A 57,671-nucleotide genomic window follows, 5' to 3' on the forward strand; every position below is an offset into this window, starting at 1 on the left:
CCGTGGGGAGTCGAGCAGGAGGTCTACGGCCTCCTGCTCGTCCACTACGCGATCCGACAGCTGATGCACCAGGCCGCCCTGCACGAGGGCGTCGATCCCGACCGGCTGTCCTTCACCCGCAGCCTGCGTGTCGTGCGCCGCCAAGTACCCGCCCAGGCGGGACTTTCCCCCCGGCAGGCTCGCCAGGGCACTCACCCGCACCCTGGCTGAGATCGCCGAACGCCTCCTGCCCGAACGCCGACAGCGGACCTGCCCCCGCGTCATCAAACGCAAGATGTCCAACTGGCCCCTCAAACGCGCCCAACACCGCAACTGGCCACCACTACAACCCGCAACAGTCGCGATCACCCAACCAGCGGCAACCTAAAGTCACCGGCATTGAGCTTAGGGGAGATGATCTGCCGACCCGTCAACTATGCGAATCTGGCTGTTAGTTCAGGTCGAAATTGAACTCGGCGGTGACGGGTGCGTGGTCGCTCCAGCGTTCCGCGTGGGAGTCTGCGCGCTCGACGTAGGCCTGGATGGCCTTGGCGGCGAGGCCCGGGGTGGCGACCTGGAGGTCGATCCTCCAGCGGATGGACGCCTTTTCTAAGAGGGCGTTTGATGTGGGCGGATTGCCCTTTATGCCCTGGTAGGTTCCTCGCCATGTTGGTGTGGTTTCGTCCGTTATGCGCTTGGTGAGGTTGTCGATCGAGGCGATGTGGATCATGGCTTCGGAGCTGGCGGGTAGGGTCTCGTAGTCGCGGGTGAGCCGGCGGCGCAACATGATCCACCCGAGACTTCGTTCGACCACCCATCGCCTTTTCGCGACATGGAAGCCGCGGACTTCGGGGTTTCTGTTGACGACTTCGACGTCGATTCCGAGGTTGGCTCCGTGCTCGATCATGGCGTTCTTGAAGCCAGTGTCGACCCAGCTCTTGGTGATGCTTGGGTAGGTCTTCTTGGCCCGGTTGAGGAGGTGTATTCCCACCGCGTTCTCGGACAGGCTTGCGGCGGTGACGGCCACGGCGAGGATCAGCCCGATCGTGTCGGTGAGGATGCCGCGTTTGCGGCCGACGATTTTCTTCGCGGCGTCCGTTCCCTGGCTGGTCAGTGGCACGTTGGTAGAGGTCTTCACGCTCTGGGTGTCGATGACGGACGCGGTTGGTTCAGGTTTGCGTCCTTCTTTCACACGGGCCAGGCCAGTCAAGTCGTAGTTGAGTTCCGCAAAGATTCCCTCGTCACGCCAGGCCGCGTAGTAGGCATAGACGGTGCCATGGTTCGGAAAGTCGTGCGGCAGGTACTTCCAGGGGATTCCCGTGCGGTTGACGTAGAGAATCGCGTTGAACACGTCGCGCAGTTCGACCTGGGCTGGCTTGCCGGTGGGCCTGCGGTCGAGCCGGGCTTTCCTCCAGGCCGTCAGTTTCGGCTCGATCAAGGCCCATCGGGCATCGGAAAGGTCGCTGGGGTACGGCTTCCGCTGGCTCATGGCACAGCGTCAGCACGGATAGGTCGGAGGATCGCGTTCCGGTGCCCGTTGGGCGTTTCTGTGACTTCTTCAAACCAGACGGATTTCAGGGAACAGAATGGGATGAGTCGGACAGTCCAGCTGGCAATCGAGGACAGAGCAATCTGCTCCTATCAACCATAGAGTTCCCAAAGCGGACAGGGATGAAAGCGGCATATAGGAAGATGGCTGCCAAAACGCCCACTCAGGTCATGTCCGGCAACCTTCCGCACCTCGGGGGAACCTCAGCTGGACGGGGCGCGGCGCAAGGCGTGGGCCGAGAGCGGCTTCGCCCTCGCCGTCCGCACGGCGACCCCGCAGGCGTGGGCGGAGCTGGTGGCGAGCGGACTGCCCCTGGTCCAGGACGCGGGCTTCACGGAGATCGCCCCGGGCAGTTCCACGGTGGTGGCGGACCACCCGGCGCTGCGGCGCCCGTGAGCGCACCGCCCTGACGCCGGCACGGCAACGTAGCGGGTCAGGTGCGCGCATCCCGACCCATCCCCGCCGCGTGACCCGGCAACCCGGCGAACGTGTGCGGTCACCGCGGTACGTGGCGGAGGCGAGTGATGCACGCCGCCCCTCACAGGAGGCGCCGCACGGCCTCCATGATCGCGTTCCGGCAGTCCTCCGGGTCCGACGTCAGGACAGTCGTCGCCGGCATGCTCGCGGCATTCGTCGGGCTCCAGGCCGAGGCGATGGCCAGGACGAGGGTGAGAAGTGTGGCCGGGGTGAAGCCCGGTGTGCCCACTCCGCCCTTCCGAACCGCTTCCAAGGAGGCGAGCTTGTCGTCGTGGGTCTGCTTGGCGACGGAAGGGTCCCGTTCCACGGCAGTGCCGCGTTCCAGCCGGTGCCAGGTCGCCAGGCGGAGCACCTCGGGGTGCTTCTGGTAGAAGTCGAACAGCCGCCCGGCGTAGCCCGGAAGGTCGTCAGGTGTGAAGGGCACCATGTCGAGGCCGCGCCCGAGGTGTGCGTCGAAGACGGCGTCGAAGAGCCCGTCCTTGTTGCAGAAGTAGACGTAGATGAGGTTCTTGTTCGCCGAGGCGACCTTGGCGATCCGGTCGACGCGGGCTCCCGCGATCCCGTACGCCGCGAACTCCTGGGTCGCTGCGTGGAGGATGCGCGCCTTCGTGGCCTCGGCTCGGGACATGGGAGTCATGCTAACAGCGCCTACTGGATCTTGCCGGGGCGTAGGACCCGGTGCCCTCGCCAGGTGAGCGCGTTCGCCGCTGGAACCACGGTGGATTCGTTTGAGACATGAGGCGATTCGTTCGGGAGTCCCGTCGGTGGTCTTGCTCCGGGTGAACCGGTGAAGGGGAGAAGTGCCTCGCCGGAACGGTGAGTTGCCACCGCCCGGCGATGACCGGGCCGACGGTCGGCGCGATGCGCAGACCCACGACGAGGCAGGCCGGGGGCCGCGGCGACGTGCCCCTCGCGATCAGGGGCCGGTGCGCAGCGTGTGTCGTCACCGCAGTCCGAAGGCGTCGATCACTGCCTCGGAGGCGAGCAGCATGACGGTGCACCACAGGGTGACACCGGCCATCAGCCAGCCGATCAGCCGCCACCGGGGCAGGCCCAGCGCCGTGCCAAGCATGGCCGATCCCCAGGTGCCGAAGAGCGCAGGCCCGATGATGCCGAAGCCGATCACGCCGTACCGGTTCACCAGGCGCCGGGCCCGTCGGCCGGTGGGGCCGTCAAGGCGGTTGCGGCGGTTGCGGCGGTTCTCGGGCGGCGGCCCGGCGGTGACGGGCCGCCGCTTCGAGCGCCAGAGCAGCCAGCGGGTACGCAGCCACCCGGCCGCGAAGACGGCGGACAGCAGGCATCCGGCCGCGCCGAGGAGTACGGCGACGAGCGCGACGGGCGGGGGGAGGGAGGAGAGGCCGAAGGGTACGGCCGGGGTGCCCAGGGCGAATCCGGCGAGCACGGCCAAGGCGAAGTTCAGCACGCAGCACTCCTCATCTCGGGGACGGGCGCCACGTCGGTTCGCGGCGACAGTGAGTTAACTAACCAGTTACGCTATCGCGGTGACCACCTCACCATCCGCCTCAGCATCCTTGCCGGGCAGTTCGGTTGAACGACTGGCGGCATCCAGGTACGTACTTCTCACGACGTTCCGCCGGGATGGGCGGGCCGTGCCCACTCCGGTGTGGGTGATGGGGGACGGGGACTGCCTGGCCGTGTGGAGCGCGGCCGACGCCGGCAAGGTCAAACGGATCCGCAACAGCGGCCGGGTGACCGTCGCTCCCTGCAACTGGCGGGGAGTCCCGAAGGGGGAATCCGTGCCCGGTGTCGCCGAGTTGCCCGCCGACCGGGACACCGTCCACTACCTCGACCTGATGAAGCGCAAGTACGGCCTCGTCGCGCGGGTCGGCTTGCTGGGCAGCCGACTGAAGGGGTCCCGGTACCGCGCGGTGGGCATCCGGATCCGACTCGCGGAGTGACCCTCGCGGACCTCCGTCGCATCCGGCCATCGCTCTTTGCCCGAAGTCGTGTTGACGGGCCGTCGGATCTCGGGCAGCCTTGCCTCGGAATATTAACCATCCAGTTAGTCAATCTGTTTCGAACGGAGTGGCACCGCCATGTCGGCATCCACCACTGAGCTCACCAGCATCCCGCCCGAATCAGGACCCCCGTCCCCGCGGTCCTCGCTGCGGTGGTGGGCGCTGGCCGTGATCGGCCTGGCCCAGTTGATGATCATGCTGGACGCCACCATCGTGAACATCGCGCTGCCGTCCGCCCAGGCCGACCTGGGCTTCTCCGACAACGACAGGCAGTGGGTCGTCACCGCCTACGCACTCACCTTCGGCAGCTTGCTGCTGATCGGCGGGCGTGTCGCCGATCTCTTCGGCCGCAAGCAGGCCTTTCTCGCGGGTGTCATCGGATTCGCCGCCGCCTCGGCGCTCGGCGGAGCCGCCGGCAGCTTCGAACTCCTGGTGCTGGCCAGGGCGATCCAGGGCATCTCGGGTGCCCTGCTGGCCCCGGCGGCCCTCTCCCTGCTGACGACCATCTTCACCGACGCCAAGGAGCGGGGCCGGGCCTTCGCGATCTTCGGTGCCATCGCGGGCGCCGGCGGCGCGCTCGGCAACCTGCTCGGCGGCCTGCTGACCGAGTACCTCAACTGGCGTTGGACCCTCTACATCAACCTGGCGTTCGCGGCGGTGGCGCTCCTGGGCGGTCTGCTGCTGATCGAGCGTCAGTCGCGGGCGGAGCAGCGCCCCAAGCTCGACGTCCCCGGTGCGGTACTCGTCACCCTGGGGCTCTTCGGCCTGGTCTACGGGTTCTCCAACGCCGAGTCGCGCGGGTGGAGTTCTCCCGCCAGCTGGGGTCTGCTGGTCGGAGGCCTCGCCCTGATCGCCCTCTTCGCGTACTGGCAGTCGACGACGGCCGGGCCGCTGCTGCCCCTGCGCATCCTCCTCGACAGGGATCGAGGCGCCTCCCAGATCGCCATTCTGGTCGCCACCGGAGGCATGTACGCGGTCGCGTTGTTCCTCGCCTACTACATGCAGCAGACGCTCAAGTACACCCCGGTCGAGGCGGGGCTCGCCTTCCTGCCCATCCCCGCCGCACTGGTCGTTGCCTCCGCCCTGGCCGTGGGGGTCCTGATGCCCCGGGTGGGGCCGAAGATCGTGATTCCCCTCGGGATGGCGCTGCTGGGCGTGGGCATGGTCTGGTTCACCCGCCTGGATCTGGACAGCACCTACACGGGAGGCATTCTGCCGCCGCTGCTCGTCCTGGGCCTCGGTCTCGGCCTGGTCTACGCGCCGGCGATCGACCTGGCCACCTACCGGGTTCACGAGGATGACGCCGGGGTGGCCTCCGCGGCGGTCAACACCTCGCAGCAGATCGGTGGTTCGTTGGGGATCGCCGTTCTCAACACGCTCGCGGCGACCGCCGCGGGCAGCTATCTCAGCAGTCGGCAGGCCACGCCCGAGGTGATCGCCGGGGCGGCGTTGCACGGCTACTCCACCGCGTACTGGTGGGCGGCCGGCCTCGCAGCCGTCGGGCTCGTCGTGACCTTCGCGCTGTACCGTCCCGGTGTTCGGGAGAAGTCCCCCGACGCGGTGAAGGCCGTCGCCATGTGACACCTGCTCCACGAAGTCCCTCCATCCTTGAATCGCAAGCAGCCCCCGGGGCCGTGCCGCGCCCCTCGGGGGCCGGTCGCCGCCCCGGGGGCTGCTTGGTCGGGCCGCCCTTGAGCGACTGATGGCGGAAGCCGAGTACGGCACCCGCAGTCCTCCCCGGGCTCCGGGGCGGCACGGCACGAAGCCGCCTCGGCCCGACGCCCGGTAGGACGGTGCGTAGGGCCTGTTCGGCGGCCTGCGGGTCGTAGTCCCCGAAGTGCTGGAGGACGGCGGACCAGGGTTCGCGGTAGGTGGCCCAGTCGTCGGCGGGCTCGCCGGCGTTGTAGGCGTCCTTGACCTCTTCCGCGTTGAAGTACGCGGTCAGGGAGGGGTGGGCGCCGCGGTCCACGGACGTCAGCTGCCCGTTCTGGCGCAGGCTGACCCGGCCCCAGACGCCGATCTCGGGGTGTGTGCCGAGTTCGGCGTTCGGCACTTCCAGGACGATGGCGAAGACGTTCTTGTCGGCACCCCAGTCCACGCCGGTCCACTGGAACTTGGCGACGATGCCGTCGAGGTCGGCGAAGAACGGGTCGCTGCGGAACCCGGCGTAGAACGTGTACGGCCCGGAGTGCGCCGCGGTGGTCTCGGCGCCGAGGTTCACCGGCACGTCGATGAAGAGCTCCTGGCCGAGGGCCTCGTGGGAGCGGGCCTGCTCGCCCGTGGCCCGCAGGACGGTGACGCTCTGGCGGCCGTCCTCAGGCGGGGAGAAGACGAAGCTGTACGCCACGTCGGAGCGGTGGTCGCCGTCGGTGTCGACGTTGACGCGGTAGACGGCGTCCGGGTGGAACGCCTGGCCGCCGGTGGGGGCGACCGGGTTGACGTTCAGGATCAGCACGGTCCGGTCGCCAGGCACGGTGAAGGCGAACAGGTCCGTCATGTCGAGGCGGGCGTCGTCCAGGGGGAGCGGAGGTTTGGGCCGCTGAGGTGATGAGACATGCCCACCAGCATGAGCAGCCCTGCCCCTTCGTGCCCGGCTGGCGGGCTCTTCGTGCCGCGGATTCACACCGATGCCGCCCCGCCGCGTCCGTCGGGCCGTGCCGGTGGAGCGGGTCACCGAGCGGGCTCCCCGCCGCCGACGCTGACGGCCGCGCCTTGTTGCCGGCCCGTTGTCCATCGATTGTCTGCCGGGACGCTGGGCTCAGGTGCTGCCCGGGGTGCCGCGGCCGTGTTGACCAGGGCGTTGACTGCATGCCGACGAGGTCGTTGATCGTTTGTCTACCAGTACCCCTGACCGTATATCAGGTCCGGTCGCGGACTCGGCGGCTTCCGGACGGGGCCGCCGGCGGACGACTCAGGAGGACTCGCATGTCCCGTATTCCCCTTCGCGTCCGCGCCGCGGCCGTCGCGGCGGCCGCTTCCCTCGTACCACTCCAGCATGACTGTGACATTCCTGCCGCCCAGTCCTGCCCGAAGGGATTTTTGGCATGACAACCGTGCGCCGCACACTTGGCGTTCCGCCATTTTTCTGCCCTTTGCCCGACGCCGTGTACGACAAGCCGGAGGAAATAGATGCCGGCGCCGTCGCCTGGATGTTCCGGCAAGGGTTCCGCAAGGAGGGTGACTGGCTGCCGCGCATGAATGCGGGTTCGTACACCGCACACTGCATGCCGTACGTCCTCGACCGGTGCGCCGAGATCATCACCCATGTCATGTACTGGGGCGGTGCCTGGGACGACGACCTCGACGTGATCCCGGGGCTGGACCAGCCCGCACCGCTGACGGTCCACGTCAGCCGTCTCAAGCACATCCTCGCCTCGCCCAAGTCCGTCGTGCCGCCCGGAGACGCGTACCTCTCCTCCTTCCAGGACTTCTGGAACCACATCTCCACCGTGTCGACCCCGGGCCAGCTCGAGCACCTGCGCCAGGGTTTCTGCAGCTACTTCGACGGCGTGCTGTGGAAATGTGCGAACCAGAGCCTCGGTGAACTCCCCGAACTGGGCGACTACCTGATCATGCGTGGCAACGATGTGGCCGGCCCCTGGCTGACCGCACTCACTCCGATCGGCGGCGGCTACGAACTGACCGCAGCCGAACGCCTCGATCCCCGGGTGCGCGCCGCCTCCGAAGCCGTATCCGTCATCGTCGGTCTCGACAACGACCTGATCTCCATTCACCGGGAGAATCTCCAGGGCTTGTTCGACCAGAACGCCATCAGCATCATGGTGCGCGACCGGCAATGCACGCCCGAGGAAGCGGTCGCCGAGGTCCGCGCGCTGCGCGACCGAATCATGTCCCTTTATCTGAATCTGCGTGACCAGGTCTCCGCGACCGCCCGCCCGGAACTGCGGCGATACGTCCACGAGATCGGCTACTGGATTCGCGGGCACATCATCTGGGCGGACTTCACCACCCGTTACTGCGCGCCTGTCGACCCGGAGACCGGCGAAGAACAGGACTTCGGTGGCTACGGCCTGGTCTGGGCCGACGAGCCGGCTGACGCCAACCCTGCGCCCCTGCCGATTCCACAGATCGCCTGGTGGTGGGACCAGTTGGAGAAGTGACAGCGGCGACGCAAAGTCCGACAGGTCCACAAGTTCGCCACCAACCGCATGGAGGTTTGTTCCGTGACAGGCCAGGAAACCCGCAGCTACACGAAGGGCAGCGCACCGAATGCCCTGCCCGTGCTCGGGCACGCGAATCAGCTGCGCAGCGACCCGCTCACCTTCCTCCGATCACTGCCCGAGCAGGGCGATCTCGTGAAGATCATGGTGGGGCCGACCCCCATGTACATCGCGTGCCACCCTGATCTGGTCCACGAGATGCTGACCGACAAGGTCAAGGACTTCGTCAAGGGCGGTCCCGTGATGGACCGCGTGCGCACGGTCCTCGGAGACGGGCTGGTCACGGTCGACGGCCTCGTCCATCGCAAGCAGCGACGCCTGATCCAGCCGTCCTTCCACCCTGCGCGCATCGCCGAGTACGTCGGCATCATGCAGAAGCAGGCAGCCGCGTCGGCTCATGAATGGCCGGAAGGCAAGAACGTCGACCTCCTGATGCAGATGGGCAACCTCAGCGCCGACGTGGCGCTGAGCTGCCTCTTCTCCGAGCCCGGTGAGGGCGAGGTGCGCCGGGGCGGTCACCACGGTCTCCCGACGGCCCTGAACACCGTGATCGACGGCATGTTCTTCCGCATGCTCAACCCGCTGCCGGCGCTGTCCTTCCTGCCCACTCCCGGCAACCAGCGCTACAAGCGGGCGGAGGTGCAGCTGCACCAGGTGGTGAACGAGACCATCGACCGCTACCGCCGCTCGGGCGACGGCGGCGGTCTGTTGCGCACGATGATGACGGAGGTCGACGAGGAGGGGCACCGCTTCACCGACCAGGAGCTGCACGACCAGTCCATCACCCTGCTCCTCGGAGGCGCGGAGACCACCGCCGTCCTGATGTCGTGGATCTTCCACCTGCTGCACGAGAACCCGCAGGTCGCCGCCAAGTTGCACGCGGAGCTCGACGAGGTGCTGGCCGGCCGCCCGGTGACGGCCGAGGACCTGAAGAAGCTGCCGTACACCCGCAACGTCGTCGCCGAGGGTCTGCGCCTCTACCCGCCGGCCTGGCTGCTCAGCCGTCGTGCCGCTGTCGACACCACGCTCGGCGGGCTGCCCGTGCCGGTCGGCACCGAGCTGTCGTACAGCCCCTTCCTGCTGAACCGGGACGCCCGCTACTTCGACGCCCCCGACAGCTTCGAGCCGGACCGGTGGCTCACCATGTCGACCACTCCGCGCAAGGGCGCCTACCTGCCCTTCGGCGCCGGGAACCGCAAGTGCATCGGTGACGCGTTCGCCCTCACCGAGGCCCAGGTCATCGTGGCCACCGTGGCCCAGTACTGGAAGCTGGACCGCGCCCCGGGCACCCGCCCCACGCGCGCCCTCGTGCGGATGAGCCTGCGTCCCGACCAGCTCACGGTGGTGCCGACCCGTCGGCAGCCGGCACGCGAGCCGCAGTCCGCCGCGAGCTGAACCCGTTCCGTTCGACCGACAGGGGCCCGGCGGGTGCCGCACCGGGCCCACCCCTGCCCGGCATGCCCTCCACCATGTGAACCCGCATGTACGGAGGGCATGCCATCCGGCGCGGCCCGAACACCCACCGCTCGCCCCTCCCTCGGCGACCCGCACCTGCGGTGCGGCCCGGCGACTGCCGGGACCCTCCTTCGCCCGGCCGGAAAGTGATGCCTCTCGGCGCTTTCCCTCCCATGCCACGTCCTCGCGGACGCGGCCACATGGTCTTGACGAACAGGAGTAACGACATGAACTCGACCACCAGCCTTCGCGAGCCGGGAGCCGACGCCCTGGACTCGGTTCATCTGCGCGGCCTGATCGACGAGCGATTGAACGCCTTCCTCGACGCCAACTGCGACAGGCAACCCCACCTGGTCTCGCTCATCGAGCACCTGCGTGGCTTCCTGACCGCCGGCGGCAAGCGCATCCGGCCGCTCTTGTGCATGGTGGGCTGGCACGCGGCGGGCGGATACGGCGACACGGGGCCCGTCATCGGCGCGGCGGCCTCGCTCGAACTCTTCCACGCCTTCACCCTCATCCACGACGACGTGATGGACGCCTCCGACACCCGGCGTGGCCGTCCGACCCTCCACCGGACGCTGGAGACGGGTGCGGACGCCACGACCGCCGAGCGGTTCGGCACCAATAGCGCGATCCTGCTCGGCGACCTGGTCATGGTGTGGTCGGACGAGCTGCTGTACTCCAGCGGCATCGACCACGAGCGACTGGTCGCCGTCCGACCGCTGCTGGACGCCATGCGCACCGAGGTGATGATCGGTCAGTACCTGGACCTGCTGGCCACCGGGAAGCCCAACGAGGACGTCGAACGGTCGCTGGCCGTGATCCGCTACAAGACGGCGAAGTACACCGTGGAGCGGCCGCTGCACATCGGCGCGGTCCTTGCCGGAGCGGACCAGGCCCTGCTGGACGTCTTCACCGCCTACGCCCTTCCGATCGGCGAGGCCTTCCAATTGCGCGACGACCTCCTCGGCGTCTTCGGCGACCCGTCCGAGACCGGCAAGTCGGTCCTGGACGACCTGCGGGAGGGCAAGGCGACCGCTCTGATGGCACACGCCCTCCACGCCGCCGGCGCCGAGCAGGCGCGGATGCTGAGGTCCCTGGTCGGCGACCCGGACCTGGACGAGGCAGGTGCCGAGACGGTTCGCGGGATCCTGCGGGCCACGGGCGCCGCCGACAAGGTAGAGCAGATGATCACCGATCGTGTGCAGCGTGCCCGGCGGGTCCTGGACGAGACCCCGTTCCCGGACGAGGTCAGGAAGACCCTCGAAACCTTCGTCACCACCACGACACTCCGGACCACCTGAGCACCACGTCGGCGCGGGTCGCCACCGTCCCGGCGCCGCCACACGCGTCGCTCGCCTCGCGAGCCCACCCCGTCCGGAACCCGCTGCCGGGGGCGACCGGGGGAGAACCGGCCCGGCACCCGCCGGGGACGCGGTTCCGCGAGCACGCACCGTCGGGTGCGGCTCGACGCCCTGGCCCGCCCTGCGCGATGACATCGCTCGCGCCGGCGGCCGCGACCGCCGGCCACGGTGGTCCGGGGGTGGCCCGGGCATGACGCGGCGCGCGGTCGAACGGGCTTACTTCATTCCTTCCTAGAAATCTGGATGACGCGATCTCAATGGAATTTCGACAAGGGGAGCTGAGCACGTCGACTCCACCGGCCTCGGCGGCAGGGACAGCGGACAGCCGCCGTGCTCGCTCGGTCGGCACCGGCCACGCCCATGCCAAGGCCATTTTGCTGGGGGAGCACGCGGTCGTCTACGGAGCCCCGGCGCTCGCCCTGCCCGTTCCGCAGCTGTCGATCACCGCCAGCGCCGGGTTCTCCACCCGCGGTGAAGAACCGGCAGGTGTGTCCTTCACGATGACCGGATCCGCCTGGAAGGAGGTCGGAACGCAGGCATCCGAGGGGCTGCGTCGGCTGACCACCGACTTCAGGGCATCCACGGGCATCGACGACGGCCGGCATCTCGATGTGATCATCGACGGTTCGATCCCGCTCGGCAGGGGGCTCGGCTCCAGCGCGGCCTGCGCCCGTGCCGTCGTCCTCGCCCTGGCCGACCTCTGCGGCCGCGGGGTCTCGCAGCGGACGGTGTTCGACCTGGTGCAGACCGCCGAGAACGTGGTGCACGGCAAGGCCAGCGGCGTCGACGCCATCACCGTCGGCGCGAGCGCGCCGTTGCTGTTCCACGCGGGCGAGGCCCGCACGCTGCTGGTGGGCTGCGACGCGCTGTTTGTCATCGCGGACAGCGGCACCGTCGGCAGCACCAAGGAAGCGGTCGACAAGCTGCGGGAGAGGTTCCGACTCCACGCCGGAGCACAGGAGCGGTTCGTCCGCCGGGCGTCGGAACTGACCAGCGAAGCCGTGACCACCCTCGCCGCCGGCCGGCCGGAGGAACTCGGCTTCCTGCTGACGGAGTACCACGGAATGCTCCGCGAGGCCGGGCTGAGCACTGACCGGATCGAGGGGATGGTGAGTGCCGCGCTCGCCGCAGGAAGCCTCGGCGCCAAGATCACCGGGGGTGGACTGGGCGGCTGCGTCCTCGCTCTGACCCAGCCCGAGCAGGCGCGAGAGGTCACCCGGCGGCTGCACGAAGCGGGGGCCGTGCAGACGTGGATCGTCCCACTGAGGAGGCTCGTCACGCATGTCTGAGCAACAGATCACCGTGCGCCGCCCGCAGGACCGGCAGGGCGCGAACGGGGCCACCGCCGTCGCGCACCCGAACATCGCGCTGATCAAGTACTGGGGGAAGCGCGACGAGCGCCTCTTCCTGCCGTGGACCAGCAGTCTGTCGATGACTCTTGACATCTTCCCCACGACCACCCGGGTCCACCTCGACGCCGAGGCTCCGGACGACGAAGTGACCTTCAACGGCGCACCCGCGGCGGGCGAGGAGCGGCGGCGCATCGCCGGGTTCCTCGACCTGGTGCGCCGGCGGGCCGGGCTCACGCACCGGGCCGTCGTCGACACCCGCAACACCGTACCCACCGGGGCGGGCCTGGCATCCTCCGCCAGCGGCTTCGCCGCGCTCGCCGTCGCCGCCGCCGCCGCGTACGGACTGGACCTCGACGGCACCGGTCTCTCCCGCCTGGCCCGCCGCGGTTCCGGCTCGGCCTCGCGGTCGATCTTCGGCGGCTTCGCCGTCTGGAACGCCGGCAACCCCACGGCGCCGCCCGAGGAGGCCGACCTCAGCTCCTACGCCGAGCCGGTACGGACGGGCGACCTCGACCCCGCACTGGTCATCGCGGTGGTCAACGCTGGCCCCAAGGAGGTGTCCAGCCGCGCGGCGATGCGCCGCACCGTCGAGACCTCGCCCCTGTTCGAGCCTTGGGCCGCGTCGAGCCGGGACGACTTGACCGAGATGAGGGCGGCGCTCCTGCGCGGCGACCTCGACGCGGTGGGTGAGATCGCTGAGCGCAACTCTCTCGGCATGCACGCGACCATGCTGGGCGCGCGCCCAGCGGTGCGCTACCTCGCGCCCGCCTCGCTCACCGTCCTCGACAGCGTGCTGGGGCTGCGGCGCGACGGCATACCGGCCTACGCGACCATGGACGCCGGACCGAACGTCAAGGTGCTCTGCCGTCGTACGGACGCCGACCGGGTCGCCGAGGCCGTGCGCGACGCTGCCGCGGGCGGCACCGTGCACATCGCCGGGCCCGGACAGGGCGCCCGCCTGGTGGACGCGGGCGGACGATGACCTCCGGGCGAACGGTCGTCCGCAGTGCGCCCGGCAAGCTGTTCGTCACGGGCGAGTACGCGGTGGTGGAGCCCGGTACCCCGGCCATCGTGGTGGCCGTGGACCGGGAGATCACCGCCACGGTGACCCTCTCCGAAACGGCCGACGTCGTGATCTCCTCCGATCTCGTCCCCCGGGCGGTGAACTGGCGATGGCTCGACGGCCGGCTCCACGCTCCCGGCACGGAGAACGGGGAAGCCGACGGACACGGCGCGCGGGGCGCACTGACGCACGTGGTGGCAGCGGTCGAGACCGTGGGACGACTGCTGGCCGAACGCGGCCTGCCCATGCCCGGGCTGGACCTCTCGATCGGCAGCCGGCTGCATGACAACGGCCGCAAGTACGGCCTGGGGTCGAGCGGCGCGGTGACCGTGGCCACGATCGACGCCATCACGTCCCTGTGCGGACTGGACCTCTCACCCGACGCCCGGTACCGCCTGGCCGTGATCTCCTCGGTCGGGATCGACCCCGTGGGCTCCGGCGGTGACCTCGCCGCCAGTACCTGGGGCGGCTGGATCGCGTACCAGGCACCCGACCGGGCCTTCGTGCTCGACCTCACCCGCCGGCACGGCGTCGAGGAGGCGTTGCGCACGCCCTGGCCGGGCCACTCGGTCCGGAGGCTTCCGGCCCCGCGCGGCCTCGCCCTCGAAGTCGGCTGGACCGGCAACCCGGCCTCCACCGCCTCGCTCGTGTCCGGTCTGCACCGCCGGATCTGGCGCGGCACCGCGTCGCACCGCGCGTTCGCGGAGACCTCCACCGACTTCGTACGCGCCTCGATCACCGCTCTCGAGGCCGGCGACGACCAAAGCCTGCTGTACCAGATCCGCCGTGCCCGGCGGGAGTTGGCCCGCCTCGACGACGAAGTCGGGCTCGGCATCTTCACACCCGAGCTGACGGCCCTGTGCACGGTCGCCGAAACCGTCGGCGGTGCCGCCAAGCCGTCGGGCGCGGGCGGCGGCGACTGCGGCATCGCGCTGCTCGATGCCGAGGCCATGCACGACATCTCACATGTACGGCAGCGGTGGGCCGCGGCCGGGGTGCTGCCCCTGCCCGTCCGGCCCGCCCCGGAAGGGACCGAGAAATGAGCGCTCAGCGCAAGGACGACCACGTCCGGCTCGCCATCGAGCAGCAGGACACCCGCAGCGGGATCAACCAGTTCGACGAGGTGTCCTTCGTCCACCACGCCCTGGCCGGCATCGACCGGCCGCAGGTGTCCCTGGACACGACCTTCGCCGGGATCTCCTGGCAGGTGCCGCTCTACATCAACGCGATGACCGGCGGGACCGCCAAGACCGGCGTCATCAACCGGGGTCTGGCGATAGCGGCCCGCGAGACCGGGGTACCCATCGCGTCGGGCTCGGTGCACGCCTACCTGAAGGACCCGACGTGCGCCGACACCTTCCGCGTCCTGCGCCAGGAGAACCCCCACGGTTTTGTCATAGCAAACGTCAACGCGACGGCATCGGTCGACGACACCCGGCGTGCCCTCGATCTGCTGGAGGCCGACGCCCTGCAGATCCACGTCAACACGGCGCAGGAAACGGCCATGCCGGAAGGCGACCGGTCCTTCGGGTCCTGGGTCCCGCAGATCGAGAAGATCGCGGCGGCCGTTGACGTACCCGTGATCGTCAAGGAGGTCGGCAACGGCCTGAGCCGGGAAACCGTCCTGCTGCTGCGACAACTGGGGGTCCGCGCGGCGGACGTCGGCGGCCGGGGCGGCACCGACTTCGCCCGGATCGAGAACGGCCGGCGACCGCTCGGCGACTACGCGTTCCTCCACGACTGGGGCCAGTCCACCGCCGCCTGTCTCCTGGACGCTCAGAGCGCCGGTCTTCCCGTGCTCGCCTCCGGCGGCGTCCGCCATCCCCTCGACGTCGCCCGCGCCCTGGCCCTGGGCGCCTCCGGCGTCGGGGCCTCCGGAGTGTTCCTGCGCACCCTGCTCGACGGCGGTCCCGAGGCGCTGATCGAGCAGCTCACGAACTGGCTGGACCAGCTCGCGGCCCTCCAGACCATGCTCGGCGCGCGCACTCCCGCCGACCTCGCGAGCAACGACCTGATCATCCACGGCACCCTCCGTTCCTTCTGCGCCGACCGGGGCATCGACACGGGGCGACTCGCCCGGCGTTCCCGATCGGCCGACACCCTTCACAACGCGACAGGAAAAGCACAGTGACCGACACACACGCCATTGCCAGGGTCCCCATGAAGTGGGTCGGACCCCTTCGAGTCTCCGGGAACGTCGCCAACACCGAGACCCACGTTCCCCTCGCCACCTACGAGACACCGCTGTGGCCCTCCGTGGGCCGCGGCGCGAAGGTGTCCATGCTCACCGAGCAGGGCATCGTCGCCACCCTCGTTGACGAGCGCATGACCCGCTCGGTGCTCGTCGAGGCGACCGACGCCCAGACCGCGTACACGGCCGCCCGCGCCATCGAGGCGCAGATCGAGGAACTGCGCGCCGTGGTCCGCAGCTGTAGCCGGTTCGCCGAGCTGCTCACCGTCCGGCACGAGATCGCGGGCAACCTGCTGTTCATCCGGTTCGAGTTCAGCACCGGCGACGCCTCCGGACACAACATGGCCACGCTCGCCTCCGACAATCTGCTGACGCACCTGCTGCGGACCATTCCGGGAATCTCCTACGGATCGATCTCCGGGAACTACTGCACGGACAAGAAGGCGACCGCGATCAACGGCATCCTCGGCCGCGGGAAGAACGTGGTCACGGAACTGCTCGTCCCGCGCGACGTGGTGGAAGGCGTCCTGCACACCACTGCCGCCAGGATCGTCCAGCTGAACATCCGCAAGAACCTGCTCGGGACCCTGCTGGCCGGCGGCATCCGCTCGGCCAACGCCCACTACGCCAACATGCTGCTCGGCTTCTACCTGGCCACCGGCCAGGACGCGGCCAACATCGTCGAGGGCTCCCAGGGCGTCACCCTGGCCGAGGACCGCGACGGCGACCTCTACTTCTCCTGCAATCTGCCCAACCTGATCGTCGGCACCGTGGGCAACGGCAAGGGCCTGGAGTTCGTGGAGACGAACCTGACCCGCCTCGGCTGCCGCGTGGACCGCGCCCCCGGCGAGAACGCGCGCCGGCTCGCCGTCATCGCGGCGGCGACGGTCCTCTGCGGCGAGCTCTCGCTGCTCGCGGCGCAGACCAACCCGGGTGAACTCATGCGTGCACACGTCGAACTGGAGCGCGGCAACAAGACAGCAAAGGTCGGTGCCTGAACATGTCCAACGCCGCTTCCTTCGGAATCCACGATCTGTCCTTCGCGACGACCGAGTACGTCCTGTCGCACGCGGCACTCGCCGAGTACAACGGCACGGAGATCGGCAAGTACCACATAGGCATCGGCCAGCGGTCGATGAGCGTGTGCGCCGCGGACGAGGACATCGTGACCCTGGGGGCCGCCGCCGCGGCCCCGATCATCGCCCGGCACGGTTCCGAACGGATCCGGACGGTGGTCTTCGCGACGGAATCCTCGATCGACCAGGCGAAGTCCGCCGGCATCTACGTGCATTCACTGCTCGGCCTGCAATCGGCCTGCCGCGTCGTCGAACTGAAGCAGGCCTGCTACGGAGCCACGGCCGCCCTGCAATTCGCCATCGGACTCGTACGACGCGACCCCGACCAGCAGGTCCTGGTGATCGCGAGCGACGTCTCCAAGTACGAACTGGACAGCCCCGGCGAGGCGACCCAGGGTGCCGCCGCGGTGGCGATGCTGGTCAGCGCCGACCCCGCCCTGGTCTGCATCGAGAACGCCTCGGGCCTGTTCACCGCCGACGTGATGGACTTCTGGCGGCCGAACTACCGCACCACCGCCCTCGTCGACGGGCAGGAATCCGTCGAAGCGTACCTGCAGGCGGTCGCAGGCAGCTGGAAGGACTACGGCGAGCAGGGCGGGCGCACACTCGACGAGTTCGCCGCGTTCTGCTACCACCAGCCGTTCACGAAGATGGCCTACAAGGCACACCGCCACCTGCTCAACCACGCGGGCCACAGCGCCGACCAGGCCGACATCGAGCACGCCATCGGGCAGACCGTGGCCTACAACACCTCCATCGGCAACAGCTACACCGCCTCGGTGTACCTCGCTCTCGCCGCGCTGCTCGACCAGGCGGACGACCTGACCGACCGGCCCATCGGCTTCCTCAGCTACGGTTCCGGCAGCGTCGCCGAGTTCTTCGCGGGCACGGCCGTCCCCGGCTACCGCGAACACCTGCGGACCGCAGCGAACCTGGCGGCGATAGCCAGGCGCAAGCCGGTCGACCACGCCCGCTACCGCGAGCTGCACGAGTGGTCCTTCCCGGCCGACGGAGGAGACCACCCCACCCCGCAGCAGACCACCGGGCCCTTCCGGCTGGCCGGCGTCAGCGGTCACAAGCGCATCTACCAGGCGCGCTAGAACACCTGCGATCCCGAACACCTGTGGTCCCATGCGTGCGGGGGCAGCCTCCGCGGCTGCTCCCGCACGCGCCCGCCACGGCCGCAGGCCAGTTCTACACACACCGTTCTCCATCCATTTGAGGGGAGGGCAGCCGTATGACCGACGTCAGGATTCTCGGTACGGGTGCCTATGTGCCGGAGCGAATCGTGTCCAATGACGAGGCCGCGGCGGCGGCGGGGGTCGACGACGCGTGGATCACCGACAGGACCGGCATCCGGGAACGGCGATGGGCTGCCGACGGCCAGGCCACCTCGGACCTGGCCACCGCCGCGGGGCGTGCCGCGCTGCGGTCGGCCGGCATCTCCGCCGAGGAGCTGTCCGTGATCGTGGTCGCCACGTCCACACCCGACCGGCCGCAACCGCCCACCGCCGCCTACGTCCAGCAGCGGCTCGGCGCGAGCGGCGCGGCCGCGTTCGACGTCAACGCGGTCTGCTCCGGCACGGTGTTCGCGCTCTCCGCGGCCGAGGGCGTACTCGCCCGCACCGGCGGCCATGCGCTGGTCATCGGTGCGGACCTGTACTCCCGCATCCTGAACCGGGCCGACCGCAGGACCGTGATCCTGTTCGGGGACGGCGCCGGAGCCGTGGTCCTGGGGGCGCCGGTCGACCACGGACCACGTGTCCGGCACCTCTCACTGCACTCGTTCGGCGAACTGTCGGGGCTCATCGAGGTGCCCGCCGGCGGCAGCCGCATGCCGGTGGACCAGACGGTCCTCGACGCAGGGCTCCAGTACTTCGCGATGGACGGGCGAGGCGTGCGGAACTTCGTCGGTGACCACCTGCCGCAGCTGGTCAAGGGATTCCTGCACGAATGCGGTGTCGCGCCCGACGACATCGACCACTTCGTACCGCACCAGGCCAACGGCACCATGCTGGACAGCGTCTTCGCCGACCTGGCACTGCCTCGCGCGACCATGCACCGCACCCTGACGCGCTACGCCAACACGGGAGCCGCCTCCATCCCGATCACCCTGGACGCGGCCGCCCGCGCCGGAGCCTTCACCCCCGGCGACCTGATCCTCCTGGCCGGCTTCGGCGGCGGCATGTCGGCGGGATTCGCGCTGGTCGAGTGGTGAGAAGGTCCGGGCCGGTGGGGAAAGCGCCGTAGCCGAGGAACGGGCCGGCGGCCCCCACCGGCTCGGCGCGGAACGCCGAGCCGGCCCGTGCCGCGGGCCTCAGCTTGATCTTTAACCTCGCGCGGCGAGGTGGGCCTGGAGCGTGGATTCGCGTTAACGGTCTTGCCGACGTCGTGGCGGGGTTGCCCTTGCCGAAAACGTCATCCGCTCTGATCAGGCAGCATGTTGGTACTCATGGAGGAGGCCGCCGAGTCGGTCGCGTCGTCGTATGTCGAGGCGGGCGATTCGCCCTGGATCGGTGATCGGTTGGGGGAGTGGGTGGAGTGGGTGGAGTGGGCGGGCGTTGGCGATGCCCTGGTGTGGCCGGTGCCCGTTGTAGAACGTCTCGAACTCGCGTAGGGAGTGCAGGAGATGGCGCTGGTCCCAGATCAATGTCCGGTCCAGTAGTTCTCGCCTGCAGGTTTGTACCCAGCGCTCCATGATGGAGTTCATTCTCGGCATCCGGACGCCGCTGAGTACCACCTCGATGCCCGCGTCCTTGAGTACCTCGTCGAACAGTTGCGGGAACTTCCCGTCCCGGTCCCGGATCAGAAAGCGGGCCCGACAGCCGGCGTCCTCAAGATCCATGACGAGATTCCTCGCCGTCTGGGCCACCCAGGCTGCGGTCGGATGCGCGGTCACGCCCAGGACCCGGATGCGGCGGCTGGCGTGTTCGATCACCGCGAACACGTACAACCGGGCCCCGGACAGGGTGACTGTCTCGAAGAAGTCGCACGCGAGGAGCGCGTCGGCCTGGGAGCGCAGAAAGTCCGCCCACGTGGTGGAGGTCCGCTCGGGTGACGGCGGGATCCCGGCCTTCTGGAGCATCTCCTACACCGTGGACGCGGCCACCTTCACGCCGAGGACGAGAAGCTCGCCGTGAAGGCGGCGGTACCCCCACCCCGGATTCTCTGCGGCCAGGCGCAGGACCAGGGCGTGGATGGAGCGTACGGTACGCGGCCGCCCTCCGCGCTTGGGACGGGATCGGGCAGCGTGACGGCGGGCGACCAGGTCGCGGTGCCAGCGAAGAACGGTGTCCGGCCGTACCAGTCGCCGCATCCGGCGGAGCACCTGCGTCGGCAGGTGGTGGAACAGTGCCGCAAGGAATGCCCGGTCGCTCGCTTCGAACCGGACCCGCTGCCCGCCCAGCTGCCGTTCCAGCACCGCGATCTGATGGCGCAGGGCCAGGATCTCCACGTCCTTGTCGCGGTCGCTCATCGGCAGCAGACGCAGCATCGCGAACGCGTTGGTCACGCCCAGGTACGCCAGTCTCAGCAGCACGATCCATCAGCCTGGCACGCTCATGCGGGCACCCGTGGCCGTTCGCGAGAATGCGCAGGTCACAGGCCCCGGATGAGGTTTTCGGCAGGAGCAAGGCCGAGGATATGCTGCGACCCCACGTGTTCGGTGAGCCCTCCACTGAGCACGTCTATGGTGCCGAGCCCTGAGCGGCGCTCAAGCATGTGCTCCGGGTCGGTCTTCGCCTACACGCCCTCCTGCGCGGTGAGGGCGGTGGACCGAGGCGGGCCCATCCGAGTTTTACAGGTCGAGTCGTTTCCCTTGCGGGTGTTCGGCCTGTCGGGTGTGACTGTGCGATCTCCGCGGTGTGGTCTGTGGTGGGGTGATGGGCAGGCGAGCGCCCTGGTTCTGCCCCCGGTCGGATGTAGCTGTGACCGAGCGGCCTCACCAGGGCGCGTCATCTTCCGTTAGCGTTAATGGAGTTGGTTGAAGTCGAAGACTGCGGTCACTGGTGCGTGGTCGCTCCAGCGCTCCGCGTGGGAGTCTGCGCGCTCGACGTAGGCCTGGATGGCCTTGGCGGCGAGGCCCGGGGTGGCGACCTGGAGGTCGATCCTCCAGCGGAACGACGCCTTTTGTAAAAGGTCCACCCGTTCGAGCGCAGCCTGTTCGAGGGTGTCTGCTGGCCTTGGCGGTAGGGGAGGCCCATGGGCAGCATGACAGCTTTGGCGCCGGTCCGGGCGGTGGTTGGTTCGCGTGTCTCGGACACGCATGGTGACGAGGGCAAGGTCTCGCACCTGGTGCAGGCGGAGTCGGCAACGCGGCACGCGCTGGCGAAGGAGTGGGAGATCGTCGGGTCCTTCGAGGACCTGGATGTCTCGGCGGAGGTCACGCCGTGGAAGCGCCCGGACCTTGGGCCGTGGCTCACCGAGCGCCAGGGTGAGTGAGACGCGTTGGTGTGGGCGAAGGTCGATCGGGCGTTCCGGTCGGCGAAGGACTGTGCGGACGTGGCGCACTGGGCGGAGGAGAACCACAAGGTCCTGGTGTTCACCGACGACGGGATCACTCTGGACTACCGGGAGGGGAGGGAGTCGTCGTTCGGGAATGAGCTGGCGAAGGTGTTCCTGATGCTGGCGTCGATCTTCGCGGAGATGGAGCTCAAGCGGATCAAGGCTCGCGTCTCGGCCGCGCACAAGCACCTGCGCAAGACCGACCGGTGGGCGGGCGGGCAGCCGCCGTACGGGTACCGGATTGTCGACCGCCCCGGTGGCGGCCGGACGCTGGAGCCGGACCCGGTCACCTCCGAGGCCGTCCGCTACATGGGCAGGCTGCTCCTGGAGGGGCAGAGCCAGTGGATGATCGCCACGGCGCTGGAAGCGGCTGGGTTCGACACGCCGTCGATGCACGCGTTCAAGAACCAGGGCGAGTCGTACTCGAGCAAGCGGAAGACTGCTCCGTCGAACCACTGGAACCCGACCAGTGTGGGGAAGATCCTGCGTTCGCCGGCGACGATGGGCCTGAAGCTGACCGGCCGCTCCGTGAAGGCGCGTAAGATCGCCCGCGACGCCAAGGGCCTGCCGATCCGCATGGCCAAGCCCCTGTTCACGGAGGAGGAGTGGGCAGCGATCCAGGCCGCGATGAACGAGCGGTCCATCACGAAGGAACGCTCGAACGGCGCCTCGCCCTGGCTCGGCGTGCCGCACTGCGACCGCTGCGGCGACCGGTTCTACCGGCAGGTGAACCTCGCCAAGAACGGAAAGATCTACGAGTACTACCGCTGCGCGAAGACGGCCGGCAAACCCGCCTGCAAGGGCCAGTCGATCAAGGGCGAGCGCGTCACCACCGCGATCACCGCCCTGGTGGAGCGCTTGGCCGGGCTGGCGATGACGGTGCGCAGGTTCATCCCCGGCGAGGACCACACCGAACAGCTCAACCACGTCACCGTGGCGATGAAGGATCTCCGGGAGGAGAAGCGCCGCAACCTTTTCGACTACCCGGGCGGCGACGACGAGTACGCCGAAGCCCTCGAGGCTCTGGTTGACGAACGCCGTCGCCTCGCCGCCCTCCCACAACGCCCCTCCGCCTGGGTGGAAGTCGAGACCGGCCAGACCTTCGCCGACGCCTGGACCCAGGCTGACCAGGAGCACCGCCGGCAGCTCCTTCTCGGGCTCAAGGTCCGCCTTTACATGACACCGGCCATCGAAGGGTGGTACCTGCCCGCCGAACTCGAAGCACGAGTACCGAACCTGGAACGCGCTGGAAGCTCGGCGTAGGTCGGGTGATCCGGGATCGTTGTGGGCCCGAGACGTGCGCGGGTGCGGGGCTGCGCGTGTGCTGGAGTTGAACCGTGCTGCCACCGCTCGCGTCAGGGCCCCGATAGTGCGAGGGCTCGGCGGCGGATCTCCGCAGCCTTGGCGTCGTCGGTGCCCGAGACCGTGTCGATTCCGGCGTGTGCCGATTCGCCGTCGGCGGTCACCGCGATGAATGCTGTGCGCGGGTTGGCCCGGGCGGCGGCTTCCAGAGCCTGCCCGAAGGCGGGGCCGACGGCGACGACCAGGTCGCAGTGCTGGGCGGAGAGCCCGGCGAGGTAGGGGAGCGCTTGGTCACTGGTGGGGGCGGGGACGAGGAGCTGCTGGGCGTTCAACTGCCTTTGCCTGGAGGCATCCTGGAGGGCGTTCCAAATCGCGCCAGTGTCGCTGCGGGCGCCGGCTTCGGAGACGTCGCCAGTGAGGCAGGCGGTGCGGCGTCCGGCGATGTTGGAGGGGGTGATCGGGGCTGGGTGACCGTCGCTGTCGTCGTCCGTTCCGAGGGCGAAGAGTGCGGCGACGCAGACCATGGCCAGGGCTGACGCGAGTCCGAGCACCCAGCGCAGGCGCGGGCTGGTGGGGAACGTCATGACGGAGTGCTCCTGGTGTCCAGCCGTGTGCGGCGGCGCGTGATGGCGACGGTCAAGTCTTGCCCAGCGGTTTCTTTCCCAAGGTAAAGAAAATGAAAAAATTCTTAAGATCATGTCTAGAAATTATGAGACAGTGCGGCACATATCGGCCACGGTTCCGTCAATTGTGCTCTGTACCAAGAGCGCTGAGGCTGGATAGGAAGGACACGGACCGGCGCCCGGGGAGGGGTCGGCCGACCTGACTGCGTCCGTGGGGGACTGGCCGTGCGCCGCACGCTTTCGTTGATCACTTCTCTGGTCGTTCTGCTGACCGTCGGAACGCAGGAGGCGAGCGCGTTCACCGCCGCCAACGCTCCGACCCCGACGGTCAAACCGAGCACGCCGCAGCAGGGCAGCGGTGACCCCAGCCGTGGCAGCCACACGGTGCCGTCCTCACAGACCAGGAAGGACGGCGGCGCGCCCGGGGAGTCCGTGCACCAGCCGGGCCAGGGCGAGCTGCCCGAGGCCAAGGCCGTGCCGGCCGACAGCACCGAACACCCTTCGGGCGACGGGAAACGTCGGTCCCTGGTCAAGGGCGAGGCTGTCACCCCGCCACCGTTCGAACGCCACCCCGGCGCTGCGACACCCGGCAGCCCGCAGAGCGGCACTGCTGCCCAGCCGCCCGCCGCACCGCAGAACACGGGCAAGGACGGAAAGGCCGCGAAGCAGGGCGCCGCAGACTCGGTACCGCCCGCAGGCGAGGACCTCCAGGCACGCAACGACGCCACCCCTGGCACTGGCGTGCCCGGCCTGGCGGCTGAGGGCGTCGAGGTTGCGGGTGCCCGTACCGACACGACCTCGCTCTACCAGAACCCGGACGGCACCAAGACCCTTCGCGTCTATCCGCGGCCCGTGCATTACCGCAAGGCCGACGGCATCTGGGACGACATCAACACGAACTTCGCCCTCGACCGCGCGGGCCGCTGGACCGAACAAGCCAACACCCAGCAGGCCACTTTCGCCGCCAAGTCCGACGACCGCACGCTGGTGAGTTGGGCGCCGGCCGACGGCTTGCTGGTCTCCTACGGCCTGCAGGACGCTGCTCAGGTGCGCGGTGTGGTCGACGGCGACACTCTCACGTACCCCTTGGCGCGCCCCGCGAGCGACGTGGTCTACAACGGCCTCGCGCAGGGCGTGAAGGAGTCCCTGGTCCTGCACGACACGACCGCCCCGACCAGCTGGGTCTTTCCGCTTCACCTCACCGGACTGGTCCCGGCGATCGGCCCCGACGGCGAGGTCCAGTTCAAGGATGCTTCCGGAGTGGTGAAGGCGACCATCCCGCACGGCTTCATGACCGACTCAAAGATCGATTCCGCCTCCGGGGACGGTGTGGTCAGCGACCGGGTGAGCTACAGCCTGGTCGACGTCAACGGTGCCCCCGCCCTGCGAATGGACTTGGACGAGGCCTGGCTGCACGACCCCAAGCGCGTCTTCCCGGTCACCGTGGACCCGTCGACCACCAGCATCGGGGTCGGCAAGTCGACGTTCGTGCGGTCGGACCAGACGGCGAATTTCTCCACCGACCCGCTCCTGCGCGTCGGCACGTCCGACTGGGGTGCCTCGAAGGTCAACAGCTACCTCTACTTCCCGGACGTGGCCGGGGCTCTGAAGAACAACTATCTGCACGCCGTCACCCTCAACCTGAACAACACTCACTCCTACGAGTGCTCGTCGCACCCGGTCTACGTCAACCAGATCACCAGCTCATGGGACCCGGCGACGATCAACCGCTACCCCGGTGTGTCGATCGGCCAGCAGCTGGGTACTGCCAGTTTCTCTGCGGGTGACACCTGTGGCGGCGCAATGTGGAAGGAGCTCGATCTGGGCCGAAACCACAACGACCCCGGCGTCCAGCTGGTCGAGAGCTGGGCCCGTGGCGGTGACAACTACGGCCTCGCGCTGACGGCCAGCACCACCGACTCCAACCACTGGAAGAAGTTCTCCAGCGCTAACAGCGCCTACCCGCCCTACCTGTCGATCGTCTACAGCGACTGGGCCGCCACCTACGCGCCCGCCGACAGTTACATGCCGCCGACCTACAACACGCCCGGCTACCAGCAGGTCACCCTGACGAACACCGGGGCCAACTACTGGAACTGGCAGAGCATGCAGGTCAAGGCCCGTCTGTTCGACACCAACTGGAACGAGCAGTGGTTCGATGCGCCCCTCACCGGGGTGTCCGGGCTGGTCAGGACCTACGAATCGGTCACCGTCAACGGGGTCATTCCGCCGCTGCCGCTGGGGCGGGAGTACTACCTGTGCTGGGACGGGTACGTCGGGGGGACGGGCTCCCTGCACGACAACTACTGGATTCCCTTCGGAAATTGCACCACCGTCCACGACGCCAATACCGCACCCCAGCTGGACGTCCTGGCTCCGCCACACAACACCGTGATCGGCAGCCTCACCCCGCAGCTCTACGCCACCGGACACGACCCAGACAACTTCCCCGGCAACGGCCTGGAATACGACTTCCGGGTCTACACCAACCCGTCCTCGGGGGACCCTCAGCTGATCGTGGAGTCGGGTTGGCAGCCCAGCACCTCGTGGGCCGTGCCACCGGGCAAGCTCGCCTGGAACACCAGCTACCTGTGGAACGCCAAGGTCAGCGACCATACCGGGGAGAGCCCCCTGTCCAGCACGGTGTCCTTCTCCACCCAGGTCCAGCAACCGGTGATCACCTCCCACATGGGTGGCGCGGTCGGTGACGGGGCCGGGCGCCCATTCGATGCCAAGGTGGGTAACTACACCACGGCGGCGACCGACGCGGACGTCAAGAGCATCGGCCCGGCCCTGGTGGTCAACCGCTCGTACAACTCGCTCGACCCGCGTACTTCGACGCTGTTCGGCAACGGCTGGACCTCCAACTTCGACATGCGGGTCCAGCCCGACGACGACGGTACCGGCTCCGTGGTCCTGACCACCGCCAGCGGTCGCGCCGCCCGCTTCGGGGCCGACCCGAGCAGCGGGGCCGTGTACACGCCGCCGCCGGGCGAGTTCCAGTCCCTCAGTAAGGTCCAGGCCGGCTTCGACCTGATGGCCAAGGACGGCACCCGCTATGAGTTCCACACCCAGTCCGGCAGCGGCTACGTCCTGTCCACGGTGCGCGACGTGGCCGGGCGCATCCAGCAGCTGAGCTACATCAACGGCGCCCTGGCCACGGTGACGGACACCTCCTCGGGCCGCGCCCTGCACTTTGAATGGTCCGCCGGGAACCGGCACGTGGCCAAGGTCTACACCGACCCGGCCACCGGGACGGACTGGAACACCGCGCAGACCTGGACGTACACCTACAACACGAACAACGCCGACGAGCTGGACCAGGTCTGCGCACCGGCGACCGGCGGAAACACCGCCCGGTCCTGTACCACCTACTCGTACACCACCGGCTCGCACCTGCGCTCGGCCGTCCTGGACTCCGCTCCGGCGTCGTACTGGCGGCTCGGGGAGAAGACGGGAGACACCGCCGCCAGCGAGATGGCCGAGAATCAGGGCAACGACAACGCCCGCTACTCCGGTACCGGAGTCACCCTCGGCACGCCTGGCCCGACCGTGTCGGGCGCCACCGCCGCCACCTTCGACGGTTCCTCCGGGTTCGCCGGACTCCCGCAGAGCGTCCTGGACACTTCCTCGTACACCTCGGTCGGCCTCTGGTTCAAGACCTCCAGCTGGGGCGTGCTGTTCAGCTACCAGGCGGACCCCTTCCCGGGCAACGGAAGCACGCCCGCGAACTACACCCCCGCGCTGTACGTCGGCCAGTCCGGTTACCTGCACGGCAAGTTCTGGAACGGACCGTCCCGCACCCTCGACTCCAGCAGGACGGTCAACGACGGCAAGTGGCACTTCGCCCTGCTCTCCGCCGAGGGCTCCACCCAGACCCTCTACCTGGACGGTGAGGCCCAGGGCACCCTTCCGGGAGCGATCATCGCGCCTGGCCAGCGCTCCGAGGCCGTCGGTGGCGGCTTCCTCAGCGGGACCTGGCCCGACAACCCGTACGACAACACCGGACACGCCAACTACTTCAACGGCAGCATCAGCGACGTCGCCTTCTACAACCGCGCCCTGGGCGACCCGGCCGTCAAGTCCCTGTGGCAGGCGGGAAGCCAGCCGTCCGCCGCGCTCACCGGCATAAAGCTCTCCTCGGGCAAGACCCGGCTGGCCGTCAGCTACGACGCTGTCAACGACCGGGCAGCCAAGGTGACCGATGAGAACGGCGGCACCTGGTCGCTCAACCAGCCCACGGTGACAGGGTCCTCCCAGGCGTACCGGGGCACTGTCATGGGCTCCCGGCCCAACGGATACTGGCGGCTGTCCGACGGAGCCGGCGTGCAGGCCGCGAACCAGGTATACACCCCGAGGCCGACACCCAACAACGGCAACTACGCCAATGTCGAACTCGGTTCGCCCGGCCCGATGCCCGGTTCGTCCGGCTCGGCGACCTTCGACGGAAGTACGTCCTGGGCGGAACTTCCCGCTGCCTACGCCCCGCAGAACGGCCCCGGTGCGCTCGCCCTGTGGTTTCGCACGGACCGCGCCGGCGTGCTGCTCTCGTACCAGTCGTTCCCGGTCAACGGCACCCCCAACGGCACCACCGACCGCTGGAACCCGGCCCTGTACGTCGACAGCAACGGCAGGCTGCGCGCCCAGCTGTGGATGGGCGATGTCGGGCAGACCCTGGCCAGCGGAGTCCCCGTCAACGACAACAAGTGGCACTTCGCGGTGATCTCCGCCGACAGCCAGACCAGTCAGACCCTCTACCTCGACGGATCACCCGTCGCCGGGCCATTGAACGGCACGATCGCCCCCAACGGCACCGACCACGTGTTCCTCGGCGCAGGCAACGTCACCGGCGGCTGGCCACAGGCGCCGGCCGACCGGGCGGGCCACTTCAAGGGCCAGCTCGCCGACGTGGCCGCCTATCCGCACGGCCTGAGCGCCGCCACGATCTCCTCGCTCTACCAGCTCGCCACCGCCTCCAGTGCCACCCAGTACGACGACGCCGTGGTGGACAGCAAGCCCACCGGCTACTGGCGCCTCGGCGATACCGCCGGTAACCAGGCCACCGAGCTGATCTCCTCGGCCGCGCTCGCCCAGAACCGCGGCAGCTACGACAACACCACCTGCTGCCAGCCCGGGCCCTGGGCGTCCGGCACGTCCGCCGCCACCAGCTTCAACGGCACCAACGCATACGTCCAGCTGCCCGCCAACACCTCTCCCAAGCACTGGGGCGCGGCGACCGTCGAACTCTGGTTCAAGACCACCGCTCCCGGCGTGCTGTACGGCTACCAGTCCTTCCCTCTCGACGGGAAGCCAAACGGCTCGACCGACCGCTGGAACCCGGCGCTCTACATCGGTTCGGACAAGAAGCTCTACGGCACCCTGTGGACCGGCTCGGCCAACAACGCCCTGGTCTCGGCGACCACGGTCGCCGACGGCGCCTGGCACCACGTGGCCCTGGCCGGCGACGGCTCCGGCCAGACCCTCTACCTGGACGGTTCCCCCACCGCTACCAGCACCACGGCGCTGCCCATCACCTACAACGGGTCGGAGTACGCCTTCCTCGGTGCCGGCTGGACCGGTGGCGGCTGGCCGAACGCACCGTCGGACCAGGTCGGTTACTTCAACGGCGCCATCGCCGACTTCTCGATCTTCCGGTACCGGCTCACCAAGGACACGGTCTCCGGCCACTACAACCGCGCGACCTCCGCCGCCGTGGTCGGCGGCATGGACGCGGCGAGCGCCTACCGCACCAAGGTGATCCAGGACAGCGCCGTCGGCTACTGGCGCCTCAACGACCCGTCCGGTTCGTACGCCGCGAGCCAGCTCGGATCCGCCCGCCCGGACGTCAACGCCGGCAACCTGACCGACGTCCTGTTGAACGGTTCCGGTCCCTCCAACGATCCCAACCAGAGATCGGCAGTGTTCAACGGCACCACCTCGCACATCCAACTCCCATCCGACGCCGCCCCTGTCCGAGGTTCGGCCAGCATCGAGCTGTGGTTCAAGACCACCAGCGGGGGGCCGCTGTACAGCTACCAGGACTTCCCTGTGGGCAGCGACACGCGCGGGAGCTGGAACCCGGCCCTCTACGTCGGTTCGGACGGCCGCATCCACGGCGAGTTCTGGATGGGCTCGGGCGCCACCATGACCTCCGACCGGACAGTCAACGACGGCAAGTGGCACCACGTCGTCCTCGCTGCCGACGACAGCGGCCAGACCATCTACATCGACGGGCAGACCAGCGCCTCCGACACCAGCGGGCGCGAGATCACCTTCAATGGCACGCCGTACGTCTACCTCGGCGCCGGTACCACCTCCGGCTGGCCCGAGGGCGGTGCCGACCACTTCACGGGAAACATCGCGGAAGCCTCCTACTACACCAGCCGACTCGACGCCGCCACGGTGGCCGCCCACTACAAGGCCATGGGCGACGGCGGAACTGCCATGCCGGTCACCACCGCTGTCGTCACGGACCCGGGTGGCTTCAAGCTGACCTACCAGTACGACACTCGCTCCTCCCGGTTGCTTTCCCGCAGCGACGGCTACGGCAACACCACGCGCTACAGTTATGACACCGTCGGCTACCTCTATGCCGTCAGCGACCCCAATGGGCACACCATCACCACCGGGCACGACGCGCGCGGCAACACGGTCTCCCGGACCACCTGCCGCGGCGCCGGGAGCTGCCAGACCAGCTACGCCACGTACTTCCTGGACAACGGCAACCCGTTCAACCCGGCCAACGACAAGATCCTCACCTCCAGTGACGCGCGATCCTCGGGGCCGAGCGACACCGCCTACACCATCCGCTACACATACGACGCCCAGGGCCAGCTGGCCTCCACCACCAGCCCGGCCACGCTCGACTTCCCCAAGGGCCGGGTCAGCTACATCCTGCGCACCGACGCCACCACTCCCGCGCAGGACAGCGGAACCGCGCCGATCGGGCTCGTGCGAGTCCAGACCGGCCTGCTCGACGCGGTCGCTTACCCGGACCCGGGTAAGGCCCCCGCCGACCAGCAGACCACCTACACCTACCGGAACAACGGCGACCTGGCCGTCGTCATCCCGCCGTTGCGCTCCGCGATCACCTATGGATACGACAACCTCGGCCGCACGACCAGCCAGTCGTTCAGCTGCGACGACTGCCCAGGAGGCAGCGCCGATGCGCCCCGGGTTTTGAAGACCGACTACACCTGGGACGGCCAGGGCAACCAGGTCACCCGCACCGACCCGTACACCACCGACGCTGTCACCGGAACCAAGCACACCCGGCGGACCACCTCCGCCTACGACCTCGATGGCAACCAGGTCGGTCAGACCGTCGCCGACACCACCGGCGGAGACCAGCCGCGCACCACGACCTGGACGTACGAGAGCGACACCAGCCGGGTGAAGCAGGTCAAGGACCCTGGCGGCCACCTCACCTCCTACACCTACGACCGCTACGGCAACGTCGCCACCCGGACCGACCCGGCCGGCACCACCTACAGCTACAGCCACTCGCCGATGGGCCAGCTGCAGCAGACTGCCGTCAGCAACTACACCGGCAGCAGCGCGACACCGACCGCACCACGCTGGCAGGTCATCGGCTCGCTCGGCTACGACCCGGCAGGCCGCCTCGCCACCGACACCGACGGGATGGGGCGCACCACCCACACCTACTACAACGACGACAACACCGTCGCCGAGGTGGACCTGGACGGCTACCACAACTCCGACGGCACGCTTCGCAACGTGGTGCTCCAGCAGAACACCTACGACAATGCGGGTCATCTCACCCAGCAGGTGACCGGCGGCGGCAAGATCACGACCGTGACCGCCTATGACGCGGCCGGCCGGGTCACCCGCACAACCGTCGACCCCGGCGGCCTCAACCGCACCACCGCCTATACCTACGACGTGGCCAACCGGCCGACCAGCGTGGTGAGCAGCGGAGGTGCCGATGCGAGCACGGCCCAGACCGACTACGCCTACGACGTCACCGGGAACCTGCTCAAGCAGACCGCCCGCAACCAGCCCACCGACTCGGTGGTCACGTACGGCTACAACAGCCGTGGCCTGCGTACCAGGACCATCAGCCCCAACGGCAACGCAGACGGCGCCGACCCGGTGGTCTACACCAGCAGCGTCGGCTACGACGAGGCCGGCCGGCCCACCGTCAGCACCGGCCCGCTGATCAGCGCCGAGGCCTACGACCCGGCAACCCGCGGTAGCAAGCCCCAGCAGGTTCGTCCGATCGGCCGGACCGGCTACGACACCTTCGGCCAGACGACCTCGCAGGTCGATGCTCTGGGCAACACCGTCACCTACACCTACGACCTGGACGGCAACCGGATCGCCGTGGCCGGCGCCGCCTACACCGACCCGCAGTCCGGCAGCATGATCACCCCGACCTCCACGGTCGAGTACGACGCGCTCGGCCGGCCCGTCACCAGTGTCGTCGACCCGACCGGTCTCAAGCTGACCCACACCGTGCGGTACGACCAGTTCGGCAACATCGTGCGGACCACCCTCCCGCCGAGCGGAGGCGTCACCGCGCCGACCGTCACCAAGTCCTATGACCTCGACGGCGAACTGCTTTCCGTCACCGGCCCGACGGGCGCGGTCAGCCAGTCGACCTACGACGACCTCGGACGGCGCATCACCAGCACCCAGCTGGAGCGCTACCCGGCCGCGGCCGCCTACACCTCCACCTTCACCTATGACGACGCGGGCAACCAGCTGACCTCCACGACGCCCGGCGGCGCCGTGAGCAAGGCGAGCTACAACGCCGTCGGCCAGGTGCTCAGCGCTACCGACCCGGCCGGGGCCACCATCCGCCAGGCCTACGACGGCCTCGGCCGGACCAGCCGGGTGACCAAGGCCGACGGCACCGCGCTCATCAACGGCTACGATCGGCTCGGGCGGACGCTGAGCACCACCGATCTGGACACCACGGGGGCCGCCGTCGCCACCCAGTACGGCACCTACGACCTGGAGGGCAACGTCCTCAGCGCCACCGACAAGGTGGCTAGCAGCGCCGACATCGGCGCGCACGCACGGCAGTTCAGCTACAACCCGGCCGGACTGCCGGTCCAGCAGAGCGAACCCGTGGCCGCCGGTCAGACGATCACCACGTCCACTGGCTACGACGCCGGCGGGCGCAAGACCCGCTGGACCAACGGGAAGAACATCCCGGTCTACTACACGTACAACTCGCTCGGGCTCCCCGAGTCGACCGTCGAACCGGCCACCACGGCCCACCCCACGGCCGCCGAAGGGTTGTTCACCACCAGCTACGACGCAGCCGGACGGGCCGTCTCCCTGACCGAGCCGGGAGGGGTGGTGCGCCGCCGCAGCTACGACGGCGCGGGCAACCTCACCCAAGAGACCGCCATGGGCGCCGAGGTGGCGACCCCGAACCGTACCCTCGGCTACGACGCCGCCGGGCGGCTGATATCCGTTGGCACCCCCGGCACGACCCCCGACACCTACACTTACAACGACCGCGGCCAACTGCTCACTTCGGCGGGTCCCGGCGGCACCGGAAACTACACCTACAACAGCGACAGCCGGATGACCGCCCGCTCCGACGCGGCCGGTACCACCTCGTTCGGCTACAGCGCGGCCGGGCAACTCACCAGCGCCACCGACCCGCTCACCGGCGCCACCGTCGGCTACGACTACGACACGGCCGGTCGCCTCACCACCGAGCGCTACGGCACCGGCGGCGGCACCCGCAACTACGGGTACGACAACCTCGGCCGACTCCGCGACGACACCGTCAAGAACCCGAGCGGGGCGACAGTCGCCTCGATCGGCTACGGCTACGACCTCAACAACCGGCTGGCGTCGAAGACGACAACCGGCACGGCCGGGGCCGCCACCAACCAGTACGGTTACGACCTGGCCGGGCGCCTCACCAGCTGGAACAACGACACCACCGCCACCGCGTACACCTGGGACACGGCCGGCAACCGCACTTCGGCGGGTGGCGTCACCTCCACCTTCGACGAGCGCAACGAGCTGCTGAACGACGGCACAACGACCTACAGCTACTCGGCTCGTGGCACGTTGAGGAGCAGCACAGCCAAGGACTCCCAGCCCAAGGACGTCCAGTTCGACGGCTTCGACCGGATGGTCAAGGAGGGACCGTCCACCTACACCTACGACTCGACCGACCGCGTTGCCCAAGCAGGGAACACCACCTTCACCTACGACGGCGGCTCCAACAACGTCGTCACCGACGGCACTGCCAGCTACACCCGCACCCCCGGCGGCCGGATCCTCGGCACGGCAGCGGCAAGCGCAACGCCCAACCCGCGCCTGGTGATCAGTGACCAGCACACCGACGTGGTCGCCACCATCGACCTCTCGGGGAAGAGCGTCGCCGGCTCGACGGCCTACGACCCCTTCGGCAAGCCCACGGCGAGCGCCGGTGCCACCAACTCCCTGGGCTACCAGGGCGGGTGGACCGACCCGGCCTCGGGCGACGTCAACATGGCCGCCCGCTGGTACCACCCCGGCAGCGGCACCTTCGCCTCCCGAGACTCCTGGCAGCTAAGCGCCAACCCGTCCATCCAGGGGAACCGGTTCACCTATGGCAACGGGGACCCGGTTGACCTGGCCGACCCGTCAGGGCACAATCCCTGCCGCTACATACCTCTCCCGTTGTGGCTGTATCGAGTTGAGTGTGAAGCCGCCAGATGGGTATTCGAAGATGAGACCGAGAACCACATCTATAAGCTTGATGGGCCGCAGATCAACTGCGACAAGTACTGGTGGACGACTGACTGCGGCGGCAGCGGATACCACAGCAACCCGGCCCCGACTTCCGGACCGCCGGAGGCTCCGATCAACATCCTCGGCCCGATTCCCGGCCGCGGCGGCCCTGGAAACGGAGGCGGCGGCCGGAGCAATCCGGGCCCGCACCACAAGCGCCCCGCCCCGCGCACGCCTGGGCCCACCCTTCCCCGGCCCAAACCGCCGACAGACTCCCGCCCGACCAACGACAACGATCGCCCGCATGCCAACCCCAACCCGATCGACTTCTTCACCGACACCATCGTCACCGTCGGTGCTGCCGTCGTCACGACCGTCGTTGTCGAAGGCGTTCCGGTGGTGGTCGGCACTGCTACCACGGTTGGCTCCGGCATCGTCGCTGGCACTGACGCCCTGATTGACCTCGGTAATGACCTTCTCAGGCCCCCACCGGCATCGCAAAATGAGCCTCTTCCGATTCCGTTGCCGCTTCCTATCGGTCGCACTGGCGGTCGGACGCAGGAGGATGACGAGTCCTGTGGCGACAGCGCAGGGACCAACGTACACGGCAACATCACTTACCTTCCGAGGGAGCGCTTCCGGCCAGGCTTGGATGGATGCCGTGCCACGGGAGCCTATGGCCGCTTCAATTCACCTCAGGACTTGGAAGACGGAACACCAACAGCTTGGAACTCCCGTGACTTCCCCGAAATGGTCACACCGCCTGACTTCTGGAAGTTGCCAGACTGTAAGGGGTGTCGCGCACGAGGGCATGACATGGGCCGGCAGTTCGGTGGGTCTGGAACGGACCTCCGAAACCTCGTGCCGTTGTTCGGCAAGGCCAATCTGGAAATGAGTAAGATCGAGAATAAGATTGCCGATGAGGTTCGGTCGGGGAGGCAGCGAGTCAACTATGAGGTGAACAACGTCTACGGCCCGAACCTGACAGGGATCCCAGCGGCAATTCACTTGCAGGCAAAGGGCAGTGAAGGCCTCGATGTTGACTGCTACATTGTGAACGTTCAGGACTACAAGAGCGTCTGCTCTTCTGAGAGGTATGGAAGGTGACGAGATGGATGCTTCTCTTCGGTTGCTCATGGGGCCACCGCAGCGGCTGGTGCCTAGCTGTCCGGAGGCGTGGCGGGAAATCGAGCAGTGGGTTGGTCGCCCGTTGCCTGAAGACTACAAGGAATTTGTTGATGAATATGGGGATTGTCGAATCATGGAGTTCCTGGCGATCCCTCATCCCGAAGGGAGGAACCGCCTGATCGATTCTATGGTTGACGATCGAGAATTCCTCGATGTTATGGCAGATCAGTACCGCGACCGGTCGGGGAATCTCCCGTTCGATCCCTCTGGGGCGGTCGGTTGGGCAAGTCACGACTATGACGGGGATGGTTGCTATCTCTTGCCACGCGAGAGCGGGAAATGGGCAGTTATGGTCGCCTTTAGGCAGCGCCGCATGGTGCTGATCGAAGAAGATGGATTTACAGCATTTATGGTTCGCCTGCTTGGCAAGGAGAGGGTTCCGCAAGGATGGCCGGTGGTGGAACCTCTCTGGCGTTCGATTGAAGAATCGCCTGTGATCTAAATCTAAGCCCTTGAGCTGGGCTTCGATTAAGGTGAGAGAAGAGAGAGTTATTGTGGCTTCGTTGCTTACCTGGCCAGCTCTGAGTGTGTGCGAACTAGCTGCTCGGAGAACTTGCGAGAAAGAGACTTGGTCACTCGCTCATGTCGACCAGGCGCCCTGCTTTCGGTGCGCGGAGCCTTGACCTGCCAGCGGGACAATGTCTGCAGGCTTCTGATTCAGTGCGGCCGCAAGGGTGGTTGGCAGTTCGCTGAACTGTAGACCGTTCATCCTTGCCGGTATTCTGGAGGTGGCTCTGGCGTGCAGCGTTCCGCGCACCAGGGCCACCGTGTGATGTCGATCATTTTTCCATATTGAACACTGCGGTGACGGGCGCGTGGTCGCTCCAGCGCTCGGCGTGAGAGGCTGGCCGTTCAACGTAGGCCTCGATGCATTTCTTGGCGAGGTTTCCAGTAGAGGTAATTAGGTCGATCCTCCAGCGGAACGACACCTTTTCGAAAAAGGTCCACCCGTTCGAGTGTGAAGTGTTCGAGGGTGTCTGCTGGCCTGGGCGGTAGGGGACCTCCTGTGAGCATCATGACGGCTTCGGCGCCGGTTCGGGCGGTGGTGGGTTCGCGTGTCTCGGACACGCACGGGGACGAAGGCAAGGTCTCGCACCTGGTCCAGGCAGAGTCGGCGACCCGGCATGCGGTCTCGAAGGCGTGGGAGATCGTCGGGTCCTTCGAGGACCTGGACGTCTCCGCTCAGATCACGCCGTGGAAGCGTCCAGACCTGGGGCCATGGCTGACCGAGCGGCAGGGCGAGTGGGATGCCATGGTGTGGGCCAAGGTGGACCGGGCGTTCCGGTCCGCGAAGGACTGTGCGGACGTGGCGCACTGGGCGGAGGAGAACCACAAGGTCCTGGTCTTCACCGACGACGGCATCACCCTGGACTACCGCGAGGGCCGCGAGTCGTCGTTCGGGAACGAGCTGGCCAAGACTTTCCTGATGCTGGCGTCGATCTTCGCGGAGATGGAGCTCAAGCGGATCAAGGCCCGCGTCACCGCTGCGCACAAGCACCTGCGCAAGACGGACCGGTGGGCGGGCGGGCAGCCGCCGTACGGGTACCGGATCGTCGACCGTCCCGGCGGCGGCCGCACACTCGAACCGGACCCGGTGACGTCCGAGGCCGTGCGGTACATGGGCAAGCTCCTGCTGGAGGGGCAGAGTCAGTGGATGATCGCCACGGCCCTGGAAGCCGCCGGCTTCGACACACCGGCGACCCACGCGTACAAGAACCAGGGCGACAGCTACACGAGCAAGCGCAAGACGCCGCCGTCGAACCATTGGAATCCCACCAGCGTGGGCAAGATCCTGCGCTCGCCGGCGACGATGGGCCTGAAACTGACCGGACGCTCCGTGAAGGCCCGCAAGATCGCCCGCGACGCCAAGGGCCTGCCGATCCGGATGGCCAAGCCCCTCTTCACCGAGGAGGAATGGGCCGCGATCCAGGCGGCGATGGACGAGCGGTCGGTCACGAAGGAGCGCTCGAACGGAGCCTCGCCCTGGCTCGGCGTGGCGCACTGCGACCGCTGCGGCGACCGGTTCTACCGGCAGGTGAACCTCGCCAAGAACGGCAAGGTCTACGAGTACTACCGGTGTGCGAAGACGGCCGGCAAGCCCGCCTGCAAGGGCCAGTCCGTCAAGGGCGAGCGCGTCACCGCCGCGATCACCGCTCTGGTGGAGCGCTTGGCCGGGCTGGCGATGACGGTGCGCAGGTTTATCCCCGGCGAGGATCACACCGAGCAGCTCAACCACGTCACCCAGGCCATGAAGGACTTGCGCGAGGAGAAGCGCCGCAACCTGTTCGACTACCCCGGCGGCGACGACGAGTACTCGGAAGCCCTCGAAGTCCTCGTCGACGAACGCCGCCGCCTCGCCGCCCTCCCACAACGCCCCTCCGCCTGGGTCGAGGTCGAGACCGGCCAGACCTTCGCCGACGCCTGGGCTCAGGCCGACCAGGAACACCGTCGCCAACTCCTCCTCGGCCTCAAGGCCCGCCTCTACATGACACCCACTATCGAGGGCTGGTACCTACCCGCCGAACTCGAAGCACGAATAGCGAAACTGGAGTGCACCGGAAGCCCGGCATAGCTTGGGTGGTCTGGATCCTTCTCCATATTGGCTGTCTCATGATCAGACGTGAGGCTGGGCAGCGGCAGCGGCAGCGGAGCGTGGGGACAGCGGCAGAAATGAGGCACGTGCGAGTGAGCCTTTGTGAGGTGCATGTTGCTGTCGGCTCAGCGGTGACGCCACAGCGAGTGCAGCCGCAGGACGTCCATCTGCCAGTGCTGTTGGAGTCCGTTCTGCGGGTGCGGCAGCTCCCTGCCGAGCGCAGCCGCGACCTCGCGGTAGACCCCCGTCGGGGCGTGGTCACCCGCGACGACAAGGGCGGACAGCAACGGCTCGCCAGCTGGCGTGTCACCGTCGACGCGGATGAGCAGCTCACGCTGCTCCGATCCCCGCAACCAGGGCAGGTCGCGATTCAACCGGCGGCTGATTCCCGACCAGGTGATGGTGGATTGGTGACGGGCGACATCACGGAGAACGTGCCCCACGGCCCCCGCGAGTTCGCTGAGCGCGGCTCGCGTCAGGGCATGACGTTGTGTCACTTCCCCGGAGGGCGCCTCGGCCGTTACGCTCACTTCCCTGGTCGCCGTGGTGGCGGCAGCCGGCGGCGTCGAGCCGGTGGGTTCCGGGCGCGGGGAGGTCGGTCCCGCCACAGTGGCCTGCAGCCGAAAGCAGATCTCGAACAGCTCCTGAAGATCCTTAGAGACACCACCAACGAGCTTGCGCCGGAGGATCTTGGCGTGGGCGAGATCGCTGCGCAGGGCAAGTGAGTCCCCGTTCTCGCCAGCCCGGCGGGCGTTCTCCAGCAAGCCGTGGATGCGGGCCAGGATGTCGTCCGCCTCGCGCGAACTGATCCACTTGTGTAGGTCCCTCAGCAGCCGCCGAAGCGTTCTGGCCGTCGAGCCCGGCACCCCGGGGGCGCCGAGGACACGCACCGCCTCCTCGCGGATCTCGGTTGCGGCAGATACGTCGTCCGCGGCCTTGGCCCCCGCGAAACGGGACACCAGGTCATCGGCCCGTGCGGCGTGGCCGGGCGAGGGATGCTCCGCCTGGCGGGCGGCCGGGATTCCGACTTGCCGCACTCCTGCGGCGTCTCCAGCCTTGGCGATGAGTGCGGGCCGGTCGGCGTTCTCGGCTTTGGTGGTGCGTGCCACCTCGATAGCGCGGCTGTCGGGTCGGGTCGGGTGGCTCCCCGAGCCGGGGGCGCCCGCCCGGCCGGTGACCGTGGTTCCTGCGGATCGGGTCGGATTGGGGCGGGCGGTCGCCAGCCGTGCCTGGACGGTGTGCCCGAGCACCCGGGCGAATTCTTCGAGGAGAGCGGGACTGGGCAGCACGAGGCTGCCCCCAGCACGGGCTGTCTCGAAGTTGTGCAGTTGTCGTTCCGCCTGCTGGACCGCGGTGGCCAGTCGTTCCGCCCGTCTGCCCTGGGTGCGGGGCTGGAGGTCCTGGGCCTCGCGTAGTACCCGTCGTAGCTCCCGGATCCTCGACGGTTCCGCGTCATCGACCCGGGAGTGCGGTACGGCGGCTGAGGGCGGTGCGATCCGGTAGTGGTCGTGGGCCGCTCGGACGGCCTGCTCGCACCAGCGCTGAAAGGCGGCTTCCGCCACTGGTATCTCCGCGTCGAGCTGGCGCAGCACGGTTCGCAGGTAGGGGAGGACGCGTCCGGACCGGCCTTGGACCAGGACGCACAGCGGGGCTCGGCCCGGGGGCAGCGGTCGGTCGACCTCGACCAGGAGGGACCGCCGCTTTGGGTCGGGCAGGTGTGACAGATCGAAGTTGGCCCGCTGAGAGAGTTCCTCCCATGAGGTGGTCTCTCCCGTTCGGGCGACCTCGATCAGCGCCTGTCGGAGGAGTTCCGCCAGCCGGCTGCGCGGGGCATAGTCGGGTGTGGTCTCGACCCGGGTTGGTGCCGCCTTCGGCGCGGCCGGGGCCAGCGGGAGGGCGGGGGCAGGGTCCTCCAGTGCGACCTCGGGGCGCCAGAGACCGGTTCGTTCTGCTTCCAGCCCGGACAGGCAGGTGACGCCGTCGGCACGGACGGCCCAGCCGGTGTTTCCGCCGGAGGCGTCGAGGTCGTCAACCAGCAACCGGGCCACCCCGTTGAGCCGGTAGACGTACTGCTCGGTGGGTGTCGGCACGGCATCGGGCAGCGAGACGTAGGAGCGGACGATCCGGCTCGCGGCTGCTTTCACGAACGCCCCGATCAGGTAACGGCCGGGCACGGTGAAGTGCGAAGCGGCCGGGGGAGTCGCGGCCGTGTCGACCGCGAAGACGACCTCCGCGCCCCGGAGTGGCAGACTCGCCGGGAACGGGGTCTGTCCCACACCGCGGGTGGGCAGTGAGCCCTCGGCTCGCAATGTTTCCAGTGCGGGGGGAATCAGGCCCTCGCTGGTCATCCGGCACGACTCCAGGGGCGCCCACGGGATGGCCCCGGTACTGGCGGTCACCAGCCCGATCAGGACGCGGCGGTCGGTTCCCCGTGTCTCGCAGCGGACCCGCAGGGCATAGCCGCGCCGTGCCACCATGTCGTTGACTACGACGCCGTCCCGTCCGAAGACCCATTCGACCCGGCCGGTCTTTGCGCCGAGGCTTTCCACGGCTCGCCGCCAGCTGCGGTAGTCGCCGGGATGGAGCACGAATCGCAGGTGCTGTTCGGTGGCGCGCAGCCAGAAGTCCACTGCATCCCCGGGCCCGTTGCCCAGGCTTCGGAGGTCGGCCTGGGCCAGGTGACCCTGGTCGGCCAGCCAGGCTTTCACATCGCGTTTGATGAAGAGGTGGTCGGCGCTTTCCACGCCGGTTGCGCTGCGGTGGCACGTGGGCTTGCTGCCGTCGCGGTCCGGGTAGTGGGAGAAGTGGCAGACCTTCCACTCGTACCGTTTGGTCATCAGCTTCTCGCCGCAGCCACCCAGGTGCCTGCCGCACCAGAACTGGTCGGTTCCGAAATGGCGTCGGAACTCGTCCAAGTTGTGCGGTTCCTCGGGGGCGATGACGGGCCGGTCCGAGTCTGGGCCTCCGATGACGGCCGTCTGTACGCGTCGACTGTCGACTGCTGCCACTGGGTTACCGCCCGATCGGTCCGTCGCTTGCTTGCGGCAGAGGATACGTCAGGTCCGACCGACCGTCAGCGCTGTTGCCCGAGTCGTGACGCCGTGTGCGAACCAGTGTGGAGTTGGGCAGCGGGGCGCCGCCTACCTGGACGGTAATCAGGATTACCGCGATCGCGGCGAGCCCGAGCAGCCCACCCCTCACCCCACCCCGTCAATTTCACCCCCACCCCACCCGTCCCGACGGGCTTGGCTACTCGACGTCCTCGTACTCCTCGTCGTCGTCTTCGTGCTCCTCGTCATCTCGACGATCCACGGCCGGGGAGTTCACGAGGATGTCGCCACCCAACTTGCGTACCTCGTCGATGATGCGGTTCTGCTCCTCGGACGATCCGAACGGGTGCGAGGTAGTGGCCCGTGCCTCAGGAGCTTCCGCGAGGGCCATCAGCCGCTTCACGGCCTGCCGCGCGTCGTTCACGGCATGGCGCAGGGCTCGCCGCTCGGCCGCCAACTGGGCGTGGATGGACTGATCGGCGCTGGCCTTCTCCTTCTCCGAGTTCTGCTCGTCCTCGACCTCGCGAGCCTTCCCCGGGTCGGAGAGCACCACGATGCTCCACTGGCTGAGTGCTTCGGGGGCCACACCCCCCGCGTCCTTGCGGATCTTGTCCTCAGCCGTGAGGTCGACCGCCGGGACGGAGTACATCGTGGCCGTGTTGCGTCCGAGGAGCTGCGTGTCGGTGAAGGCGTTGAGGCACTCCCGCTCCGGGTCGAAGGCCTTGGCGGCGAAGGCCAGGGTCCACAACCCCTCCTCGGACTCCGTGAGCCCGGCGATGATCTGGTCCGCGTTGGCGCGGAACGGGACCGTCCGACCCACCGCCGACCCGACGTTGCGCGTGATGAGTTTGTCCGTGATGAGCGCGACCCCTCCGGCCACCGCGAGGGTCTGCCGCGCACTCTCGTTGCCGTTCAACGCGGGTTGGACGAGTTCGGCGAAGTCCGCCGTGGGAACCGGCTGCCAGTTCCCCATGACGCCCTTGGTGAGCACGCCGCCGTTCGCCCAGGCGTTCCGCGCTTGTTGGAGCGATCCCGCCTTGTACCCGCGCCAGGGCAGGTCGATGACCGGCCCGAGGAGTTCCGCGTACCCGGCCGTCCTCATCTTGCTGGTGCCCTTGATGTCCTTGGCGAACCGCTTGACCTGCTCGAAGATCTCGGGCCGGGTGAGGAAGTTCACCAGGTAGACGGCCCGCCAGAGTGCTGTGCCCGGAATGCGGTTGTTCTGGAACACGGCGGGTAGTTCCGCTGGCTTCCGGCGACCGATCGCGAGCCCGATGATCTCCTCCAGGAGATTGTGCTGCGGCAGCCCGGGAAGGCGGATGCGGCTGATCGCCCGGGTGCCGACCTCGACGTTCTGCGCTGCCGCGTCCCAATGCCGGAACTCGACATGGATCGAGGCGAGGATGGAGCGGATCGCGTCATCAAAGACCTCCTCCGCGGAGAGCCCGGCCGAGCTGTGCCGGTGGACACCGACCGTGACCTGGGCCGGCAGGACAAGGGTCTGGCCAAGGCGCACCGCGCGGTCCGTCGGCTGTGCCTCGTTCACTCCGCGCTGGAATTCGGCGAGGAAGCCGGCGAGTGCCTCCTGCCGGCCGAGCGCCATGCGCTGGCTGAGCGCCTTCTCGCTGGCACCGCGTCGCTGGGGCTTCTCGGCGGTCAGCACCTTGAGAGCCGTCGCGGCGATTTCGTCGGCGTACGGTGCTTCCCCTTCGGTGAGCAGCGCCCAGGCACTGGTCAGACGCGTGATGCCGTCGCGTACGGCGAGGACGTCGATGTGTTCGCTGCCGTCGGCGAACTCGAGCCGGCACGGGTGCGCGATGACGGCACGGGTGATCCGCCGGGCCAGGATCGACCGGTCGTAGGGATTCGGATTGGCGTGTCGAGTCTGCTCGATCGTCTGCGTCAGGTGGTCCCGCAGATGATCGCGGTCGCGGTAGCGGTAGATGACACGGGCGTACGGCCGTCCGTCCGCGTCCACATCGCCGTGGACCTCCGGATCGTTCACGGGCAGTGCTCCCTGGCTGGTCCGCGGCTGGTGCCCCGGGAACAGTTCGGTCAGCCATACCCTGGCGTGGAGCGAGCGGAGCGTTGCCCCCTCCACGTGTTCTTCGATCAATGCGGGCGCCTGCCCCTTGGAAGAGCGCAGTTGGGCTGCCGCCGTGTCGGGGGAGACGACGGCACGAGCCACGACGTGCCACCCGTCCTCGTCCAGTGAAGCGCCCTCGGCTGCCAGACCCGCTCGAACCAGTGCGGAACGATCACCCGCGGTGGCGGGAGTCGGCAGGGTCCGCTCGAATCCCGAGACCGTGAACTCCTCCCCCGCGAAGCGGAACGAGATGCTCTCGGGGTTGCTCGCCGGTGTCACGACACTGGATCCGTGGTCGCTATCTTCCTCGTCGATGACCTGGGATTCGCTGACGTCAGACATGTTCTTCCTTTCAAGAGACTGTCAAAGTTGACTGATTTCCATCGATTGCTCCCCTGGCTGGCCACTGCCTCGGCAGTTAGACTGGGAACGCAGTCAGGGCTCGCGCCCCGTGCGCGTGCCAGGTCTGCTTTCACGGACCCCGGCCGACGGCCGGGGTCTCGTCATACCGCCGCCCTGTCCGATCCCTCGGTCAACTCCGTTCCGGAGCCAGGGCCTTCGGCAGGTATCGGCCGAACCAGCCCCACATCATCCGCTTCGCCTCCTGCCTGGCAATCGACTGGCACGCGGCGTGTGCCACCAGGTCCGCCATCTGGAGCCACTCCGAGGTGTCGGCCGGAGCCTGCGCGGCTGGCAGTGGGATCCACCGGGGGTTCACCAGCCGGTGGACCTCTTCGTAGAGCCCCTCGGTCCCGTCCCCGTCGACGATCAGCCCAGCAGGTTCACCGATCTCGGCCAGCCGCCGGTCCAGGCGACGGAGCAGCCCCTCGTAAGCCCGCCGCTTCGCCGTCCCCCAGTGCGAGGGCTCTTCGGCGTAGACCGTCACGATGTCGAGTGAGGGCCAGGAGCCGATCACGGAGAGGGCCTCCTGGGCCATGCGGTACCGCTCGATCTTGCGGGGATTCAACCCGCCCGGACGGCCACGCCCTCCGAGGAAGTCGGTCGCGTGCAGCTCGAAACCAACTGGCACGCTGTGCTCGTGGTTCCACCGGTGGCGCATGTTCTGCCAGTCGGCTAAGACCTCAGGGGCCAGTGCGGGGGAAGCCCCAATCGCGGTGTAGAGCGCGAGGCCGGTCTTGGGGATCCCGGAATCGTCGACGTACCACAAACGGTCGACCGACTGATGGGTGTTGATGGTGGTTCCCGGCCTTTCGCTCGAATCCGAACATGATCAGGACGATCTGCGGCTGCACCGCTTCGAACTGATCGACCAACCGGGCTGAGACACGGTCGGACACACGGATTCGGGCGATACGTGCTGCGTCTCCCCACCACCAGGCTCCCCGGGCCCTGTCTCGACGGCCTGCTGAGACTCAACGAGTCTGTGAGGTCCGCCAGTCAGAGTTTCCGGGTAGCGTTCGGCCGTCTGCCGAATGCCGGTCACTAGGTCGTGGAGGGCTCGTACACGCCCAGGCTAGATCCACTGCCTTCACGCGGTCAATTCAACTATTTATAGGAAGACTTGAGTCGCGTGGTCCACCTGTCCACGTGAACGACCGTGGCCTGCTCGCCCCGGAGTGAGGAAAGCGGCGGCGAACTCGAGGTCGGTCGCGCCGGCCGTGCGGCGCGCGGGGAGGAGTACACCGCCGATCGGTTGGCGCGGGGCCGCCGAGCCTGAGTAGGCGGCGAAGGTGCTGCCGCCGACGATCGCGGTGACGGTCTCTGCGCAACCCGGGTCCTGTTCCTGCGCGGCTCCGCAGAACTCCAGGGGGCGGACGAGGCCGGCCGTCGCCGCGGTGCTGGCGGGGCACATCCGCAAGGCGTGCCGGGCTCCCGAGGCGCGCCGCGGCATGCGGACCAGGTACGTGGGCCGCGAGTGGGCCGATCGCAACCACCCCCGGTGGGTGAGCAAGGACGAGCCCGACGATGCACGGAACGCCGCTGACCGGGATGACCGGTGACCAGCGGCGTTCCGCGCGTCGGGGGGCGGAGTACTATGCGAACTGGCCGTGCGCGTAGTCCCACAGCCTGTCCGCAGCGACCGGGTCGATCGACTACCGCTCGACGCCCGACATGGTGAACTCGTGTCCTCCGTGCATGACTTCGGACTCGCGGTTGTCCTCGAAGTGGCGGCGAGTGACACCCTTCACCCGCGGTGAGACGGCCAGCAGGACGCGGGTGGCCGACCCCTGCGCGGGAGTCTTGTAGTAGTCGGGAGTCAGCAGGTTCCCCTCCTCGTCCATGGCGCCGACCGCCTGCGTGGTGGCCCGGCTGAGGTGGCGCGTTAGGCTGGTGTGGATCCAGCCAGGCCCACCGGAGTTGGCGACGATGCCGTCCCCCGTTCAGCGGTGGCTGATCCCGACGGCGAGCAGGACGTCGGCCGTCTTCGACTGCGTGTTGGCGGCCATGGGGTCGTACGGGCGGCGCTCGAACTGCGGGTCTTCGAAGTCGAAGCCGTACAGGCGCTGCGCCCCGGAACTGACGACTGCGACGCGCGGCTCCTCGGCGGCCCAGGGGGGCGTCGTGCAGTCCGTGGACCAGCGCGAAGTGGCCGAGGTAGGTGATCGCCAGCTGCATCTCTCAACCCTGCGCGCTGACCTGCCGCTCCGGCAGCGCCATCACGCCCGCGTTGGCGACGACCGCGGCGGCGGGGCCGCTCCAGCGTCGCAGAAGGCCCGGACGGATCGCAGGTCGGCGAGGTCAAGCGCGGCGGCCTCGGCGGTGGGGAACTCCCTGAGGATGGGCTCGGTGGCGGCCGGGTTCCTGGTTGCGACGACGACCTGGGCGCCAGCCCCTGCAAGGGCGCCGACGCGGAGTATCGGATTGTCTACGTCTCTCACGTCAACGACCACAAGCGCCGGAGGATCACGTCGCTGCCCAACCCATTCAGTGAGTCCGGCCTGACCGGTTATCAGATCGTCAGCACCGCGATGCGGCTGCGCTTCGTCCTGCCACAAGAGGAGTGACGGCCTTGCGCCGGTACCCGGTCCCGGCCGCCACCGGGTGAATGGATGGAACGTCCCGGCCGATTCACGGCTGGGCGGAGAATTCGTGAAGGGGGATCTCCCCGGCGTCCCGCCGTACCGACCGGACGCCGGCTACTGGTAGAGGACGACCCCGACCCGTTTTCGGTGTTCTGGCATAGTGGGCAGGCCGGTCCCGCCGAGTGCGGTTGCGACCCTGGGGCGCTCCTGGATTAGTCGTCGGTATCGAAGTCGAAGAGCAGCTGTTCCGTGGGCACAACCGCTTCGGGGAGCAGGTCTGCGGCGTGAGTCGGGTCTACCACGTCGTCTTCGGCTTCGTGGGGGAGCGCGTACTGGTCGGCAAGTCTCGCCAGGTGCAGGACCAGTGGCAGCCCGAGTGCGTCGCGATACTCCTCGCTGAACCGCTGCTGGTGGACGAAGGCCGCCCACGCCTCGGCGTCGTCTCCCGGCTGCAGGCAGGCGACGGTGAACTCCAGCAGGCTCGGGTTCCAGGCGTTCGCGGTGGGGCGGTACGCATCCCGCCCACTCGGGTTGACGTGCGGGGTCAGCTTGGCGTCGTCGTTGGTCAGACCGGTCTGCGTACTTGACTTGTCGGCCGTGCTGTAGAAGACGCGGCCCGATGCGTCGGGCTCCGTCGGCACCCAGAGCCCCTTGGCGATGCCGCCGCGCTGTTGGCCGGCGAGGTTTGCCGTGAGCTCCTCCCGTTCTGCCCACCACTGCGCCGTTTCGTCCCGGGTGGCGTCAGCGATCCGGACGATCCGCAGCCCCTTGCCGTACAGGCCGATCCGCTGGGTCGGACCGCCGTCGAGCCCGAGCTTGTCTCGCTCCAGCCCGTCGTTCCGCAGCCACGGCCAGCGCTTGCGGATGTCCTGGGCGTGGGCCAGTACCAGGGTGGGGGTGCTGCGCAGCCGGGACAGCGTGTTCTTGATGAACGCTGCCGTGAGGGCTGACTGGGCCGTCTCACTCCGCAGCTCTTCGGCCCGCACTCGCCCGGTGAGCGACTTCAGCAGTACCGGGTAGGGCACCCACTCCTGCATGTCGGCGCTTCGGCCGAGGACGCAGGTGGCGCCGGGACGGAGCAGCACCGCGATCGGGGTGAATTGCGGCTTGCCGGTCGGCCCGTCGCTCCGGCGTTCGACCAGGTGGAAGGCGACCTGGTTCAGCCTCTCCGGGATCAGCTCGCCCAAGGTGTGCTGGGGAACAAGCCGCAGGCCGAGCTGGCGGAGCGCGTCCGCCCATGCAGCCTCGGCCCGAAGAGCGGCTTCCTCAGCCGCCTTTTCCGGGTCGCCGTCGGTGTCCAGCGGTCGGATGAACTGGGTGACCAACCCGCCGTCCGCGCAGCCCAGCCTGATCGCGTGCTTCGGATCTGCACGCCGCCGGGGCCCACGGTACACATCGAGGCCCTCCAGCTCGACGATAGCGAGCTGGGCGCCGGGCACCTGCTCCCGCAACGCGGCCATCTCGGCGGCGACCAGCCGCCGCCGGTCCGCGATCGCCTCGTCGTGCTCGATGCCGATCCGCGGGACGCGGTCACGGCCGAGCGGTTCGCCGAGCGCGCCCAGCGGGCGAGCGTGGAGCCGCACCGTGAGCTCAGGCGTCTTCCACGTCCAGCTGCTCGGGCCGTGTTCGGCCCGCCCGTCGACCAGGCCGAGGCCCTTCTCGGCAGCGGCGACCAGCCGGTCGCGTTGACCGTCCGACTGGTAGAGCAACAGTCCGACGAGTTCGGCGTCGGGCAGTGCCTCGGCCATCGCCCGGCGGCGGGTCGCGGCGTTGGCTGCCGAAATCTGGCCGTGGGTGTCGAGGATGGCGGCGAGCTTCTCCGGCGAGGTCTCCTTCTTCGGGATGGCCGGCAGTTTACGGAGCTGCTTCTTCGGCGGCCGGGCGAGCCGGCTGCGCTCGAGGTACGGGGCCGGCATGAGGTCGGGAAGGAGTGCCTGTTCGGCCCACTCGACGACTCGACGGCGCTCGCTCGGCATGAGGCCGGCGTGGACCGAGTGGGATCCCATGGCCGTTTGGTGACCGACTGCGAGCTGGATCCCGTCGCGGCCGCTGATCCAGTGCTCGGCCTCCTTCACCAGTCGCTCCGGTGAGGGAATCTGGTCGAGCGCCGTGACAGCAGCCAGCATGCCGCCGGCACCGCCTTGGCGCCATTCCGTGGTGCCGTTGCGCCACTGGAGCGTGGCGACAGAGAAACGCGTGGACGAGGGTCCGTTCGGCACCAGGGAGGAGTCCGGCAGCAGGTACACCGAAGCTCCCTTGCGATAGGGAAGCCATACTTGACCGCTGACGAAGCGGCGAACCCCTGCACTGAGGTGGACACGGGGGACGGGGGAGAACGGGACAGTGCGGACGGTCACTCGGAGAGTGGCCGAGTAGTATGCGGGGGTACCGGTGCCGCGCTTGGTCCGGTACTCGATCGGCGGCCACGACATCAGCTCCGCGCCACCGCTGCCGGCGCCCCGGGCTCCGCCGAGACCGGCGACCTGATGGAACGCCAGCTGCTTTCCGCCGTGCTCGTATGGGGGCTGCGCCGCGATGCGGGCGGCGAGATGGTCGGCCAGCAGTCGGTAGACGTGCGGTGCGGGATTCGCGGTGCCGTTGCCGGACGGTCGCTGCTCGAGCAGGTCGACGGCCTGTGCCTGCCAGTGAAGGGAATCGGTGTCGAGGTCGTGGAAGCAGGCCAGCAGTCGCGAGGCGCTCTCCGGGTCCTCCGGGTTGCGCTGGAGGTTGCGCAGCCAGGCGGCGACGAACATGTTGGTCACGGGCTGGGGATAGGCCTGCGTGCAGTAGAGCCATGGGCGTTCGGCACCGAACGTGGCGGTGGCGTCGACCGTCACGATTTCGGGAGCGGTTGCCCGGAGGAGCTGGTTGATCTCCCTGGTCGGTACCCGGCGGGGATGCGGGCCGCGCCGCTGCGGCCGGCCACCGGCTCGGAGTGCGAGCAGTGGCTCTTCCCACGCGGCGGGCAGGGTGAGGCAGTGCATGGGCACGGCGAGGCGCTCCCGGCCGGGAACGGGTAGATAGGCGGCAGCCCTGATGCGCTGGTACTCCATGGTGTCCTCCACGGTGACGACGGGCGGGTTGAAGGTGTGAGGGCCTGGTCAGGCCATTCCAGTGAGCGCGCGGTACAGCGGTTCGTACAGCTCCTGGACGAGGGACTGGTCGAGCTCCGAGGGTTCGACGGCGTCCTGGTCCGCGGCCTCTCCGAAGTAGGGAGCGAGGACGGCGCGCATGCTGGCCAACAGGCTGGTGTCCGGGGTGTCCGTTGCCTGAAAGCCTGCTTCCCGAGGGGCGAAGGCGGCGTCGACGAAGACGACCCGGGCGGGCACTCCGCCGCGTACCAGTCGGCCGATGACCTGCCACATCACCACGAGTTGGTCCCAGGTGAAGGCGGTCTTCTCGTCCTCGCGCAGACTGGACCAGGCCATCCGTCGAGTCAGGTAGCGGGTCCACTGGCGGAAGGCGGTGCTGCGGAACGCGACCGCGGCCCGGTCGGGGCTGGCCGCGGCCAGCGCGGCCTGCCGGAAGCTGCCATCACGGTCTCGGAGTTGGCGCGTGGCCCAGTCGTTGATGGACTGGACGGCGAGAGAGATGTCGTCCGGTCGCGGGTGCGGCCGAGCGAGGAAGTACACGCTGCCGATCGCGGCCTTGCCCGAGCTCAGCACGATGTTGTGTCCGCGCTCCACCGCGAGCAGCGGTGCGACCAGGAGGTCTCCACCGAACTGGGGGAAGGTCCGGACATCGCCCCGGGGGAGGGTGCGGACGGTGGTGTCCTGCGGAAGCCTGGTCCAGGCGTGGTCGGCATCAGTGTCGTCGGAGACGAGCTGGGTGACGCGGCCGTTCCACTCCGGGACCTGGTTGAGGAACTCCGCGGCGAGGCGCGCCTCGTCGTAACTGCCGACCAGAAGCAGGATCCGACGCCGCTCCGGGTCCTCGATCTCGGCCAACTCTGTGTCCAGCATGCTGAGCGAACCCGGCAGACTGCGGTCGGGGACCGCGAGCTGTCGGAGCATCTCGAGCAGAGCCTGCGGACGCTCCTCGGGGTCACATCCGGACAGACGCAGGGGCCTCGGGCGGTCTCCGCCGGGCCAGTAGAGGAAATCCTTGCGGAACTCGGTGCCCAGCACGGCTGCGACCTCCTCCTCCCGGGGCCGAAGGACTGCGCCGACGTCGGTGTGCAGGTGGTAGCGGCTGGAAGTACCGGCCCAACTGGTCGCGGACATGAGCAGGACGTTGGGGCTCGGCCGGCCGTCCACGGCGCACAAGTCGCCCAGACGCACCAGCAGTTCCCGGCCCACCCCGTTGCAGTGGAAGAAGCGGAGCTCGCCGCTGCGGTCGCCGTCGCGCTCCCGGTCGTCAAGGCGGAACTGGAAGCCGAGGACGTTGCCCATCGGGGATTCGGGGATGACCGCCTCGTAGTCCTTGGGCGGCCTGCGGGAGAGCACGTTGGAGGCGTTCTCCAGGTGCAGCGCGGCCTCGACGCGGGGCCAGAGTGTGGTCATGAAGTCGAGCCGACTGTGCAGGGCGGCGAGGATCAGCGTGAACTCGAAGCGCCGGGCCTGGACATCGATTCGATCGAGTGCTCCCGATCCGCGGCCGACGAGGTTCTCCAGGGTGTCGCGCAGCCGGTCGCGGGTTCGGGCCCCGTGTGGTGCGTGCAGCAGTTCCAGGGTGAGGTGCACCAGCGTGTTGACGATCGGTGTGACCTTGTCGTCGCTGTCGGCTGGGTGCTCGTGCAGTGGGTCGTCCCGGAACTCATGCAGTGCGCGGTCCAGGACCTGGGCCTCCGGGAGTGGTTGCTGTCCCTTCTCTCGCCCGGGAAACCAGCTGTCGAGTAGGAGGTTGTGCAGTGTGAAGGCACTGAAGTAGTCGACGCTGATCCAGTTTCGCAGGCGTTCGTCCTTGACGAGGAGCGCGTAGAGCCGGTCAGTGGCGGCGCTGACCGTGTTGACCGCGTTGCTCCAGTCGTCGACATCGCGTGCCGAGAGCTGCAGTCGCCCGTCCCGGGCCATCTGCTGGAACTTGTGGACGGCGACCTCGTCGAACCACGAGTTCGGGGAGCGACCGACCAGGGTGCTGGCCGGCGCGAACGCGGTGTCGAGCTGCATCTGGACCCGGTCGGCCTCGTCCACGATGACGAGGTCGCTCAGCCTGCAGGCGAGTTCGAGGTAGCGCAGCTGCTCGTCGTGCTGATGCTGCGGGACCGAACTGTGCACCAGCCCCGCCGGGGTGGAGACCCAGACCTGGGCTTCGACCAGCTCACGTGCGCCGCGGTGACGAGGGCAGCGATCCCAGAGGGGGCAGAGTCGCCGCTGTGGCTTCGGCTGCTTGGCGGGGCGCGCGGCCGGGTCCTCCGCGTCGAGCCACGGGTCGCCGACCGGTGTGTCGGTCACGGTGAACAGCCCAGTGCAGGGGGCCTGGCGGATGCCGAGCGGTCGGCGTGCCTCCAGCCCTCTCAGGGCGTCCACCGGACAGGCACTGCTGAGGTAGGCGAAGCCCGGGTGGTCATGCCCGAGCATGGTCTCGGCGCCCGCGGTCGCGGTACGACGGTGCAGCCGGCTGATGTTGCGCTCACGGGTCGACTGGCCGAGGACCGGTGCGGCCCGAACCCCGAGCCGTTCGAACTGCGCAACCACCGCAAGGGTTTCGGCGACGTCGCTGACCACGATGGTGACCCGGCGGGCCGGTTCTCCGTTGACCACATGGTAGGTCAGGATGTCGCGGACAGTGGACTTGCCGGCGCCGACCATCCCCACGAGGTGGAGCAGCCGGTCGATCCGCAGCTGCCCTTGTTCGGTGAACCGCCCGAGCTCTTCGTCCCGGACGAGCAGCCTGACGCGTTCGAGTCGGTCGCGCCACCTGTTCGGGGCGCCGCCGGTCGTGGTGACCTCGGCGGCGTCCATTGCGTCGGCGGCCTTGGCCAGGTCGGTCCAGTTGACCTCGATCGGCGCGCCACGCCCGCTGGGGAGCGTGTCGAGGTCATGCGCGAGCGGCCGGACGCCGGTGAGCAGATCGTCGGTGAGCACCACTGAGTGCATTCGGTCGTCCACCCGGAAGGTGTACTCACCGGGGTCGGCGATCGGGGTGGTTCGGGTGGAGAAGTCGGGCGCTTGGCTGAGAACTTCCTCGAACACCTCGAACCGCTGGCTCGAGCGTGTCGGCTCGCGGCGGCGCGGCACCGAGTCCGGTGCGTCCAGGTCGTAGCCGCGGAGCTGCTGGGGCACCTCCAGGTAGGACGTGAGCGCCTCCAGCCATGTGGTCCGCCGGCGCAGGTCCCACAGTCGGTGGCGGGCGCGCAGGAGGCGCAGCCGTTGGGGTTCCGTGCGCACGTCGCCGAACACGTCGCTGTAGGGATAGCCCCCGAGCAGCGGCCAGACATCGAGGGCGGTGCGGCTTGGGGTCGCGCTCTGCAGGAGGTAGAGGCCCAGCTCGACATCGAGGAGATCGGCCGGCCGGAACTGGCCGAGGCTGTCCGGCCAGACCTCGCGGAGCTGCTGTGGCGAGCAGCGGTTGTGCCAGCCACGCCGGTCACGCATGGTCGTCTCCTTCGATGGGGGTGGCCGTCCGCTCGGGGCGGATGGCGATCTCGCTGCCCACCAGGCGCAGGAAGGCCCGGTCGTCCAACAGCTCGATGCGCCCGGCGAGGTCGAGTGGAACGTGGCACCGGAACTGCCGTCCGTAGGCCTCGTTCTCCTGAAAGCGGTAGTACGGGATGACGAGGAAGGCTCGGTCGTACGGCGGGTCGCTCAAGAACGGCGTGAGGGTGCGGGCGAGTAGCGCTGGGTTGACGCGGTCCTTGACGTCCACGGCCCAGTGCCGCCCGTCAGGCAACGGAACGCGCAGGTCGTAGGCGTCGAAGTTAGGCCACATTTCGGCCGTGATACCGAAGCGGCGGTGAAGGGCGGCTTGGAGGTCGGTTTCGGCGAGGCCCGGGCTTGTGACGAACATCCTTAGCGGGCGGGAGAGTTGGAACAGGCCGCCGTTGTCGGCACGGATCGGCTTGCCGTCTGCTCCGGTGCCGTCGCGGCGGCAGCGGTCGAGCTCGCACCTGTGTCCGCCGTCGATCAGGGGGATCATGAGGCAACGGCATCGTCCGCACTGCCATCCTGCGCCGTCCATCAGGTAGGAAGCAGGTACGGGCTCGTAGCAGCGCTTCAGGACGGAGAGCAGCAGCATGCCGCACTCCGGGTCGCCGCCCAGCAGCGCGAGTTCGGCCCCAGTGAGGACCGGCCTGGTGGTGAGCAGGGTCCGGAAGGCCGTGTACGCGCCGGGATTGCTTGCGGCCCGGCACGTGGCGAGGGCTTCGTGGACCACCTCGTTCTCGAACATTTCGGCGGCCGGATCGGCCGCGCTCACCTCCCATTCGAGGCAGAGCTGGCTGGGGAGTCTGGTCTCCGGATCGGAGAGGCGGTAGCTGGCATGCCGGGCATCTGCCGGCAGTTTCAGCGGCCAGTCGGACAGCGGGCGTACGCGTGCCCACCGGGCCAGGTCGGGGACACTGCCCGGGGGCTCGACACCGTTGCGCAAACAGTGCAGGACCAGGCGGTTGTAGGCGTTCTGCACCCTGGCGGGATAGACCGGGTTCGGTACGGTGCGCAGACGGGACAGATCGACCAGGGCCGTGGCGATCTCCCGCAGCAGCGCCTCGTCGGTGCCGGCGGTGGTGTTGTTGGCGTTCATGCGCTCTTCTCCTTGCTGGAGTCGCTCGTGGCGGCACTGACGCACCACCGGGACACCGGGCACTGCCGACAATGGCCGCCCGGCTGCGCCGGCCAGACATGGTCGTCCCGCCACGGGCCGGCGTAGCCATGCAGCACGGACCGTGCCTTCGCCAGCCGCTCGGGATCGGTGGGGTCGATCAGGCGCGGGTCCGAGCCGTCCGGCCGCAGGATCTCCACCTCCACGCGTGACCCGGACGGGTCGCCGCCGAGCGCTCCCGAGGCGAGCAATGTGACGGCCAGGGCGAGCTGGGGGTAGAGGTCCAGGAGGTCCTCGCCGTGCCGCGGGCGCCGACGGGTGGTCTTGAGCTCCCGCCAGATCCAGGAGCCGTCCTCCCGGTACAACAGGTCCGGCTTGCTGATGACCAAGGCCTGGGCCGCAGTGTCGTGAATCGCCCGCAGGGCCTCGGAATCGACCTCCTCGATCAGCCCAGAGTCCTGGAAGGGACAAGCGTCGACGTGGTGCAGCAGCATGGCGCGGCCGGCTGCGGCGTCCCCGTCGGAGACCTGCCATCGGCCGGTAGTCCAGTTGACGCCGAGCGGCGGCATGTCGGAGACCGAACACGCCCGGTTGCCGTGGCGCCGGTGGAGCCGGTCGAGCCAGTCGTGAACAGCCTGGCCCAGCTTGGCGGAGTCGGCGTACTCATCCTCCTTCGGCAGGTGCAGGGCCCGCAGATACGATTGCGCCGGGCAGGCGGCGTGATAACGCAGGTCGCTGACCGAGACCTTGCGCAGGGGTGCCGTGCGTGCGGAGAGACCGAGCACGCCAGGGACGCGGGGGAGCGCGGCGCAGCCGGTGAACTGCTTGCAACCCACGCATGCCGACCCGGGCCGCGCTGCCCCGCCGCGTACAACCTTCTGGACCTGCTGGCCGCCGTAGGTGTCGTAGTACGCCTTGGCATCCTCCGGACTGCCCTCGAACTGGACTGTTGACGAGCCGTCGTCCAGGCCGACCTCGACGATCCGGATCTGACGGGGCGGGGACGGCACTCCGGTCAGGGCGAACGGCTGCTTCCACTGACGCGGCCAGGACGCCTCCGCCCCGAACGCCGCGGCGTAGGCGGCGATCGCCACCTCCCCAGGCGTCGACGATCGGGCGCCAGCATGCCGAAGCCGCCGCAGCTCCCGGAGAGTGCCGTCCGCCGACCGGTACCGGCGCCACCAGGTGTACAACTCCCACCGGAGTCCGTTGTCGCGGCGGACCACCCAGTAGTCCCGGACCGGAACGAGCTCACGCCCGGCCTCACGGGCCAGATACTGGACCACCGCGTGCTCGGTGTAGGAGCGGTGCCCGAAGTGCAGCGGCCGCTTGCGGCCGGCCAGCGCGGCGAGCGCTCGGTCGGGTGACACCCCGTCGAACTCGACCAGGTCGAGAACCTCGGTAACCGGCCCGAGAGTGAAGTCCTCCAAGACCTCCTTGGGCAGCTGAGACGGCACCCGCGTCGTGACCGCCGGGCGGGCCTTGGCGGCGTCCCGGGCAGGACACGTGTGGTCCTCATCGCCCCCGGTCCCCGGACTGATCCGCACATGGCGGTCATCGCCAGTCATCCACTGCGGCCTGCGCCAGCGCGCACTGTCGCCCATGCCCTCCCCTTCCAAGACGACGGCACCGCACCTCGCCGCCCTGAGACGAGGGGGTACGCCGGGCTACGACCATAGCGCACATCCTTGGAAGTCTTTGGAGGGTTTTCTTGGAATGGCTTGGTTGATCTTGGAAATCGATGGACGGTGCACTACGCTGCCCCCATGGCCGCATCAGTCGAGGAACTCGAGAAGCGCCTCACCGCCTTGCGCGCCCAATGGCGGGAATCGCGGCGCGCCGGCGACAAGACGGCGAGCGCGCGCATCCGCAAGGAACTACGCGAGGTCGAGGAGGCCTGGGAGACCGCGCTGGACGAAGAGGAGACCACGGAGGGCTCGCCCGCAGGCGCCCCGCTCCTCCCGCAAGCGGAACAGCAGCAACCGGTCGGACAACCGAGCCACGGCGCGATCCCAGTGCGCGAGCAGGTCTACCAGTCGCTGACCGTCCTCGGCGCACCCGCCTCGCCCAAGCTCATCTCCTCGGTGTACGAGGCGTTCTTCTCCGAGCCGCTGGTCGCCACCAAACTCGCCTCGCTCCGCCGAGACGAAGAGCGCTCCTTCACCGCGCAGGGCTACTCTCGCCCCTACTACATCTGCGCCGCGCTCAACCACGACCGTCTCACCGCCGCACGCGGCCTACTCGCGGTGTCGGTCTGGCCGCTGGAGCGGCGCCTCATCACCCCGCTCAGCCCACGCGCGGACTTCCTCCGACACGCGATCGGCACCGCCGAACAGATCCAACGACTCAGCGACGCCGGGCACCCGCCCACCGACGCGGCCTGGCGACTGCTGCGCCGATTCGCCCTCACTATCCCCGGCGCCTACAGCGAGGACACCCGGCCGGATCCGGCTCGTGTCCTCTCGGCCGCGCACACCGAAGCCGCAGTTCACCAAGCCGAGGGTGACAGGGAGCGGACCGCGGCGGCCCGCCGTGCACGCGAACAACTCAGTGACGTCCAACAGCTTTTCGGCGCCCGGGAACTACACAATGCCCTTCGCAGTGCTGGGGGCTTCTTGTAGTTGATCTCTGAGTGTGGAGATCAGCAACGCCCCGAACCCTCCCAAAGACGAGACGATGCCCTCTCAGCAACTCGAACCTCCCGACCGGCTCTCCCGGCTGCGCGGCGACCGGCCGCCTCAGCCGTACAGTGCCCGGAAGATCACCGCGCTCACCGCGAATCCGGCCTGCTCGAGGCGGGCCGTCCTGGACGCGTCCGGGGTCGACAAGACCGCCCTGGCTCAGCGGATGGGCTACGAACCACGCTTCGGCCAGTCGCCGTTCGCCATCGCCCGCGAGGAGGCGTTCAAGGCCTTCGTGAAATGGGGAGCGTACGCGGAACTGATCAGGCTGCTGCGTGAGGAGCTCGGCGTCCCCGTCGAGGAAGCCAAGCTACAGGACCTCACCGACGTCGGCGGCATCACCACGACCGCCGTGCGCGAGCGGGAGACCCGCAGCCTCATCGAGGCCATCGCCGCCGGTGATCAAGACCGGCTGATCCTCCAGAACCCCGTGTTGACCCTGGAGGTGGCCGGCCAGCTGGCCTACCTGGAACCCGACGCCCTGACACACCGGATCGACGGGAAGTTCCACATCGTCGCGATCAGGTCCTTCCCTGCGATCGACGGCCAGGCCAACCCGACAGCGGTCGCCCAGACCGCGAAGCAGGCCGCCGTGCACGTCCTCGCACTGCGCCGCGCGTTTGCCGCTGCGGGCCTCGACACGGAGCAGATCGCCGACACCTTCCTGCTGGTCTGCCCCAAGGACTTCTCCAACCGGCCGTACCTTCGCCAGATCGATCTCCGTCAGGAGGTCGACGCGCTCGCCTTCCAGCTGACCCGGCTCCGCCGCGCCGAGAGCCTGGTGCGGGACCTGCCGCACACGGCTACGCTGGACATTGACCAGGACCCGGGTGAACTCATGGAATCGGTAGGGCGGTTACCAGCCTCCTACGTTCCCGACTGCCTCTCGTTCTGCGAGATGGCACGCTACTGCCGTGACGAGGCGGACACCCAAGCGTCCCCGGCCCGGCTGGGCAGCGCAGTGCGGAACGACCTGCCCGGCATCGACTCCACCAGCACGGCCCTCGCCTACCTTGACAGGCTACTGCCGCAAGGCGAAGAGGCGGCCGAGACCATCGAACTGCTCCTTGCCGCCGAACGCCTGCAGCGCCTGCGCCGAGGGGATGTCGCATGAGCATGCTCACCACGGTCGCCACCCTACGGGCGACCCAGACCGGCCGAGCCCAGCCGTTGACCACCGTCCGGCACCAGCACCTTGACGCGAAGCCGTTCGTGCTGGTGCCGCTCACCCTCGCCGGAGAGGCCTGCGCACCACTCGCCGCCTTGGCCGGCACCGACCCGCAACGCCCGAACGTGCTGACCGTACGTCAGCCGCGCGACAGTACCATGAGGTTCCGCTTCGTCGAAGAGCTCGGCGCCCTACTTCTGCCGTACCTTGAGGACTGCCGTGCCGAGACCGAAAGCTACACAGCCGGCCGGGGCAAGGAAGCGGAGGAAAGGGAACGCGCTCTGCGCGCACCCCAGCTCCTCGTCCCAAACGGCGAGGGCATCGCATACCTCCGCCTGCTCGGCCGACTCACGCGGCTACGCGCAACCGAAGGTCCGCACGCCGTCCACCCCGACGTGCCAACGCTCGGCAAATGGCTGACCTGG

Annotated in this window: 32 protein-coding genes and 7 pseudogenes (1 of these 39 running past the window's edge); 23 read left to right on the plus strand and 16 right to left on the minus strand. The window is 68.6% G+C overall.

The genetic code is table 11. From position 1 onward, the window contains the following. Positions 1 to 210, plus strand: a pseudogene (locus ABZ449_RS22430) (IS4 family transposase); the annotation flags it as partial. A gap of 421 nt (positions 211 to 631) precedes the next feature. Here ABZ449_RS22430 and ABZ449_RS22435 read toward each other — a convergent pair. After that, positions 632 to 1,468, minus strand: a pseudogene (locus ABZ449_RS22435) (IS5 family transposase); the annotation flags it as partial. A 264-nt stretch (positions 1,469 to 1,732) separates the two neighbouring features. Between ABZ449_RS22435 and ABZ449_RS22440 the strand changes: the two are divergent. Further along, positions 1,733 to 1,924, plus strand: a pseudogene (locus ABZ449_RS22440) (peptidyl-tRNA hydrolase); the annotation flags it as partial. A 142-nt stretch (positions 1,925 to 2,066) separates the two neighbouring features. Here the strand turns inward: ABZ449_RS22440 and ABZ449_RS22445 are convergent. Both ABZ449_RS22445 and ABZ449_RS22450 read right to left on the minus strand, forming a co-directional pair. Beyond that, a complete protein-coding gene (locus tag ABZ449_RS22445; protein WP_360348557.1) occupies positions 2,067 to 2,633 on the minus strand; it encodes a TetR family transcriptional regulator in 567 nt (188 codons plus the stop codon). 315 nt (positions 2,634 to 2,948) lie between these two features. Next, on the minus strand, positions 2,949 to 3,428 hold the full coding sequence (locus ABZ449_RS22450) for a hypothetical protein (protein ID WP_224279320.1): 480 nt from the start codon (positions 3,426 to 3,428) through the stop codon (positions 2,949 to 2,951). Positions 3,429 to 3,507: 79 nt separating this feature from the next. On the opposite strand from ABZ449_RS22450, the gene ABZ449_RS22455 reads away from it, so the two are divergent. Further along, the gene (locus tag ABZ449_RS22455; protein ID WP_360348560.1) at positions 3,508 to 3,924 is read left to right on the plus strand and encodes a PPOX class F420-dependent oxidoreductase; all 417 of its coding nucleotides are present in this window, start codon (positions 3,508 to 3,510) and stop codon (positions 3,922 to 3,924) included. Positions 3,925 to 4,062: 138 nt separating this feature from the next. Then, positions 4,063 to 5,565, plus strand: a complete 1,503-nt coding sequence (locus ABZ449_RS22460) for an MFS transporter (RefSeq protein ID WP_360348563.1) — start codon at positions 4,063 to 4,065, stop codon at positions 5,563 to 5,565. A 292-nt stretch (positions 5,566 to 5,857) separates the two neighbouring features. Here the strand turns inward: ABZ449_RS22460 and ABZ449_RS22465 are convergent. Continuing rightward, positions 5,858 to 6,718 (minus strand): annotated as a pseudogene (locus tag ABZ449_RS22465) (DUF4331 family protein); the annotation flags it as partial. A 310-nt stretch (positions 6,719 to 7,028) separates the two neighbouring features. Here ABZ449_RS22465 and ABZ449_RS22470 point away from each other — a divergent pair. From ABZ449_RS22470 to ABZ449_RS22515, 10 genes are all read left to right on the plus strand, one after another. Beyond that, positions 7,029 to 8,105, plus strand: a complete 1,077-nt coding sequence (locus ABZ449_RS22470; RefSeq protein WP_360348565.1) for a terpene synthase family protein — start codon at positions 7,029 to 7,031, stop codon at positions 8,103 to 8,105. Positions 8,106 to 8,168: 63 nt separating this feature from the next. Next, entirely contained in the window at positions 8,169 to 9,560 is a 1,392-nt protein-coding gene (locus ABZ449_RS22475) for a cytochrome P450 (protein WP_360348568.1), read from the plus strand. Positions 9,561 to 9,847: 287 nt separating this feature from the next. Beyond that, entirely contained in the window at positions 9,848 to 10,924 is a 1,077-nt protein-coding gene (locus ABZ449_RS22480) for a polyprenyl synthetase family protein (protein WP_360348571.1), read from the plus strand. 317 nt (positions 10,925 to 11,241) lie between these two features. Continuing rightward, on the plus strand, positions 11,242 to 12,273 hold the full coding sequence (mvk, locus tag ABZ449_RS22485; protein WP_360348574.1) for a mevalonate kinase: 1,032 nt from the start codon (positions 11,242 to 11,244) through the stop codon (positions 12,271 to 12,273). Continuing rightward, on the plus strand, positions 12,266 to 13,318 hold the full coding sequence (mvaD, locus tag ABZ449_RS22490) for a diphosphomevalonate decarboxylase (RefSeq protein ID WP_360348577.1): 1,053 nt from the start codon (positions 12,266 to 12,268) through the stop codon (positions 13,316 to 13,318). Before mvk ends, mvaD begins: the two co-directional genes overlap by 8 nt. Then, positions 13,315 to 14,442: a phosphomevalonate kinase gene (locus tag ABZ449_RS22495; protein ID WP_360348580.1), complete on the plus strand. Its 1,128-nt coding sequence runs from the start codon at positions 13,315 to 13,317 to the stop codon at positions 14,440 to 14,442. The genes mvaD and ABZ449_RS22495 overlap by 4 nt, the downstream gene beginning before the upstream one ends. Beyond that, positions 14,439 to 15,530, plus strand: coding sequence for a type 2 isopentenyl-diphosphate Delta-isomerase (gene fni, locus ABZ449_RS22500; protein WP_360348582.1), 1,092 nt, complete (start codon positions 14,439 to 14,441; stop codon positions 15,528 to 15,530). The genes ABZ449_RS22495 and fni overlap by 4 nt, the downstream gene beginning before the upstream one ends. Continuing rightward, positions 15,527 to 16,588, plus strand: a complete 1,062-nt coding sequence (locus ABZ449_RS22505) for a hydroxymethylglutaryl-CoA reductase (protein WP_360348585.1) — start codon at positions 15,527 to 15,529, stop codon at positions 16,586 to 16,588. Before fni ends, ABZ449_RS22505 begins: the two co-directional genes overlap by 4 nt. A gap of 2 nt (positions 16,589 to 16,590) precedes the next feature. Beyond that, positions 16,591 to 17,766, plus strand: a complete 1,176-nt coding sequence (locus ABZ449_RS22510; RefSeq protein WP_224279294.1) for a hydroxymethylglutaryl-CoA synthase — start codon at positions 16,591 to 16,593, stop codon at positions 17,764 to 17,766. A 137-nt stretch (positions 17,767 to 17,903) separates the two neighbouring features. Next, positions 17,904 to 18,884 (plus strand): ketoacyl-ACP synthase III, encoded by a 981-nt coding sequence (locus tag ABZ449_RS22515; RefSeq protein WP_360348588.1) that lies wholly within the window; start codon positions 17,904 to 17,906, stop codon positions 18,882 to 18,884. A gap of 213 nt (positions 18,885 to 19,097) precedes the next feature. Here the strand turns inward: ABZ449_RS22515 and ABZ449_RS22520 are convergent. Together ABZ449_RS22520 and ABZ449_RS22525 are read right to left on the minus strand one after the other, a co-directional pair. After that, positions 19,098 to 20,204, minus strand: a pseudogene (locus ABZ449_RS22520) (integrase core domain-containing protein). 431 nt (positions 20,205 to 20,635) lie between these two features. Continuing rightward, on the minus strand, positions 20,636 to 20,809 hold the full coding sequence (locus ABZ449_RS22525; protein WP_360348699.1) for a hypothetical protein: 174 nt from the start codon (positions 20,807 to 20,809) through the stop codon (positions 20,636 to 20,638). Between the two features lie 57 nt (positions 20,810 to 20,866). Between ABZ449_RS22525 and ABZ449_RS22530 the strand changes: the two genes are divergently transcribed. Together ABZ449_RS22530 and ABZ449_RS22535 are read left to right on the plus strand one after the other, a co-directional pair. Beyond that, positions 20,867 to 21,106, plus strand: coding sequence for a hypothetical protein (locus tag ABZ449_RS22530; protein WP_360348591.1), 240 nt, complete (start codon positions 20,867 to 20,869; stop codon positions 21,104 to 21,106). Between the two features lie 9 nt (positions 21,107 to 21,115). Continuing rightward, positions 21,116 to 22,432 (plus strand): recombinase family protein, encoded by a 1,317-nt coding sequence (locus ABZ449_RS22535; protein ID WP_360348684.1) that lies wholly within the window; start codon positions 21,116 to 21,118, stop codon positions 22,430 to 22,432. Positions 22,433 to 22,524: 92 nt separating this feature from the next. On the opposite strand, the gene ABZ449_RS22540 is transcribed toward ABZ449_RS22535, so the two are convergent. Continuing rightward, positions 22,525 to 23,055: a hypothetical protein gene (locus tag ABZ449_RS22540; RefSeq protein ID WP_360348594.1), complete on the minus strand. Its 531-nt coding sequence runs from the start codon at positions 23,053 to 23,055 to the stop codon at positions 22,525 to 22,527. Between the two features lie 264 nt (positions 23,056 to 23,319). Here ABZ449_RS22540 and ABZ449_RS22545 point away from each other — a divergent pair, with 264 nt between their 5' ends. Further along, on the plus strand, positions 23,320 to 34,905 hold the full coding sequence (locus ABZ449_RS22545; RefSeq protein ID WP_360348597.1) for a LamG-like jellyroll fold domain-containing protein: 11,586 nt from the start codon (positions 23,320 to 23,322) through the stop codon (positions 34,903 to 34,905). Then, positions 34,895 to 35,428, plus strand: a complete 534-nt coding sequence (locus ABZ449_RS22550) for an SMI1/KNR4 family protein (RefSeq protein WP_360348600.1) — start codon at positions 34,895 to 34,897, stop codon at positions 35,426 to 35,428. Before ABZ449_RS22545 ends, ABZ449_RS22550 begins: the two co-directional genes overlap by 11 nt. A gap of 337 nt (positions 35,429 to 35,765) precedes the next feature. Here the strand turns inward: ABZ449_RS22550 and ABZ449_RS22555 are convergent. After that, positions 35,766 to 35,903 (minus strand): annotated as a pseudogene (locus ABZ449_RS22555) (exodeoxyribonuclease III); the annotation flags it as partial. 125 nt (positions 35,904 to 36,028) lie between these two features. On the opposite strand from ABZ449_RS22555, the gene ABZ449_RS22560 reads away from it, so the two are divergent. Then, the gene (locus tag ABZ449_RS22560; protein WP_360348603.1) at positions 36,029 to 37,558 is read left to right on the plus strand and encodes a recombinase family protein; all 1,530 of its coding nucleotides are present in this window, start codon (positions 36,029 to 36,031) and stop codon (positions 37,556 to 37,558) included. Between the two features lie 146 nt (positions 37,559 to 37,704). On the opposite strand, the gene ABZ449_RS22565 is transcribed toward ABZ449_RS22560, so the two are convergent. The 3 genes from ABZ449_RS22565 to ABZ449_RS22575 all read right to left on the minus strand — a co-directional run bounded on the left by ABZ449_RS22565 (position 37,705) and on the right by ABZ449_RS22575 (position 43,883). Beyond that, positions 37,705 to 40,494: a hypothetical protein gene (locus tag ABZ449_RS22565; RefSeq protein ID WP_360348607.1), complete on the minus strand. Its 2,790-nt coding sequence runs from the start codon at positions 40,492 to 40,494 to the stop codon at positions 37,705 to 37,707. Positions 40,495 to 40,828: 334 nt separating this feature from the next. Continuing rightward, the gene (locus ABZ449_RS22570; RefSeq protein WP_360348610.1) at positions 40,829 to 43,057 is read right to left on the minus strand and encodes a hypothetical protein; all 2,229 of its coding nucleotides are present in this window, start codon (positions 43,055 to 43,057) and stop codon (positions 40,829 to 40,831) included. 190 nt (positions 43,058 to 43,247) lie between these two features. Beyond that, on the minus strand, positions 43,248 to 43,883 hold the full coding sequence (locus ABZ449_RS22575; RefSeq protein ID WP_360348613.1) for a hypothetical protein: 636 nt from the start codon (positions 43,881 to 43,883) through the stop codon (positions 43,248 to 43,250). A gap of 628 nt (positions 43,884 to 44,511) precedes the next feature. Between ABZ449_RS22575 and ABZ449_RS22580 the strand changes: the two are divergent. Further along, a pseudogene (locus ABZ449_RS22580) lies at positions 44,512 to 44,676 on the plus strand (formate dehydrogenase); the annotation flags it as partial. A 93-nt stretch (positions 44,677 to 44,769) separates the two neighbouring features. Here the strand turns inward: ABZ449_RS22580 and ABZ449_RS22585 are convergent. From ABZ449_RS22585 to ABZ449_RS22605, 5 genes are all read right to left on the minus strand, one after another. Beyond that, positions 44,770 to 44,958, minus strand: coding sequence for an NADP-dependent oxidoreductase (locus tag ABZ449_RS22585; protein WP_360348615.1), 189 nt, complete (start codon positions 44,956 to 44,958; stop codon positions 44,770 to 44,772). 953 nt (positions 44,959 to 45,911) lie between these two features. Beyond that, positions 45,912 to 48,752 (minus strand): DUF3962 domain-containing protein, encoded by a 2,841-nt coding sequence (locus tag ABZ449_RS22590; RefSeq protein ID WP_360348618.1) that lies wholly within the window; start codon positions 48,750 to 48,752, stop codon positions 45,912 to 45,914. Positions 48,753 to 48,800: 48 nt separating this feature from the next. Beyond that, positions 48,801 to 52,235: a signal recognition particle gene (locus tag ABZ449_RS22595; RefSeq protein ID WP_360348621.1), complete on the minus strand. Its 3,435-nt coding sequence runs from the start codon at positions 52,233 to 52,235 to the stop codon at positions 48,801 to 48,803. Further along, positions 52,228 to 53,379 (minus strand): hypothetical protein, encoded by a 1,152-nt coding sequence (locus ABZ449_RS22600; protein ID WP_360348624.1) that lies wholly within the window; start codon positions 53,377 to 53,379, stop codon positions 52,228 to 52,230. Before ABZ449_RS22600 ends, ABZ449_RS22595 begins: the two co-directional genes overlap by 8 nt. After that, entirely contained in the window at positions 53,376 to 55,016 is a 1,641-nt protein-coding gene (locus ABZ449_RS22605) for a PD-(D/E)XK nuclease family protein (protein WP_360348627.1), read from the minus strand. Before ABZ449_RS22605 ends, ABZ449_RS22600 begins: the two co-directional genes overlap by 4 nt. Positions 55,017 to 55,163: 147 nt before the next feature. Here ABZ449_RS22605 and ABZ449_RS22610 point away from each other — a divergent pair, with 147 nt between their 5' ends. The 3 genes in view from ABZ449_RS22610 to ABZ449_RS22620 are tightly spaced (at most 13 nt apart) and all read left to right on the plus strand, a layout consistent with a single transcriptional unit that may run on beyond the window. Beyond that, the gene (locus ABZ449_RS22610) at positions 55,164 to 56,018 is read left to right on the plus strand and encodes a hypothetical protein (protein ID WP_360348629.1); all 855 of its coding nucleotides are present in this window, start codon (positions 55,164 to 55,166) and stop codon (positions 56,016 to 56,018) included. Positions 56,019 to 56,031: 13 nt separating this feature from the next. After that, positions 56,032 to 57,192, plus strand: coding sequence for a hypothetical protein (locus ABZ449_RS22615; RefSeq protein ID WP_360348632.1), 1,161 nt, complete (start codon positions 56,032 to 56,034; stop codon positions 57,190 to 57,192). After that, positions 57,189 to 57,671 carry the start of a hypothetical protein gene (locus tag ABZ449_RS22620; protein ID WP_360348635.1) on the plus strand. It continues 1,017 nt past the right edge of the window, so the window shows 483 of its 1,500 coding nt (coding positions 1-483); the start codon lies at positions 57,189 to 57,191; its stop codon lies off the right edge, out of view. Before ABZ449_RS22615 ends, ABZ449_RS22620 begins: the two co-directional genes overlap by 4 nt.

The sequence above is a fragment of the Kitasatospora sp. NPDC005856 genome (assembly GCF_040629945.1).
Lineage (GTDB): Bacteria > Actinomycetota > Actinomycetes > Streptomycetales > Streptomycetaceae > Kitasatospora.

What these genes read in the sequence shown, in the direction of transcription:
- ABZ449_RS22445 (WP_360348557.1), bottom strand. Translation starts at nt 2,633, where the DNA reads ATGTCCCGAGCCGAGGCCACGAAGGCGCGCATCCTCCACGCAGCGACC.
- ABZ449_RS22460 (WP_360348563.1), top strand. Translation starts at nt 4,063, where the DNA reads ATGTCGGCATCCACCACTGAGCTCACCAGCATCCCGCCCGAATCAGGA.
- ABZ449_RS22470 (WP_360348565.1), top strand. Translation starts at nt 7,029, where the DNA reads ATGACAACCGTGCGCCGCACACTTGGCGTTCCGCCATTTTTCTGCCCT.
- ABZ449_RS22480 (WP_360348571.1), top strand. Translation starts at nt 9,848, where the DNA reads ATGAACTCGACCACCAGCCTTCGCGAGCCGGGAGCCGACGCCCTGGAC.
- mvk (WP_360348574.1), top strand. Translation starts at nt 11,242, where the DNA reads ATGGAATTTCGACAAGGGGAGCTGAGCACGTCGACTCCACCGGCCTCG.
- mvaD (WP_360348577.1), top strand. Translation starts at nt 12,266, where the DNA reads ATGTCTGAGCAACAGATCACCGTGCGCCGCCCGCAGGACCGGCAGGGC.
- ABZ449_RS22495 (WP_360348580.1), top strand. Translation starts at nt 13,315, where the DNA reads ATGACCTCCGGGCGAACGGTCGTCCGCAGTGCGCCCGGCAAGCTGTTC.
- fni (WP_360348582.1), top strand. Translation starts at nt 14,439, where the DNA reads ATGAGCGCTCAGCGCAAGGACGACCACGTCCGGCTCGCCATCGAGCAG.
- ABZ449_RS22510 (WP_224279294.1), top strand. Translation starts at nt 16,591, where the DNA reads ATGTCCAACGCCGCTTCCTTCGGAATCCACGATCTGTCCTTCGCGACG.
- ABZ449_RS22515 (WP_360348588.1), top strand. Translation starts at nt 17,904, where the DNA reads ATGACCGACGTCAGGATTCTCGGTACGGGTGCCTATGTGCCGGAGCGA.
- ABZ449_RS22530 (WP_360348591.1), top strand. Translation starts at nt 20,867, where the DNA reads ATGGGCAGCATGACAGCTTTGGCGCCGGTCCGGGCGGTGGTTGGTTCG.
- ABZ449_RS22540 (WP_360348594.1), bottom strand. Translation starts at nt 23,055, where the DNA reads ATGACGTTCCCCACCAGCCCGCGCCTGCGCTGGGTGCTCGGACTCGCG.
- ABZ449_RS22550 (WP_360348600.1), top strand. Translation starts at nt 34,895, where the DNA reads ATGGAAGGTGACGAGATGGATGCTTCTCTTCGGTTGCTCATGGGGCCA.
- ABZ449_RS22570 (WP_360348610.1), bottom strand. Translation starts at nt 43,057, where the DNA reads ATGTCTGACGTCAGCGAATCCCAGGTCATCGACGAGGAAGATAGCGAC.
- ABZ449_RS22585 (WP_360348615.1), bottom strand. Translation starts at nt 44,958, where the DNA reads ATGGACGAGGAGGGGAACCTGCTGACTCCCGACTACTACAAGACTCCC.
- ABZ449_RS22590 (WP_360348618.1), bottom strand. Translation starts at nt 48,752, where the DNA reads ATGGAGTACCAGCGCATCAGGGCTGCCGCCTATCTACCCGTTCCCGGC.
- ABZ449_RS22595 (WP_360348621.1), bottom strand. Translation starts at nt 52,235, where the DNA reads ATGCGTGACCGGCGTGGCTGGCACAACCGCTGCTCGCCACAGCAGCTC.
- ABZ449_RS22600 (WP_360348624.1), bottom strand. Translation starts at nt 53,379, where the DNA reads ATGAACGCCAACAACACCACCGCCGGCACCGACGAGGCGCTGCTGCGG.
- ABZ449_RS22610 (WP_360348629.1), top strand. Translation starts at nt 55,164, where the DNA reads ATGGCCGCATCAGTCGAGGAACTCGAGAAGCGCCTCACCGCCTTGCGC.